Annotated in this window: 56 protein-coding genes (2 of these 56 cut by a window edge); 28 read left to right on the top strand and 28 right to left on the bottom strand. The window is 38.7% G+C overall.

What is annotated here, in order from left to right:
• The 3 genes from FTT76_RS05635 to FTT76_RS05625 form a co-directional block, all read right to left on the bottom strand.
• Positions 1–2,184 carry the 5' portion of a hypothetical protein gene (locus FTT76_RS05635; RefSeq protein ID WP_180136598.1) on the bottom strand. 114 nt of this gene lie to the left of the window's left edge, so 2,184 of the gene's 2,298 nt are visible here — the first part of the coding sequence; it begins with the start codon at positions 2,182–2,184; the stop codon falls past the left edge of the window.
• Between the two features lies 1 nt (position 2,185).
• Positions 2,186–2,725 carry a hypothetical protein gene (locus FTT76_RS05630; protein WP_180190142.1) on the bottom strand — a complete coding sequence of 180 codons (540 nt, stop codon included), beginning with the start codon at positions 2,723–2,725 and terminating at the stop codon, positions 2,186–2,188.
• A gap of 216 nt (positions 2,726–2,941) precedes the next feature.
• Positions 2,942–3,154, bottom strand: coding sequence for a helix-turn-helix domain-containing protein (locus tag FTT76_RS05625; protein WP_180005595.1), 213 nt, complete (start codon positions 3,152–3,154; stop codon positions 2,942–2,944).
• Between the two features lie 133 nt (positions 3,155–3,287).
• On the opposite strand from FTT76_RS05625, the gene FTT76_RS05620 reads away from it, so the two are divergent.
• Positions 3,288–4,082 (top strand): hypothetical protein, encoded by a 795-nt coding sequence (locus FTT76_RS05620; RefSeq protein ID WP_180092605.1) that lies wholly within the window; start codon positions 3,288–3,290, stop codon positions 4,080–4,082.
• Positions 4,083–4,419: 337 nt separating this feature from the next.
• On the opposite strand, the gene FTT76_RS05615 is transcribed toward FTT76_RS05620, so the two are convergent.
• Positions 4,420–5,667, bottom strand: coding sequence for an integrase family protein (locus tag FTT76_RS05615; RefSeq protein ID WP_180092602.1), 1,248 nt, complete (start codon positions 5,665–5,667; stop codon positions 4,420–4,422).
• A 961-nt stretch (positions 5,668–6,628) separates the two neighbouring features.
• On the opposite strand from FTT76_RS05615, the gene FTT76_RS05610 reads away from it, so the two are divergent.
• Both FTT76_RS05610 and FTT76_RS05605 read left to right on the top strand, forming a co-directional pair.
• Positions 6,629–7,198: a 1-acyl-sn-glycerol-3-phosphate acyltransferase gene (locus FTT76_RS05610; RefSeq protein WP_078189041.1), complete on the top strand. Its 570-nt coding sequence runs from the start codon at positions 6,629–6,631 to the stop codon at positions 7,196–7,198.
• 302 nt (positions 7,199–7,500) lie between these two features.
• The gene (locus FTT76_RS05605; RefSeq protein ID WP_111886000.1) at positions 7,501–8,253 is read left to right on the top strand and encodes a YebC/PmpR family DNA-binding transcriptional regulator; all 753 of its coding nucleotides are present in this window, start codon (positions 7,501–7,503) and stop codon (positions 8,251–8,253) included.
• A gap of 89 nt (positions 8,254–8,342) precedes the next feature.
• Here FTT76_RS05605 and FTT76_RS05600 read toward each other — a convergent pair whose 3' ends face one another.
• Together FTT76_RS05600 and FTT76_RS05595 are read right to left on the bottom strand one after the other, a co-directional pair.
• The gene (locus FTT76_RS05600; RefSeq protein WP_111885999.1) at positions 8,343–8,813 is read right to left on the bottom strand and encodes an Lrp/AsnC family transcriptional regulator; all 471 of its coding nucleotides are present in this window, start codon (positions 8,811–8,813) and stop codon (positions 8,343–8,345) included.
• 321 nt (positions 8,814–9,134) lie between these two features.
• Complete coding sequence (locus FTT76_RS05595) at positions 9,135–9,899, bottom strand: glutathione S-transferase family protein (RefSeq protein ID WP_168379640.1); 765 nt, start codon at positions 9,897–9,899, stop codon at positions 9,135–9,137.
• A 269-nt stretch (positions 9,900–10,168) separates the two neighbouring features.
• On the opposite strand from FTT76_RS05595, the gene ychF reads away from it, so the two are divergent.
• Together ychF and FTT76_RS05585 are read left to right on the top strand one after the other, a co-directional pair.
• Positions 10,169–11,260 carry a redox-regulated ATPase YchF gene (gene ychF, locus FTT76_RS05590; RefSeq protein ID WP_078189045.1) on the top strand — a complete coding sequence of 364 codons (1,092 nt, stop codon included), beginning with the start codon at positions 10,169–10,171 and terminating at the stop codon, positions 11,258–11,260.
• A gap of 273 nt (positions 11,261–11,533) precedes the next feature.
• Complete coding sequence (locus FTT76_RS05585) at positions 11,534–11,926, top strand: hypothetical protein (protein ID WP_373686030.1); 393 nt, start codon at positions 11,534–11,536, stop codon at positions 11,924–11,926.
• Positions 11,927–11,989: 63 nt separating this feature from the next.
• Here the strand turns inward: FTT76_RS05585 and FTT76_RS05580 are convergent, their stop codons facing one another.
• Positions 11,990–12,529 (bottom strand): DUF962 domain-containing protein, encoded by a 540-nt coding sequence (locus FTT76_RS05580; protein ID WP_180190141.1) that lies wholly within the window; start codon positions 12,527–12,529, stop codon positions 11,990–11,992.
• Between the two features lie 100 nt (positions 12,530–12,629).
• On the opposite strand from FTT76_RS05580, the gene FTT76_RS05575 reads away from it, so the two are divergent.
• Positions 12,630–13,337, top strand: coding sequence for a Crp/Fnr family transcriptional regulator (locus FTT76_RS05575; RefSeq protein ID WP_180190140.1), 708 nt, complete (start codon positions 12,630–12,632; stop codon positions 13,335–13,337).
• 96 nt (positions 13,338–13,433) lie between these two features.
• Here FTT76_RS05575 and FTT76_RS05570 read toward each other — a convergent pair whose 3' ends face one another.
• Both FTT76_RS05570 and FTT76_RS05565 read right to left on the bottom strand, forming a co-directional pair.
• A complete protein-coding gene (locus FTT76_RS05570; protein WP_180133541.1) occupies positions 13,434–13,592 on the bottom strand; it encodes a hypothetical protein in 159 nt (52 codons plus the stop codon).
• A gap of 435 nt (positions 13,593–14,027) precedes the next feature.
• The gene (locus FTT76_RS05565) at positions 14,028–14,507 is read right to left on the bottom strand and encodes a hypothetical protein (protein WP_078189048.1); all 480 of its coding nucleotides are present in this window, start codon (positions 14,505–14,507) and stop codon (positions 14,028–14,030) included.
• 103 nt (positions 14,508–14,610) lie between these two features.
• Here FTT76_RS05565 and FTT76_RS05560 point away from each other — a divergent pair, with 103 nt between their 5' ends.
• From FTT76_RS05560 to dapC, 6 genes are all read left to right on the top strand, one after another.
• A complete protein-coding gene (locus tag FTT76_RS05560; protein WP_078194362.1) occupies positions 14,611–15,363 on the top strand; it encodes an AzlC family ABC transporter permease in 753 nt (250 codons plus the stop codon).
• Positions 15,360–15,707 carry an L-valine transporter subunit YgaH gene (gene ygaH / locus FTT76_RS05555; RefSeq protein ID WP_078189050.1) on the top strand — a complete coding sequence of 116 codons (348 nt, stop codon included), beginning with the start codon at positions 15,360–15,362 and terminating at the stop codon, positions 15,705–15,707. The genes FTT76_RS05560 and ygaH overlap by 4 nt, the downstream gene beginning before the upstream one ends.
• A 123-nt stretch (positions 15,708–15,830) precedes the next feature.
• Positions 15,831–16,463 (top strand): hypothetical protein, encoded by a 633-nt coding sequence (locus FTT76_RS05550; protein ID WP_180190139.1) that lies wholly within the window; start codon positions 15,831–15,833, stop codon positions 16,461–16,463.
• Between the two features lie 154 nt (positions 16,464–16,617).
• Positions 16,618–17,823 (top strand): formate-dependent phosphoribosylglycinamide formyltransferase, encoded by a 1,206-nt coding sequence (gene purT / locus FTT76_RS05545; protein ID WP_180190138.1) that lies wholly within the window; start codon positions 16,618–16,620, stop codon positions 17,821–17,823.
• A 29-nt stretch (positions 17,824–17,852) separates the two neighbouring features.
• A complete protein-coding gene (gene glnD, locus FTT76_RS05540) occupies positions 17,853–20,519 on the top strand; it encodes a [protein-PII] uridylyltransferase (protein WP_180009460.1) in 2,667 nt (888 codons plus the stop codon).
• A 23-nt stretch (positions 20,520–20,542) separates the two neighbouring features.
• Positions 20,543–21,712, top strand: a complete 1,170-nt coding sequence (dapC, locus tag FTT76_RS05535; protein ID WP_168379650.1) for a succinyldiaminopimelate transaminase — start codon at positions 20,543–20,545, stop codon at positions 21,710–21,712.
• Positions 21,713–21,855: 143 nt separating this feature from the next.
• Here the strand turns inward: dapC and FTT76_RS05530 are convergent, their stop codons facing one another.
• The 4 genes from FTT76_RS05530 to msrB form a co-directional block, all read right to left on the bottom strand.
• Positions 21,856–24,045 (bottom strand): TonB-dependent siderophore receptor, encoded by a 2,190-nt coding sequence (locus FTT76_RS05530; RefSeq protein ID WP_180190137.1) that lies wholly within the window; start codon positions 24,043–24,045, stop codon positions 21,856–21,858.
• A 321-nt stretch (positions 24,046–24,366) separates the two neighbouring features.
• Positions 24,367–24,888 carry an energy transducer TonB gene (locus FTT76_RS05525; RefSeq protein WP_180009462.1) on the bottom strand — a complete coding sequence of 174 codons (522 nt, stop codon included), beginning with the start codon at positions 24,886–24,888 and terminating at the stop codon, positions 24,367–24,369.
• Between the two features lie 106 nt (positions 24,889–24,994).
• Positions 24,995–25,477, bottom strand: coding sequence for a glutathione peroxidase (locus tag FTT76_RS05520; RefSeq protein ID WP_180004104.1), 483 nt, complete (start codon positions 25,475–25,477; stop codon positions 24,995–24,997).
• The gene (gene msrB / locus FTT76_RS05515) at positions 25,474–25,893 is read right to left on the bottom strand and encodes a peptide-methionine (R)-S-oxide reductase MsrB (RefSeq protein ID WP_180009463.1); all 420 of its coding nucleotides are present in this window, start codon (positions 25,891–25,893) and stop codon (positions 25,474–25,476) included. The genes FTT76_RS05520 and msrB overlap by 4 nt, the downstream gene beginning before the upstream one ends.
• Positions 25,894–26,121: 228 nt before the next feature.
• On the opposite strand from msrB, the gene FTT76_RS05510 reads away from it, so the two are divergent.
• Both FTT76_RS05510 and FTT76_RS05505 read left to right on the top strand, forming a co-directional pair.
• Entirely contained in the window at positions 26,122–27,552 is a 1,431-nt protein-coding gene (locus FTT76_RS05510; RefSeq protein WP_078189059.1) for a pyridoxal phosphate-dependent aminotransferase, read from the top strand.
• Positions 27,553–27,784: 232 nt separating this feature from the next.
• Entirely contained in the window at positions 27,785–28,960 is a 1,176-nt protein-coding gene (locus FTT76_RS05505) for a YbfB/YjiJ family MFS transporter (RefSeq protein ID WP_180009464.1), read from the top strand.
• 316 nt (positions 28,961–29,276) lie between these two features.
• Here the strand turns inward: FTT76_RS05505 and FTT76_RS05500 are convergent, their stop codons facing one another.
• Positions 29,277–29,423 carry a hypothetical protein gene (locus FTT76_RS05500; protein ID WP_180027239.1) on the bottom strand — a complete coding sequence of 49 codons (147 nt, stop codon included), beginning with the start codon at positions 29,421–29,423 and terminating at the stop codon, positions 29,277–29,279.
• Positions 29,424–29,841: 418 nt separating this feature from the next.
• A complete protein-coding gene (gene icd, locus FTT76_RS05495; protein ID WP_180009426.1) occupies positions 29,842–31,095 on the bottom strand; it encodes an NADP-dependent isocitrate dehydrogenase in 1,254 nt (417 codons plus the stop codon).
• 189 nt (positions 31,096–31,284) lie between these two features.
• On the opposite strand from icd, the gene FTT76_RS05490 reads away from it, so the two are divergent.
• Together FTT76_RS05490 and FTT76_RS05485 are read left to right on the top strand one after the other, a co-directional pair.
• The gene (locus FTT76_RS05490; protein ID WP_180009425.1) at positions 31,285–32,073 is read left to right on the top strand and encodes an rRNA large subunit pseudouridine synthase E; all 789 of its coding nucleotides are present in this window, start codon (positions 31,285–31,287) and stop codon (positions 32,071–32,073) included.
• A gap of 138 nt (positions 32,074–32,211) precedes the next feature.
• On the top strand, positions 32,212–33,240 hold the full coding sequence (locus FTT76_RS05485; protein ID WP_180009424.1) for an ELM1/GtrOC1 family putative glycosyltransferase: 1,029 nt from the start codon (positions 32,212–32,214) through the stop codon (positions 33,238–33,240).
• A gap of 185 nt (positions 33,241–33,425) precedes the next feature.
• Here the strand turns inward: FTT76_RS05485 and FTT76_RS05480 are convergent, their stop codons facing one another.
• Positions 33,426–35,129 (bottom strand): M61 family metallopeptidase, encoded by a 1,704-nt coding sequence (locus FTT76_RS05480; protein ID WP_180009423.1) that lies wholly within the window; start codon positions 35,127–35,129, stop codon positions 33,426–33,428.
• 180 nt (positions 35,130–35,309) lie between these two features.
• Between FTT76_RS05480 and FTT76_RS05475 the strand changes: the two genes are divergently transcribed.
• The 5 genes from FTT76_RS05475 to FTT76_RS05455 all read left to right on the top strand — a co-directional run bounded on the left by FTT76_RS05475 (position 35,310) and on the right by FTT76_RS05455 (position 39,768).
• Positions 35,310–36,623, top strand: a complete 1,314-nt coding sequence (locus FTT76_RS05475; protein ID WP_306669395.1) for a D-alanyl-D-alanine carboxypeptidase PBP6B — start codon at positions 35,310–35,312, stop codon at positions 36,621–36,623.
• 103 nt (positions 36,624–36,726) lie between these two features.
• Positions 36,727–38,028 carry an NAD(P)/FAD-dependent oxidoreductase gene (locus FTT76_RS05470; RefSeq protein WP_180009421.1) on the top strand — a complete coding sequence of 434 codons (1,302 nt, stop codon included), beginning with the start codon at positions 36,727–36,729 and terminating at the stop codon, positions 38,026–38,028.
• A gap of 136 nt (positions 38,029–38,164) precedes the next feature.
• Positions 38,165–38,647, top strand: coding sequence for a peptidylprolyl isomerase (locus FTT76_RS05465; protein WP_078189067.1), 483 nt, complete (start codon positions 38,165–38,167; stop codon positions 38,645–38,647).
• Positions 38,648–38,784: 137 nt separating this feature from the next.
• The gene (locus tag FTT76_RS05460; protein ID WP_180009420.1) at positions 38,785–39,216 is read left to right on the top strand and encodes a hypothetical protein; all 432 of its coding nucleotides are present in this window, start codon (positions 38,785–38,787) and stop codon (positions 39,214–39,216) included.
• Between the two features lie 78 nt (positions 39,217–39,294).
• The gene (locus tag FTT76_RS05455) at positions 39,295–39,768 is read left to right on the top strand and encodes a hypothetical protein (protein ID WP_180009419.1); all 474 of its coding nucleotides are present in this window, start codon (positions 39,295–39,297) and stop codon (positions 39,766–39,768) included.
• Between the two features lie 56 nt (positions 39,769–39,824).
• On the opposite strand, the gene FTT76_RS05450 is transcribed toward FTT76_RS05455, so the two are convergent.
• The 6 genes from FTT76_RS05450 to FTT76_RS05425 all read right to left on the bottom strand — a co-directional run bounded on the left by FTT76_RS05450 (position 39,825) and on the right by FTT76_RS05425 (position 45,447).
• Positions 39,825–40,604 (bottom strand): M48 family metallopeptidase, encoded by a 780-nt coding sequence (locus FTT76_RS05450; protein WP_168379353.1) that lies wholly within the window; start codon positions 40,602–40,604, stop codon positions 39,825–39,827.
• A gap of 112 nt (positions 40,605–40,716) precedes the next feature.
• The gene (locus tag FTT76_RS05445; RefSeq protein WP_078194385.1) at positions 40,717–41,025 is read right to left on the bottom strand and encodes a hypothetical protein; all 309 of its coding nucleotides are present in this window, start codon (positions 41,023–41,025) and stop codon (positions 40,717–40,719) included.
• A gap of 97 nt (positions 41,026–41,122) precedes the next feature.
• A complete protein-coding gene (locus tag FTT76_RS05440; RefSeq protein WP_078194387.1) occupies positions 41,123–41,926 on the bottom strand; it encodes a M48 family metallopeptidase in 804 nt (267 codons plus the stop codon).
• A 192-nt stretch (positions 41,927–42,118) separates the two neighbouring features.
• Positions 42,119–43,438 carry an adenylosuccinate synthase gene (locus FTT76_RS05435; RefSeq protein ID WP_180009418.1) on the bottom strand — a complete coding sequence of 440 codons (1,320 nt, stop codon included), beginning with the start codon at positions 43,436–43,438 and terminating at the stop codon, positions 42,119–42,121.
• 66 nt (positions 43,439–43,504) lie between these two features.
• Positions 43,505–44,671 carry an ATP phosphoribosyltransferase regulatory subunit gene (locus FTT76_RS05430; protein WP_180009417.1) on the bottom strand — a complete coding sequence of 389 codons (1,167 nt, stop codon included), beginning with the start codon at positions 44,669–44,671 and terminating at the stop codon, positions 43,505–43,507.
• A gap of 320 nt (positions 44,672–44,991) precedes the next feature.
• On the bottom strand, positions 44,992–45,447 hold the full coding sequence (locus tag FTT76_RS05425; RefSeq protein ID WP_180009416.1) for an Lrp/AsnC family transcriptional regulator: 456 nt from the start codon (positions 45,445–45,447) through the stop codon (positions 44,992–44,994).
• 142 nt (positions 45,448–45,589) lie between these two features.
• Here FTT76_RS05425 and FTT76_RS05420 point away from each other — a divergent pair, with 142 nt between their 5' ends.
• Entirely contained in the window at positions 45,590–46,336 is a 747-nt protein-coding gene (locus FTT76_RS05420; RefSeq protein WP_180009415.1) for an AzlC family ABC transporter permease, read from the top strand.
• Entirely contained in the window at positions 46,333–46,632 is a 300-nt protein-coding gene (locus FTT76_RS05415) for an AzlD family protein (RefSeq protein WP_078194391.1), read from the top strand. The genes FTT76_RS05420 and FTT76_RS05415 overlap by 4 nt, the downstream gene beginning before the upstream one ends.
• A 163-nt stretch (positions 46,633–46,795) precedes the next feature.
• On the opposite strand, the gene FTT76_RS05410 is transcribed toward FTT76_RS05415, so the two are convergent.
• Both FTT76_RS05410 and FTT76_RS05405 read right to left on the bottom strand, forming a co-directional pair.
• The gene (locus FTT76_RS05410) at positions 46,796–47,098 is read right to left on the bottom strand and encodes a hypothetical protein (protein ID WP_078189224.1); all 303 of its coding nucleotides are present in this window, start codon (positions 47,096–47,098) and stop codon (positions 46,796–46,798) included.
• A gap of 200 nt (positions 47,099–47,298) precedes the next feature.
• The gene (locus tag FTT76_RS05405; RefSeq protein ID WP_180009414.1) at positions 47,299–48,327 is read right to left on the bottom strand and encodes a type I glyceraldehyde-3-phosphate dehydrogenase; all 1,029 of its coding nucleotides are present in this window, start codon (positions 48,325–48,327) and stop codon (positions 47,299–47,301) included.
• A 262-nt stretch (positions 48,328–48,589) separates the two neighbouring features.
• Here FTT76_RS05405 and FTT76_RS05400 point away from each other — a divergent pair, with 262 nt between their 5' ends.
• From FTT76_RS05400 to csrA, 4 genes are all read left to right on the top strand, one after another.
• On the top strand, positions 48,590–49,318 hold the full coding sequence (locus FTT76_RS05400) for a hypothetical protein (protein WP_180027215.1): 729 nt from the start codon (positions 48,590–48,592) through the stop codon (positions 49,316–49,318).
• 314 nt (positions 49,319–49,632) lie between these two features.
• Positions 49,633–52,326 carry an alanine--tRNA ligase gene (gene alaS, locus FTT76_RS05395; RefSeq protein ID WP_180009412.1) on the top strand — a complete coding sequence of 898 codons (2,694 nt, stop codon included), beginning with the start codon at positions 49,633–49,635 and terminating at the stop codon, positions 52,324–52,326.
• A 346-nt stretch (positions 52,327–52,672) separates the two neighbouring features.
• Positions 52,673–53,953 carry an aspartate kinase gene (locus FTT76_RS05390; RefSeq protein ID WP_078189079.1) on the top strand — a complete coding sequence of 427 codons (1,281 nt, stop codon included), beginning with the start codon at positions 52,673–52,675 and terminating at the stop codon, positions 53,951–53,953.
• A gap of 249 nt (positions 53,954–54,202) precedes the next feature.
• Positions 54,203–54,457, top strand: coding sequence for a carbon storage regulator CsrA (csrA, locus tag FTT76_RS05385; protein WP_078189080.1), 255 nt, complete (start codon positions 54,203–54,205; stop codon positions 54,455–54,457).
• 91 nt (positions 54,458–54,548) lie between these two features.
• Here the strand turns inward: csrA and rnhB are convergent, their stop codons facing one another.
• Positions 54,549–55,118, bottom strand: a complete 570-nt coding sequence (rnhB, locus tag FTT76_RS05380) for a ribonuclease HII (protein ID WP_168379347.1) — start codon at positions 55,116–55,118, stop codon at positions 54,549–54,551.
• 93 nt (positions 55,119–55,211) lie between these two features.
• Positions 55,212–55,598 carry a hypothetical protein gene (locus tag FTT76_RS05375; RefSeq protein WP_168379346.1) on the bottom strand — a complete coding sequence of 129 codons (387 nt, stop codon included), beginning with the start codon at positions 55,596–55,598 and terminating at the stop codon, positions 55,212–55,214.
• A 212-nt stretch (positions 55,599–55,810) separates the two neighbouring features.
• Here FTT76_RS05375 and FTT76_RS05370 point away from each other — a divergent pair, with 212 nt between their 5' ends.
• Positions 55,811–56,368 (top strand): cytochrome b, encoded by a 558-nt coding sequence (locus tag FTT76_RS05370; RefSeq protein ID WP_180190136.1) that lies wholly within the window; start codon positions 55,811–55,813, stop codon positions 56,366–56,368.
• A gap of 52 nt (positions 56,369–56,420) precedes the next feature.
• Here the strand turns inward: FTT76_RS05370 and FTT76_RS05365 are convergent, their stop codons facing one another.
• Complete coding sequence (locus tag FTT76_RS05365) at positions 56,421–56,795, bottom strand: hypothetical protein (RefSeq protein ID WP_180108767.1); 375 nt, start codon at positions 56,793–56,795, stop codon at positions 56,421–56,423.
• 56 nt (positions 56,796–56,851) lie between these two features.
• Positions 56,852–57,671, bottom strand: the 3' portion of a protein-coding gene (locus FTT76_RS05360) for an adenosine deaminase (RefSeq protein WP_180190135.1). Its footprint extends 182 nt past the window's final position; 820 of the gene's 1,002 nt are visible here — the last part of the coding sequence; its start codon lies beyond the right edge, outside the window; the stop codon is at positions 56,852–56,854.

The raw sequence follows: 57,671 nt of genomic DNA, 5'->3' as shown, positions 1-57,671 counted from the left end.
ATTTTGTTGATCGTGCGCATACCAACTCTTAAAAATCGCGTCGGGCAATTCTAAAAAATTCCTTACAAAATGCCGCGTCCAATTGGGATATAACTCATCAATTTCAGGAAAGTTTTCTGATAAATAAGATGCTATATGCTTTTGTGTAAGTGGCTCCAATGTGAAGCTCATGAATTCTGAACCTTTCTTCCAATAAGAAAGGTAATAGTTATGATCTGCTGTATTAGCTAGCTCTAAGGCATTAATGTTTTTGATAAATTCATCATAATGCTGTAACTCATTAACAACGAATTCGATCAGTGGTGAATAACGACCATGTGGACGAGATCTACTGCTCTTATCATGGATATATACAATATTAGTAATAAAATCAAAGTTTTCTCTGATACTAGATGCACCTATAGCAGGACGTGCACCTGAAGACAATAAACAACAAAACCAGATCCAAACACTGAAAGCATTAAATTTTTCAGCAATGTCTTGTTCTTCTTTTAAAACTTGGACAACTTTTAAGTTTAATGTATTTAAGAATTTTTTCGCTTTATCAAATGACCATACACGCTGACTTCCTACGCGGGCTTGCTCTTCTACTTGAATAAATTGCGGACGATCTAAAACATTTACCTCGTTTTTATTTTGAAACCATAGATATATATACTGCTCATATACCTCATTTAAATGTTTATAAGAAAATCCCCCATACGCTAGATCAGGTTGGTGTGAAACCTGTCTACCGATTAAGAAATTTTTCGTAAGATCATCTTTACATATACGGTTCAAATGAAAGGAAAGTTGTAAAGCAATTGAAGTAACTGATATCGGGCCTATACGACGATGATAAAACCATTCTGATAAAGACTTTTCGAAATCTGTATTCGTTAGATTGGAAAGGTTAGCCTCTCTAATTCTATCAATCCACATAGCAGGAATTTGAAATGCCCAAGTTCTATGCTCGTTATATTTATTGTCTTTTTTAGCAATTTGACCTTTCAAATTTTTATTTACATTTGCATCAACGATCCACAAATAATAGGCACGATTGGAGCTACGTTTTAATTGCTTAGTTTTTAGCAATTGGTCGATATCTTGAAATATAACGGCACTCTGCCCGGTAAAGATTGACATCAAGCAACAAGCTGCTTTTGCAGATTCCATGATATCTTTGTTTTCATGAAGTTGGTCAAGTAAAACCTGGTTTACAATTTTTAATAAGGGTATGTCCAAATAGTAAATATTACTCACCGTTGGTTGCTGAGTTCTATCTATATGACGATTCAATTTTGGATGTGAGACAAACGGTGCTAATCTGCGCGTATCTTCATTTAGATTATAATCATACTGCTTAAATACCTTATCTTCATCAACTTCATCATCAATACTATCTTTGTCATCTGAGTAATCAGACTGACTCTCGGTGACTAAAGGCGGGTTATTATAAGTCTGCGGATCAACGGCTAAATCTTCAATACTATCAATCTGATCCGTTTTTTTAATTCTTACATTGTTGTGATAAAAGATATCCTCAACTGCGATTCTGTACTCGTCTAAATACCTTGTTAGAGATTTGATTATATTTTCTGAAACATTAGCATCAAGGCGCTTACAGAATTCTGTGACATGTACATTTTGGGCTTTTGCATAAGTATTGAATTCTTTAATGGTCTTAGCCGTATGATCGAACTCAATAACATGATTAAAATATTGAGAAATTATAGGTAAAGCTTCAGAAAGAAAACCTTTAAAACTTTTTTCCATCATTTTTAAAATTAGATAGAAATTATAGTTTAGCCTTTCAATTTTAGCTTGAGAGTTCTCTATATTGGACATCAACCCAACTAAAAAATTTACAACATTAAAAATTTTCAAAATATTTTGGTTAATCGAAAGTTGTTTTTCTTTATCTATAACATCCGAATCTTCAACATTTTTATATAAAATGCAGATACTTGATGACCCCAAAATATTCTTATATTGAGTCTTAGATTTATTTATTTTCAAATATGAATATATATCTTCACATAATACTTTTAATTCTCTCATGAATTCATCAGTCATATAAGTATTATGAAAATCCTTTACACCACATGAGTCCAATACAACCAAATCCCCCCTATATGAAGATAAAATTTTAGTTAAACAATCACATCTTGATTCAAAAATTTCTAAATTCAATTTATTATTCATTTCAGCATTCCATATTATCAAGTTTATAGTTTTCAAAAATATTTCTAGGTAATTTAAAATAATTTATAAAATCTGTTTTATAAATTATTTTAGGAATATGATATTTATCCCTCTTCAAGATTTCCTTATTAATTAAATAAAATAAATTTTCATCTTCTAATTTAGTTAAATAATCAAAAAGTTCCTTATAGAAGTTAATTCTATATTCACATTTTATTTTGTGACTTTGAAGATAAGTAAATAGCTCTAACCAAAAAATATAGTTAGCTTGATTCTTAAACCAATCTTCATGACTTTTGCCTTCAATGGATAAAAGATACGTATATTGAGTAAGGCTCAAATAGTCTTTTATAACGCGATTAATCATTGAATTTTTCAGTCGATCTTTTACCTTCTTTTGCTCACTAACTCCAACAACAGTAAGTTTTACTGTCTGCTCGACTAGATTGGAATATTTTCTTAGCGAACGTTCAATTAAATTAGTTTTTTTCAAACGCGATAGCTTAAAACTCTTCTTTGTTTTAGCTTGATTTTTGGACATTATTAACTCCAAATTTAACCCTCTAAAAATTTCATAAAGCCTTTTTTTGAGCATGACAAAGCTTAGAGCCTAAATTGAGATGAAATTTAAGCTAATGATATTTTTAAAAAATTACGGATAAAAATTTTATGGATGAGCTAGCATCTCTTGTTATTGCATGTCTTTTTACATTAAATGTAATTAACCTAATAAACAGGAAAAACTAGCTCAATTTTTCTAGACTTCTTCTTTGACACAAGCAAATTTATAGACTTCTGCTTTACTCCATCGAAGACTACGACCATGCCTAATAGGACTTATTGGTCCGTTTTCGTACAATGCCCATTTACGCAAAGTTTGTTCTGCATATCCCAGCAATCTCGCTGCTTCTTTCGTAGTTAGCAAAAGTCGATCTTCAGTGATCTTCTTTTGCCTATGCTTAAGTACCATATCTTTCTATTCCAATTGATTTAAGGATATAAAAGCACATTAAAAATAGTAAAGAAATTGTAATTTTAAACACCATTTCATTACTATTTTTCGTATAATCATACCTATTAATATTAGTAAAGCTGAATGATGTATGGGCCGACCACTAAGAACTAGGATAGATTTTGCAAAAACAATAAGCTGGTATGACTTCTTTTATAATAAATTATTAAATTCCGGTGAAATTAGAAATGAATTTGGTTTAGAGAAGTTACTTTATAAGGAACCAAAAAATGGCTATGTAACAAATTTATTTAAAAAATATAAATTTGGATTATCAACACCTAAAGATGATTGGATTAAAACAGTAGATTCAAAATGTATCGGCTCATCTCATATTATCAATCATCCTATATGGAAAAATTTAAAATATCGAACCACAGAAGAATATTTAATACTACTAGAACTAAACAATCTTCCTGATTATATAATTGAAAATTTAATACAAAATAGACATATAAAAGGTTTTAATAAATCTGATTTAGAAAAAATAGCTAAATATGGCTCTTTAGATAGCCTGTGTGCATTATATTTATTACATCAGTGGGGATATACTATTGGAAGTACAAGTCTAGTAAATGATTGCTGCTCACTAATTATAAACAATTTAGAATTAGTGTTAGAAAAAACCACTTATCTTCAGCGATCACATATATTTTTATTTGATGAAATATGTGATCAGATATTTATTATGGAATTAAAGGGATATAATCGACCACTTAAAATTAAATTAAATTGGCGACAATACAGAAATAGTAATTGGGATATTGAAATTCGAGAAAAATCTAAAAAAATTGAAGATGAGCTTATTTCCCACCCAAAAACAAGCCATTTAATACCTTGCATAGATGAGAGCCTTGCAGATCTATATAAAAAGATTTTAGGATAAAGAGACTTTATTAAAAATCGTATTCTACGAGTATTACTATTTACCTACAACTTCTAAATGAATAGTAATACCTTCTAAAAATAAAAGAATCTAATTGCAAAAGATAAACAAAGATGCCATTAAACTTATTACTATAGAACTATTCAATATATTAGACTTCTTCCGAAAGTATGTTTTACTTAATTTTTAAATCAGCTAAAAACCTTATAAAATATAGCTCGCGACTGTTTAAATTTTACTAACGCAAGTGGTCTATTATATAAAGATAAAATCTATATTTTCTCTCTTTTTTTTTGGTAAAAATATTTTAAATTGAAATAAATCGCTTATTTTTCAACTAAATTGACGATATTCCAACACAATTCAAAATCCAATTCTCATATTCTTGTAGTGTTTCGCGTAGCATATCCATTGGGCGTACAATGTAATGCCTTTCAACTAACGCACTTGGCTTATGACCAGAAATCTGTGCTAAAGATCCTTCATTAATTTGAGCCCAAATTGCTAACGTTTTATACGACCTTCTTAAGCCATGGGGGGTAAGTACAATATTTAATTTTTTACATATTTTCTCTAAGCTATCGTAGGGATTAACAATATAGCCACATTCAGAGTCCTTACTGCTAAATACAAATTCAGAATCAGAATTTTTCTTTAGCTCTAATAAAAGAATTTCAACAAATGTTGTGAGAGGGATTAGGCGACCTGTATCTTCAATTTTATCTTTTACCTTTGCAGTTTTCCAACGAAAATCGACATCTTTCCATTTTAATGAAAGTAACTCATTTTTTCTGCAACCGGTGATTAAACTACATATCAAAAAAATTGCGATTTTTCTATTAGTTAACTTATTGACTTCTTCAAACCAAGGTTTTAGGTGCTGTTTCATTAAACAATCATTTTTGGCTTTTGGAGAAGGGACTTTATCTTTAACCTTTTTAGAGTTATATGATTTCGGAGGCACTAGATTCTCATAATCCTCATGTTCCTCACACCAATTGAGGAAAGCTCGTGTGAGTCGATATGCTTTACCTGATGTTGTTGGACGGTAGTCATTTTGATCAAGCCAGTCACAAAATACATCTGCAGTTAATTCAGAAAGTTTATAATCAAACAGTTGATAAATGGGTTGACTGGCATACACACTTTTTCTTTCAGGATCATAACCACCTCTCGATAATTCGATATGATCCTGATAGCTTCTTGGCCGCCAATTAGGTTGCCTTGCTGCTAAATATTCATACCATACGTCTTTAAATTTAATAGTCTTACGTTTTTCTTGTTTTAACAACTCTTTATTATCAGCTAAAGCCTTCTTACGCTCAATAAAAGGATCAATGCCTTTATTGCACATAATCGCTAATTCTTGTGCATATTTACGAGCATCTTCTAATTTCCACGTATTAACATCGCCAATTTTGATACGGCGATTTTGAAGTCCAATACGGCCTTGGAAAATGTAGCTCTTATTATTTTTAGGTGTAACTTTAACGCCGAATCCAGGTGTTCTTTCATCCCAAAAAAAAGTTGGTTTGGTCTTATCTGTACAATCAATTTTGTCTATAGCTGGTTTTGTAAACTTCATTCTAGTAAGCATCTGGTAAGCAAATAGTACTAAAAATCAATATATATCAATCAACAAAAAGAGTGAACAGTAAACTTTAAAAATTTATTAAATAGATGATATTATTAATTATATTCACTTAAGTCGTTGATTTTTTATTTTTATATTAACGGACTCATAATCCGTTGGTCCACAGTTCAAGTCTGTGTGGGCCCACCATATAAAACAACCCCTTACGTGCATTAATCGTGAGGGGTTTTTTAATGTTAAAAACTAAATAAAGTCAGTCTAAGGCTTTAAAAGATATGGCAGATAACCTATAGATACGTACAAAACTTCAAGCCAGCTTGAGTAAGCCACGATTGCTTAATACGAGAAGTAGGTTATAAAAAAATACATTCAAGAAAAATTTAAAAGCTTAAGTTCTAAATACCCGTAAATTAAGTCACGATTTGTTATACTTAAAAGATATTATTTTATTCATTATAAGCAAATGTTTTTTGATTCATGACTTTTAGAAATACTATATATTTCGCATTTTAAAAGCGCAAAAATTAAGACTCAACCTGTTCAGGCTTTCTTAAGTCCAAATAAAACTCAACAATTGACCAAATAACAATCAAAGCAAACATTGCAACAGCGAATAACACAGCAGTTAAATAAATCATGCTTGAGTTCTCCGTTAGAAATCGAGTTAAGACCAACAGGCTAAAATTTTTAACCTACGACAAAAGTCTAATAAGAATTTCTGACGGTGCCTAGCCATATTTAGCAAATTTTTAAGAGTATTTTTATCTATGATGATAGCTTTACCATATAAAATTTAGCCGATTTATTGCTAAAAAATATCAGTCTTCAATCCCCCTTCTTATTCCGATTTGAAATATATGCACAATTCAGATCAAAGCTCACTTAAATGCTCTTGACTCATAGGACAAACAAGCAGAAATTACACCTTTTTTAAATCACCGTATCACCGACTATGTTGAAAAAGTTTATTGGCGAATCCGCATTTAAATTGGCGGGCTGGAAATACCACGTAGAACCTGATGTTTTAGAAAATAAACAAGTGATCGTCGGCTTTGAACACACCTCAATGATGGATGCTGTTCTTTCATTGGCCCTTTGCCAAATTTACGACATTAAAATTCACACGCTGATAAAAAAAGAACTCTTTAAAGGTCCATTTAAACCTGTTCTTGAAGCGATTGGCGGTATTCCTGTAGACCGTAAAGCCAATAAAGACATCGTGACTCAAATGGTTGAGCATTTTGAAGCCAATGAAAAATTTAATTTAGTCATTGCTCCAGAAGCGACACGAGCAGAACGTGGTGAAGCACGAAAACCGATTCGCACAGGCTTTTGGTATATCGCTAAAGCTGCAGGTGTGCCAATTGTATTAATGTATGCCAACTCAAAAACCAAACAAGGCGGTATTTTCGGTAAGATTTACCCAACTGACCTCGATCACGATTTAGCTTTAATTAAGCAGCTCTATAAAGATAAAGTAGGTTTAGACATCGTGATCCCAGAACCTAAAAATAAAGACTAAGTGCCATTCACGTTTTTTTAAGATATACGTACTTAAAGATATAAATGTATCGTGCTCCATGCATTGTACATTTATATCTTCCTTTTATAACAAGATCACCTCGCTCCTTTCAGCCCAATTCTCATCATAAGAAAAATTACAGTACGAGCGTTTAGACATTTCGCATTATTTTCTCAAATTTGGATATTTTTTTTTCAACTACTCAATTCCTGAAATCCAGTACTTTCACACAAAAAAGCCATTATGGTAGAATTTGCTCAATTTGATAGGCATAAGGCCAATCTACAAGGAGCATATTTCGCATGGCGGGTCATTCCAAGTGGGCTAATACTAAGCATCGTAAAGCAAAACAAGATGCGAGCCGCGCTAAAGTATTCACAAAATTTATCCGTGAAATCGTGACAGCTGCACGTTTAGGCGGCGGTGATGTAGCGTCTAACCCACGTTTACGTGCTGTTGTTGAAAAAGCATTAGTTGCAAACATGACACGTGACACCATTAACCGTGCGATCCAACGTGGTGTGGGCGGTGAAGAAAATACCGATCTAAAAGAAGTAACCTACGAAGGATATGGCGTTGGTGGTGTTGCGGTCATCATTGAAACAATGACGGATAACTTGAACCGTACTGTTCCTGACGTTCGTCATTGCTTCTCGAAAACTGATGGTAATTTAGGTACTGCAGGTTCAGTAGCTTATATGTTTACCAAACGTGGTGAGATTACTTTTGAAGATGTTTCTTTAGAAGATCAAATCATGGACGTCGCTTTAGAAGCGGGTGCTGAAGACATCGAAGTGGACGAAGAAGAAATTCTAGTTATCACCACACCTGAAACTTTCGGTGAGGTTCAGGATGCACTTGCAGCAGCAGGTTTAAAATCTGATAACGCCGAAGTGGTCATGAACCCTTCAACTAAAGCGTTAATTTCAGATATCGAACAAGCGAAAAAAATCATCAAAATGATTGATATGTTTGAAGATCTTGACGACGTTCAAAACGTGTATACCAACGTTGAATTCACCGATGAAGTGATGGCTGAGTTAGAAGCTCTATAGTTCAATCGAGTGAAGTATAAAACGCACCCTTCGGTGCGTTTTTTATTGCCTAGCTTTCAACTGTTTGAGTTTATATATGAGGGCTGCATTTAAACCTTATTTAATAAGCCATTACAGTTAAAAACATTATATTGTTTAATTACAAAGCTCGAATGTAATGCAACTACGTGTTCAATTTTACCAATGCGCTTGAGTAAAATTTCACTATAGTTTTCCATATCCCGTGCAACGACTTCCACAATAAAATCGGCAGACTGCCCTGTCACCAAAAATGCATTAATGACTTCTGGAATACTTTCTAATGCTTCTAAAAATTTAGCAAAAGTATCTGTATCATGTTTGCTTAAGGACACCTGTAGCAGCACATGCAAACTAAAGCCCAATTTTTGATAATTAATTTCACGTTTCAGACCACTGATAATATTGTGATCAATCAATTGTTTGATCCGACGATGAACTGAACTGACCGATAAATTCACCCGCTCTGACAGTTCATTTAAATTGACATCTTCATGGGTCAAAATTTCTAAAATTTGTTTATCAAAACGGTCTAGTTCCATCAGTCTACTCCAGCCATTTTTGAAAACAGTGCTGATGATCCTGATTCATCAAACACCTGTTGTCATTTTCAATGTTATTTTAAGTTTTAAAATCAGCATTTATGTGCAAGTTTTCTCATGTATAGCATGATTTATTAAAAATAATAAAGCTCATATGCATTATGAACATAATAATTTGCATATATATCGTGTTTAAATGAATGTTTTTTCATCACGGTTTGATTTTTTATATTACCAAGTAAGTATTAAGTGGCTTAAAAAAAGCGCGCCATTAGGCGCGCTTTTTTTAAGCAGTATGACGCAAAGTTTTATATAAAGGGCTTATACACCACGCCAATCTACCCGTGCATTCCGTTCTGTTTGGTATATGCGTTGTACATATTGACCTAAAGGCAAATCGCTCAAATAGGCTTTATAAGCTTTGAACTCTTCTGACAAGGTTTCGCCATGCTCTTTTTCCCACGGCGTTCCGACAACCTCTAATAACGGCGCTAACATTGAACACACCGCAATATCGGCTAAACCTAATCGGTCGCCCACAAAATAACGCCCACCTTGTTCAATCAGACGTTGATTTAAATCAACCACAATTTCATCCAGTCGCTCACGTGAAGCCGCAACCTTATCTGTATCTAATTGATAACCCTTAGAAACCAGTGCCTTTATAATCGGTTTTGAATATTTTTCAAACTGACGTAAATAGCCTTTTTCACCAATTAAAATATCAAGTGATTCTTCACTTTCATTTAATACATGTGCCAACCCCCAACGGCGCACATGTTGGCCTAACTCAATGGAGAGTTCATTAATTTCTAAAGCGTCTTCACGCAGTTTGACATCTGGACGGATCAGACTATGTTCGGGGTAGGTCGCATCCAAGTAAAAGGCGATTTGAGTTGAATCTGCAACCCAATGATCTTGATCACGTAAAATCGGTAATTTGTTTTGCCCTGTTTTAAGCTGTGCAAATGCACGATGCACACCCGGCATTAAATTATGAGCCACATAATCCAACTCTTTGTGATCGAGTAACCAGCGCGCCTTTTCACAAAAATGTGAGAGTGGAAACTGGTAGAGAGTTCGCATAAATGCTCCAAGTTTTTGTTGTAACTGTGGTTTATAAAACCCAGTAATTTTATAGGGATACTTTAGTCACTGTGTTATTGAAACACAATGTCATTTTTGCACCTATTCTGCATCCGTAGTGCAACTTAAGCTTTATTCAGACGTGAATTCATCTCGATCTCAGCGCGATTCAATAAGATATACATTCTCCTGCCCATATCACCTGACTTTATTATGGCTTTCATGTAAAATCATCCACAATTTTTTTATAATACTTTGTGAGTTATTTCATGGGTTTTAACTGTGGTATTGTCGGCCTGCCGAACGTTGGTAAATCAACGCTTTTCAACGCATTAACCAAAGCTGCGATTGCTGCTGAAAACTTCCCATTCTGTACAATTGAGCCAAATACTGGGATCGTACCTGTACCTGACCCACGTATGGATAAACTTGCTGAAATTGTAAACCCACAACGTGTTGTCCCAACCACGATGGAATTTGTGGATATCGCAGGTCTTGTTGCTGGTGCATCTAAAGGTGAAGGGCTTGGTAACCAATTCTTAGCTAACATTCGTGAAACGGATGCTATTGCACATGTTGTACGTTGTTTTGAAGACGAGAATGTCATTCACGTAAATGGCAAAATTGATCCACTTGACGATATCGCAACAATCAACACTGAACTTGCACTTGCTGACTTAGAAGCTGTTTCTAAAGCAATTACACGTCTAGCAAAATCTGCAAAAGGTGGCGATAAAGAAGCGATTGCGACCAAAGCTGTTTTAGACAAAATCTTACCTTTACTGGATGAAGGTAAACCTGCGCGTGCAGCTGACCTTGATGAAGATGAACGTAAATTGGTGCGTGGTTATGGCTTCTTAACCCTTAAACCAACCATGTATATTGCCAACGTTGCAGAAGATGGTTTCGAAAATAACCCTCACTTAGAAGCAGTGCAAAAATTAGCTGCTGAAGAAAATGCAATTGTGGTTCCCCTTTGCAACCAAATCGAAGCAGAAATTTCATTACTTGAAGATGAAGATCGTGCTGAATTCCTTGAAGCTTTAGGCATGGAAGAACCTGGTCTAAACGTAGTTATTCGTGCAGGTTATGGCTTACTTGGTCTTCAAACATACTTCACAGCTGGTGTACAAGAAGTTCGTGCTTGGACAGTAAAAATTGGTGCAACTGCACCTCAAGCTGCAGGTGTGATTCACACTGACTTCGAAAAAGGCTTTATTCGTGCTGAATGTGTTGCCTACAACGACTTCGTTCAATACAATGGTGAAGCTGGCGCTAAAGAAGCAGGTAAATGGCGTTTAGAAGGTAAAACATACATCGTTCAAGATGGCGATGTTTTACACTTCCGTTTTAACGTATAAAACAGCACCCATAAGAAGCCAGCAATTTGCTGGCTTCTTTAATTTTAGGCAAATGATGAAGCCAAAAAATAAGCATATTTAAAAACTTAAAACCTGCTTAAAAACAAAATTATATCGACACGAATACATGATTTGGTTGCTGAGTCACCACAGTGCAACGACTTAAATCTCTACCGTTCTGCTATAAATTTACTCATAGGCACTAATGCCTATTTTCATAGAACAATAGCAATGAAAAAAATCAGCACAATTCTAACAGCAGGTATCTTTACAATGCTTAGTGCAACTGCGTTTGCATGTCCACAAGGCACCACACTTACAGGTGGTACAGGTGCAAACCATAAAGGTGGTACTTGTGTTTCCATTGCTAAAGATGCAAAACATCAGGAACGTACTGCTACACATGCAGCACAAGCTGCGCAGCATGATGCAAAAGTCGCTCGACACGATGCAAAACAAGCCAGCCAATTGGCTCAGAGCAAAGTGAAACATAATCAAAAATTAGCAAAACATGATGCAGCTCAAGCACAGCATCTTGCAACACAAGCAAAATCAGAAGCTAAAACTTCAGCCCATGCTGCCAAAGCTGCAAATACTGACGCAAAAGCAAAAATCGCTGCACAAAAGGTCGCAGCGGAACAACATAAAGTTGCTGTGAAATCCTAAACAGTTGAGAATCAACACATCGCAAAAAAAGCCGGAATTATCCGGCTTTTTTATTCAACTCATTTATGGTTGAGCAATATGTAATGCTTTTGCATCCATCTCTGCACGCTGTCTTCTTGCTTCTGTCAACATGCGTTGTTCAAGCTCTTTACGAAAGCCGAGTAGAAACACAAATTCTGCTAGGACAAATAAAGGCCCTATTGCCAAGCCAATGACATCATCCATAAACGCAGGCTTTTTCTTTTCATAATAATGACCGATAAACTGGATGATCCAACCCACTACAAAGATCCCCACACTCCAGATCAACCATGACATAAGGCTCATTTTTGCGATCATTAAGGCTAAGGGATATGTGATTGCAAACACCAAAAGCATAATCAAACCGAAAATTTTATCTAAACTCAGATAATAAATGACACTGGCAATAATCAACAACAATGCAAGGGTCAGTTCAAAACCTGAAATCATCAGCCCTGCTCGTGCGGTTAGACACATAATCGAAAATACAATAAGCGGAATACCCACAAAATGCGTCAGCACATTTTTTCGATCTAAATGATATGCTGCATATTGGCTTAACAGTCTTTCAAGTTTGCTCATTAACTTACTCCTTGTTCATTCACTCATTTCACTATATAAAAAATGCATCAATAAAGTTGTCATCTAATAGACAAGTTGGACCATAAAATAAGGATATGCTGTGCTGGACGCTCAATATGTGCATCAACTCAATAAAAATGTGTGGTATTCAGGCTTAAATATTTCCTTCCAAGACTTTATCTACCACCATGCCCTGACCTTAACTTTCGAAAAAGACGCACGTGTTTTTTTATCAGGACAGCGTTTTAATGGTATGTATGCGGTCTTAGAAGGCGCAGTTCGCTTAGGCTATATTGATATTCATGGCAAAGAAGCGATTGCCGCCATTGCTGAGCCGATTATGTGGTTTGGCGAAATATCCTTGGTTGACCAATTACCACGTTCTCACGATGCCATCTGCACCAAAAAGTCCACCTTATTACACTTACCGGCTCAAGCAATTCAGCAATTATTACAACGACACCCTGAGTTTTGGTTTCATATTGCCCAGCTCACCAGTCAAAAACTTCGCTATGCCTTTATGGAACTCATAGCCTTACAAACGCAAAGTTTAAGTCAACGTCTCGCACAGCGTCTGCTGTTTATTTTAAATGGATATGGAAATCATTTGGAAATTGAGCAACACACCATACATATCTCGCAGGAACAACTCGCGCAACTGATGAATTGCTCAAGACAATCAGTCAATCAGGAGCTTCAGCAGTTGGAAAAAATGCAGGTGCTTCGTGTAGCGTTTAAACAAATTGAAATTTTAGATCTAGCGCAGTTACATCAGATTGCTCATGCACTTCCTGTGCATGATGTCTGACATTTGTGATTTAAATAAGTGCATTTAATTGCACCAGAATGATTCTTTATAATTATTTTGCTTTTATTTGTGGCACTTCGCTTTATCGAATTTTGATCAAGACAATAATTGGCAAACATTTACACTGTCAAAACCATTTGTACATGCTGCAACTTCTTGAGTTGATGCTTCTGATTTGTCTTCAGTCGCTGCTTGTACATTGACTGCTGTAGTCAAAACAGCCAAAACCGATAACATCATTAATGTTTTTTTCATCTTAATCACCTATTCAACGTCTTTAATTTAATTTACATACTTCATCTTTTACGCAGTTATTTTTACATATTTTATCAAATACTGATAATTTTAATTTTTTATCACATTATCTATACTTCGTATTATTAATATTTTAAAAATATTAATTAAAGGAAAGGACAGACGACTGGCGTTCTAAAATGGAGTATTTTTTATCACTGAATCTTTATAAAAAATAATTATGTACTTAATAATCAATGCTTTTTATCTATTTGACTTCAAAAAACAACCATACAATTTGGAATTTAGCTCAATACCAAGACAGCAGTCTGATTTAATTTTTATATGAAATAGCGATACTTTGAGGAGGATTTTCCAATCCTCTCTTATAGATTTATTCTTGTTTTTTGATATTTTCCAAAAAAAAAGCAGTGAATCTTCACTGCTTTGATCGGGTTAAACGCCTACTTTTTTCGGATCGGTATTTCCGAGTTCAGGGTTTTCAATCGCACCTTTGCATTGATTTTTATCACGCTCATAATCAGCTTGCTTCTGTGCAACAGTCGAACTCTGATCAATACTTTCACGTGCCCAAATTTCCAGACTTGTCAAAGCCTTACGACACAGTGCATATTTGCCTTCCGTAACAGAATCGGTCATTTTGACATTGATACGCCATTCGGTACTCAATTTACGCGCTGGAACACGGACTTTCTCTTCCATCTGATCGACTTGCTTTGCATAAACAATCGGATCAACTTCATTGATAAATGCCCAAGCTTTGGCAGCATACTCCGTTGCATCATTGGTTAATTTTGGTGCTGCTTTAATTTCGACTTGAGCTTGTTCAGCTCCATCATTACCACAGGCCTGCAACAACACCGTGCTGCTCAATAATGAAACAATCAGTATCCCACGCATCTTTAACCTCTGCATATCCGGCTCATTTCAGCAAACATATTCGGCAATATGCTAGTGAATTCGAGTACAATACTCAATCATCATTTGACCTGTTGTTCAACTCTTTCAAAGGTGTGTCGTGTCTGAGCACAAACTTCCTACAGTTCAGCCTGCGGGTTTTTGGCAAGGTGCTAAAGATAGTCAAGCCATTATCTTTACCTATCTTCCTGTTTCTTTTGCATTTGGGGTTTCTGCGACTCAATTTGGTTTTACTGCGTGGGAAGCCTTATTTTTATCATGCTCCATGTATGCAGGTGCCAGTCAGTTTCTCGTCGTTGCTTTACTTGGAAGTGGAACATCTATTTGGATGACTGCACTCACTGTGATTGCTCTCGATATACGCCATTTGCTCTACGGTCCTGCTTTACAAAACCTGATTCAAGATCGACTTAACTTAAAGAAAACTGCGGTGTGGGCTTGGGGTTTAACCGACGAAGTTTTCGCATCAGGCATGATCAAACTGTCGCAACGTCGTCAAGAATGGTCAGAATCTTGGATGTTAGGACTCAGCTTATTTAGTTGGCTGTCTTGGGCAACAGGCTCATTTTTAGGCGGTTTATTTGCCGATCAAGTCAGCAACCTTCCACAATTTTTACAAGCCGCACTCGACTTCCTACTGCCTGCATTGTTTTTAAGCTTTTTACTCGCAGCATTTGAGAAAAAACATACATTTGTGGTCACGGTTACAATTATTGTTTCTGCGATTGCCTGCTACTTTATCGACTTGTCTGCTGCGATTTTTATCGGTATTTCTTCTGGTATTTTTGCCGGTTTATTCAAACATTATGTCTTAAAGAAACCTGATCCTGAACATATGGGTGAAGCATCATGAATCTAGAAATTATCTTGGTTGGGATCTTGGTCGGAATTGCGAATTTTGCATCACGGTTTGGGCCATTTTTTGTAATTCAGAAATTTCAGCAAGGTTCACAGCAGCGTGGTTCTTTATGGCTTAAAATCGCTTTGGGCTCGATTGGCATTGCCGCAATTAGTTCAATGTTGGTGGTTGCAACCTTACCGCCGTTGCTTGAAACCCCAAATAAAAGCTTTGCCATGTTGGTTGGATTTGCTGTGCTTGCAGGCTTGTATTTCAAGTTTAAGAAAATTGTACCAGCCACGCTCACTGCAGCACTGACTTACGGCTTAGTCTATACCTATATACCTTTTCATCTCTAAAGCTGAGTCAGCGACAATCCAAATAAAACATCAAGCACAAGCTTCATTAGCCTGTGCTTTTTAATTAGCAGTATTTATGAGATAGTCAACGCATAACATAAAAAATCTAGCGAAAACCAATAGATGGCAAAGTACCATTTTATTCAAGGCAAAATTTATATTCATTCCAGACAACCATCTGAATTAAGCTGGGGACTGCAAAAGCCCATCGAAAGTATATATTTTCAATGCTTCATTCAAAGCCAGCTGTTCAGTGGTAATTTCTGCGCTGTACATTGCCAACCTGCAGATCTGATCCGCGCCATTTATATAGAGAAAAATCAGCAACAAAAGATTGTGGGCTTATATAACTGCACACAGCAGATTCTGCACTTACATCCACGTCGCCTGATGTTTTCACACATATCGATGCCCCGCCTGTTCAACAATTTTCTGCAGCTATCCGGTTTTTTATTGATTTTTCTATTGTGCATTTTCAGCCTCAGTTCATGGCTCAATTCATCATTTCACCTTCTGTCGGTGGCTACAGACGCGCTTCATTTCACTGCCGTTTTAGTTGGAATGATATTTATTTTATGCATATGCGTCGCACCACTGCTCGGATTGCTGTACTGGCCCAATTTCCGCCAAACATCTATACAGCTTTGTGCGCTTCAATGTGCAAATTTGGATATTGAGCCATTCCCTGCATCTGTAAAAAATGCAGGTATATTTAAAGTGAATTTAAATAAAAAACAACTAAATACCACTTTTTAAAGATTTTCACAGGTAAATAATTACACGAACGCATACCCATAAAGATATAAAAAAAATTGTTGGACAATATCATTTATTTATGTGAACACTCGCTTATCTCTCGAACAAGTTCTGCTATGCTTAAATTCCCATAAAATCAAGCATGGATGATTACATGAGCGTCACTATTGGTACTCCACTTCAGTCTTCAGCGTATAAAGTCTTACTGTTAGGTTCTGGTGAACTCGGTAAAGAAGTTGTGATTTCATTGCAACGTTTGGGTGTAGAAGTTCATGCTGCCGATCGTTATGACCATGCTCCTGCCATGCAAGTTGCACATTTTTCTCATACTTTAAATATGGCAGATCCTGATGCACTTAAAGCCTTAATTTCTCAAGTTAAGCCTCATTTGATTGTCCCTGAAATTGAAGCCATTGCGACTCAAGTTTTGGTCGAGATTGAAGAACAAAAGATTGCCACTGTCATTCCTTCTGCAAAAGCTGTAAACCTGACAATGAATCGTGAAGGGATTCGCCGTCTAGCTGCCGAAGAGCTTGGACTCCCGACTTCAGCCTACCGATTTGCCAACACACTTGAAGCGTTCCGTGCTGCATGCGATGACATTGGCTATCCAAACTTTGTTAAGCCTGTCATGTCGTCTTCGGGTAAAGGACAGTCACGTGTAAAAAGCTTTGATGAAGTCGATGCTGCTTGGGAATATGCACAAACAGGTGGACGTGTAAATCAAGGTACAGTGATCGTGGAATCACAAATTGACTTTGACTTTGAAATCACTCTGCTGACTGTTCGTGCAAAAAATGCAGAAACAGGTGAAATTGAAACATCATTCTGCGACCCGATTGGCCACCGCCAAGACGCTGGCGACTATGTAGAAAGTTGGCAGCCACAACTCATGACTGCTCTTGCTTTAGAAGAAGCCAAGCGTATTGCCAATAAAGTAACCATTGCATTAGGTGGATGTGGCATTTTTGGGGTGGAACTGTTTGTCAAAGGCGATAAAGTATGGTTTAGTGAGGTATCACCTCGTCCACACGATACAGGCCTTGTCACTCTTGCATCGCAATTCCAAAGCGAATTCGAACTGCATGCACGTGCCATTCTTGGTCTGCCTGTGAATACTGCTCGACACAGTACTGCTGCGAGCGCAGTCATCTATGCAGGCGTGGATGATACCAATTTATCATTTACTGGCTTAAATCTTGCTTTGGCTAATCCAGACACCGATTTACGCCTCTTTGGTAAACCAGAAGGCTTTAAACGTCGCCGTATGGGCGTAGCAACAGCACGTGCTGAAACCACAGATCATGCGCGTGAACTTGCTCAACATGCTGCACAACAAGTCAGTGTTCAACAAAACTAAGTTTGTAACACCTTAACGGACCACTGTTCATGATCAATACGCTTCCTCTGCTGAATTACATTAAAAGTAACCACGACATTCAGGCGATTAACCAATGGCGCTCAGATGTTGAAAATCAGCTACAGGAATGCTTTGAAAATGGACAGTCGATTCGTGATGTGATTTTGGCTCGATCGAATCTAATCGATGAAGCCTTAAAGTTCTTATGGACACATGCTGAACTCGACCAAACCGATCTCGGTTTGTTTGCTGTAGGTGGCTATGGTCGCCGTGAAATGCTGCCATACTCCGACGTCGATATCATGATTTTGTCTGAAGATGAAATCAGCCCAGAACAAGAAAAACTCATCTCCAGCTTTATTTCAACACTTTGGGATGTTGGTAATTTCAAACCGGGCATCAGTGTACGTACTATTAACGATTGTGTTGCTCAAGCCACCAATGATTTAACCGTGGCAACAGCGCTGATCGAAGCACGTTTGATTGTGGGCAATGAACACCTAGCCAAATGGCCACGCCGTATCGTGTCACAGACATGGACGGATAAAACCTTCTATGATGCCAAAATGCAAGAGCAAGCCAAACGCTATGCTCAACATAACAATACCGAAAGCAACTTAGAACCCGATATTAAAAATGCGCCCGGTGGTATCCGCGACATCAACCAAATCGGTTGGATTGCAAAGCGTCATTTCCGTGTCAATCGCATCTATGACCTTGTACATCTAGGTTTTATTTCAGAGTTTGAACTTGGCGTTCTTGAAGAAACAGAAAGCTTTCTTTGGGAAATCCGTCATCATTTACATCGCTTAACCAAGCGCGACGAAAACCGATTATTGTTTGATTATCAACGTGACATTGCCGCTAAATTTGGCTATCAACGTGAAGAAGGTAAATCACCGAATTATCCAATCGAACAGTTCATGAAACGTTACTACCGTAGCGCTCAGCAAGTGACGACGTTAAATGAAATGCTCTTGGCTTATTTTAATGAATCGGTCATCACACCGCGCTTGCCTGACTATGAACGTAAAATTGAAGAGATCAATGCTAACTTCAAATTAGTCGATGGCAAATTAGCGGTACAGCATCATAAAATTTTCTCTGAAAATCCAAGTGCTATTCTAGAAATTTTCTACCTCTTGGCGAATCGTCCAGAAATTGAAGGGATTCGTGCCCGAACTTTACGTCTATTGTCACTTGCAGCAAAACGTATTGATCAGAACTTCCGTGACAATCCTGCACATCAAGCCTTATTTATGGCGATCATTCGCTCACCCTACCGTTTATACGACACCATGGTGGCGATGAAACGTTATGGCGTGCTCGGCAACTATATTCCTGCCTTTGGGCAAATCATGGGACTCATGCAATATGACTTGTTCCATATTTACACTGTCGATGCCCATACCCTATTACTACTACGTAATTTAAACCGTTTTAAAGAGCCTGAATTTGCTAAGGACTTCCCTGTCGTTAGCTCCGTATTCCAACGACTGGCGCGCCGTGACATTGTTTATTTAGCGGCAATTTTCCATGATATCGCCAAGGGTCGCGGCGGTGACCACAGTGAACTTGGTGCAGCAGATGCAATTAAATTCTGCCGTACCCATGGGTTTACTGAACGTGAATGCAACCTTGTCGCATGGTTGATTCAAAACCATCTATTGATGTCCGTTACTTCTCAGAAAAAAGACATTTCCGATCCAGATGTGGTGAAAGAATTTGCTGAGAAAATGGGCGATATGGAGCATCTCGACTATCTCTACACCTTGACAGTTGCTGATATCAACGCAACCAATCCGACACTTTGGAATACATGGCGTGCATCCCTCATGCGCCAACTGTATACACAAGCGCGTGATGTGATTCGTTCTGGTTTGGGTCGTCCTGTAGATTATCCAATGCTGATCGAAGACACTAAATTTGCGGCCAGTGAACTATTAGTCAACGATTTTTCGCTCTACGATGTAGAAACTGTTTGGCAAGAACTCGGTGATGAATATTTCCTGAAAGAATCTGCCGATGAAATCGCATGGCATACGCGCGCCATTTTAAAACATGGCAATAATGCAGAACCATTGGTGATGATGCGAGCACATCGCAAATTTGCACAAGATGCGGTACAGATCTTTATTTACACTCAAGATCAACCTAACTTGTTTGCGACCACAGTGGCTATTTTGGACAGAATGAATCTAGATGTTCAGGATGCTCGAATTATCACTGCATCCACTGCATTTAGTTTGGACACTTATGTTGTACTTGACCGTTTTGGCACTTTATTAACAGATCCTGAACGTGAGCAAACTGTTATTGAAGCACTCAAACAAGCCTTGAGCCAATCTGACAAGTATCCAGGCCTGATGCAACGTCGTATCCCACGTCAACTGCGTCATTTTGATATTGAAAATACCGTGAGTATTTCTTTCAATGAAGCACTTCAACAAAATATGGTTGAAATTGCGACACTTGACCATCCGGGCTTACTTGCTAAAGTTGGTGGTTTATTTATGATGCAAGGTCTAGATATTCACTCTGCGAAAATTGCAACGCTCGGTGAACGTGCTGAAGATATTTTCTATGTCACTAAAAAAGATGGCTCACCTATGAGTGATTCAGAAGCGGAAACGTTTGCTGCACAGTTAAAGTCAGCACTCGATGAAGCATCGAATCAGGTTTGTAGTCATCATTAACTTAAATTATCGGTATCCATTCCATGAACTCCAGTTTGTCATTATTGCACCCTTATCCATTTGAAAAGCTGAATAAGCTATTTCAAGATGTGAAACCAGCAGATTTACCTTTGATTCCACTATCGATTGGTGAACCAAAGCATCCTGCACCGGAGTTTGTGAAACAGGCCATTATTGATAATTTTCAACACTTATCTACTTACCCAAACAGCAAGGGTTTACCTGAGCTTCGCACGAGCATTGCAAATTGGTTAACTCGTCGCTTTAAACTCAATAGCATCAGTGCAGACACCAACGTCCTGCCTGTGTCAGGTACACGTGAAGCGATCTTCTCGTTTGTACAAGCTTTGATTAAACGTGAAGATGCCCCATATGTGGTGATGCCAAATCCGTTCTACCAAATCTATGAAGGCGCAACTTTACTTGCGGGTGCAGAACCTTACTTCATTAACTGTACAGAAGAAAATAACTACCTTGGCGACTTTGACGCTGTGCCAGCTGAAGTTTGGGAAAAAACTGCTTTACTGTTTGTCTGCACACCGGGTAATCCTACAGGTGCGGTACTTTCTAAAGAACAGTTTAAAAAACTGATTGCACTGTCTGACCAATATAATTTTGTGATTGCATCTGATGAATGCTACTCAGAGCTTTGGTTTGATGAAGCACCTGTTGGTCTGCTTGAAGTCTGTGCTGAAATAGGCCGTGATGATTATAAGAACTGCGTGGTATTCCACTCACTGTCTAAGCGTTCTAACTTACCGGGTATGCGTTCTGGCTTTGTTGCAGGTGATGCTGCGCTTTTAAAACCTTATTTACAATACCGTACTTATCATGGCGCTGCGATGCCTGTTCAACACCAGTTAGCTTCAATTGCAGCTTGGGATGACGAAGCACACGTCGAAGAAAACCGCGTCCAGTACCGTGCAAAATTTGAATTATTCCAACGCGAACTGGGTCACCTACTACCATTACAAAAACCTGATGCAGGGTTCTACTACTGGTTAAAAGTGGATAATGATGAAAGCTTTGCCAAAATGCTCATGGAAAAAGCACACGTTAAAGTGCTTCCAGGCCGTTATTTATCGCGTGATACGGCACAAGGTAATCCGGGTGAAAACCATGTCCGGTTAGCCCTTGTTGCTGATATTGCCCAATGTGAAGAAGTCATTCGTCGCTTAAAAGCAGTACTTTAATTGATTTAAAGCGTTTTGCTTAAAACAAAAAATGCCCCAGATTTGGGGGCATTTTTATTTGAGTCATTTCTTAACAATCATTCAAAGCTAATCATCTAGCAATAATTATTTATAAACAATTATTGAGAAATCATTGAAAACCATTAGAAATCAAATGTAGCACTCAATTTAAATGTTCGAGGTTCGCTCAGTGACAAATACGTATAGTCGTTCACCGATGCAGAGGCCCAATAGTCTTTATCTAAAACATTAGTCACACTAAAATTCAAACTGGTGGGTACATTCTTGATTTGCGTTTTATAGTTTGCACCCAAATCTATACGTGTCCAATCTTTAAGTTTCAATGTGTTGGCATTGTTTGCATAAGTTGAACCCGTATATACAACGCGCCCATTTACACTAACATCTTGTTCAATCGGTAGTTTCCAATCCGCTTCGACATTGGCTTGGAACTCCGGCACACCGATCACACGATGTCCATCAAATAAACCTTGGTATGTGTCTTTTTGTTCGGTATCAATCCAAGTTACGCCGCCCAATATTTTGATTGAATCTGTTAATTGACCATAGGCATTAAATTCAAGCCCTTGGTGAATATTCGTCGCTTGACTGATTTGTGCTGTCCCTGAGCTATTCACTGAGGCTTTTTGGCGATCTGTATAGAAATAATTCAATGTTCCGCCAATCAAGCCATTTTCATATTTCACGCCCAGTTCTTTTTGTTTCGAGACAAATGGATCGGCAATAAAGTTATTACCTTCACTATCCAAAATCGCTTCGCCTTGAACCAAAGCTTCGATGTAATTGGCATACATAGACCATTCAGGCGTTAATTTATAACTCACGCCCAATGCCGGAGTAAGCTGATTTTTATTAATATTGTATTTATAGGTTCCGTAAGAATATACGTCTTGATCAACTTCCTGATAACGCGCACCAAGCATGAGGGTCAAACGATCATCTAACATCGAAATATTGTCGCCCAAGGCAAAACTTTTCAAGGTACTGACACCCGCTTTCGGATAAGTCCCTTCTACCCCCAACCATTTATCAATGTTTGAATCTTCGGTGTAAATCGGATCATAAAAATTATCATTCAAACTGGTGGCATAACCATAGCTATAGCGTTTATCTGCACGATATAAAGAACCAGAAGCGACCACTTGATGTTTTAAAGCACCTGTTTCAAATTGAGTTTTCACACCCAGTTCTGCTGAATGATTGCGATCTTTACGTGGAATCATCGATGCAGAAAGTTTTGCTGTTCCTGCTGCGGTATCACTTAATTGCTGGCTTGAGTAAACACCGGCTTCTTCTGATGTTCGAAAACCATATGCTGCATAGGCTGTCGTTGCATCGGTTATGTCATATTCTGCACGTACACTTCCGAATAAATCTTCTTCGTTTGAATAAGTCCACGCTTGACCATGATAATTAGCATATTGGGCTGCACTCGGAAGCTGTGTAACCGCATTGCTTAAACGTAAACTCGGTCGATTTTCTGCAAGGCGGTTATTGTTATACCCCAAATCACCAGATAGGCGGAGACGCTCCCCTTTGTAGTCCGCAGCAATCAAAGCCAATCCAAGTGTTTTCTTTTCTTGGTCAATCTCGGTTCCACCATCATGGTAAGCGGTATTGACCCGCACTCCAAATTGATCATCTGTCCCAAAGCGACGTGATACATCCGATGCCACATAGGCACCATTGAAGTTTGTCCCCACCGTCACACGTGTTAAGGGATCATTACTGGCTCGTTTCGGAAGCAAGTTAATTGAACCACCAATTCCTGTTCCTCCCGGGATTGCACCATTTAAAAATGCCGAAGCACCTTTGAAGACTTCTACCCGCTCAAACAGTTCTGTTGGAATATATTGGCGCGGCAATATGCCATACAAGCCGTTATATGCCGTATCATCTGATGCCAGTGCAAAACCACGAATAAAATAGGCTTCTTGAAAGTTCCCATAACCTTTGGCGGTACGCACACCAGCATCTGCTTGTAGCACATCCCCAACGCTTTTCGCTTGGCGGTCTTGAATATATTGCTGGGTATAACTGGTGATATTAAATGGTGTTTCTAAATTTTTCTGATTACCGAAAATGCCCACTTTACCACCTGTCGCGACTTGCCCCCCTGCATAAGGCTTCATCAAGCCATTTGCAGAAGCATCCGCACTCACGACCACATTAATGGCTTCTAGCGTTTGAACTTCAGTACTATCGATATTGGCAGCGGGATGTTCCGTTTCAGCGACTTCATTCGCATAAACATATGTGAACCCTTGTGTAGCACACGCCATCATCACACAGAGCTGCTTCATTTTTAACATTGGGAGAGTAATCCTAGAAAATACGCACACATAATAAATGATAATGATTAGCATTTATTCTTTCATTTCATCTTTTACGATGCTTTTTATTTATTACTTTTTATTTTTTAATTGTAATTTTTTATTAAGCTCAACTTAATGAATTACACCCACCTGATTGCCGAAGAGCGATTTCATTCATCAAATACACAAGGATTAAGTAATTTAATTTCCACTCATGAAACCAATTTTCAAGCTTCATCTATCAGATGAAAACCCAAACAATGACAAATCATTCTCGGAGCTTAAGACAATGATTAACATATGCCTTCTACTACAGGCTTATTGAGGTGGATGAATAGCAAATTCATGTTCAACGGTATAACTGAGATTTTTATCGACCATCGGAATGGGTTCAAGTCGCGCAACCAATAGGGATTTTTGTACTTTTTGATCAAAGCTTTTAGAGCCTGAACTTGCGATGAGTTTTGAGCTACCAATATAGCCTGTTGCAGCAATCACGGTGAGCTGTAGTTTGACAGGATGCTTATATGTTTTCATTTCAGACGCAGACAGCACATATTGTGGTGCATTTACCCAAGAGACTTCATACATTTTCGGTTTGACATGTGGATCAATTACATCGGCAACACGCGTAGGTTGGTATTCTTCAACAGGTGTTTTTAATAATTGCAATAATGCATTGACCCGAGCATCTGTCGTGCGGTCTAGATTGCTGGCATCAACAGACGTTTTTACAACTTCAGATGCGCTCAGATTGCTATCTGCCCATGCTGTACCCACACATACGGGTAAAAAAACCGTTAAAACACAAATTCGACGTTTAACTATCTGCCTAAACAATGTTATGACCTTCAAATAAAGAGACGTCAGTATAAAACATCCAAAAAAATAAAGACGCTTTCGCGCCTTTATATCAACCTCAGTTCGGCCAATGATTCACTTCATTTTACTGAGCCAAAGCTTTTTCAATATCTTCATTCAATGTTTCAGGCTTGGTCGTGGGTGCATAGCGGTTAATAACTTGCCCATTTTTGCCAATTAAAAACTTGGTGAAGTTCCATTTAATACCATTACCCAATACGCCTTTCGAGTTATTGGTTAAATAACGGAAAATCACATGCGCTTCAGGGCCTTTTACATTCACTTTGGCAAACATCGGAAAAGATACGCCATAGTTTTTTTGACAAAATGCGCCAATTTGATCATTTGAACCCGGATCTTGTCCGCCAAATTGGTTGCATGGAAAACCTAAAACCTCAAAACCTTGATCTTTATATTGTTCGTAAATTTTCTCCAAACCAGCAAATTGAGGAGTAAATCCACATTTACTAGCGGTATTTACAATTAATAAAACCTGGCCTTCATAATCTGCAAAGGATTTATTACTTCCGTCCAGTAATTCTGCTTCAAACTGGTGAATGGTGGTCATGGATAAGTTTCCTCATCATTTTTTTCTTTTGTTTCTAATTCTAAGGATGCTGAATTAATACAATAACGCAATCCAGTCGGCTGTGGTCCATCAGGGAAAACATGCCCTAAATGTGCGTCACAATGATGACAAACAATTTCTGTTCTGACCATACCGTGTGTCGTATCTACATTTTCTTCTACTGCAGCAGGTTCAATCGGCTTATAAAAGCTCGGCCAACCACAACCGCTATCGTATTTTGTTTCAGAAGAAAAAAGCGGTTCCCCGCAACAACGACATACATACGTGCCAGCTTGTTTCGTATTCCAATATTTTCCAGTGAAAGCTTGCTCCGTGCCTTTCTGACGCGTTATGCGAAACTCTTCTGGCGACAATTCTCTTTGCCATTCTCTTTCTGTTTTATTGAGTTTTCCCATGATGACGTCCCTTTATATCGTGGTATTTAAAATAGGATAATCCTATATTTACGTCATTCAATCTTAAATTTCTAGTCTTTATTCAACAATTTACAAAATCTATATAATGACCCAAAAAGCAAAAAGTAAGCAAATATAAAATCGTGGTGAGCAAAATACAAAATTAAATGCTTTTTTGTGAGCACCTTTAGTGATAATCTTAGCGCTACTCTTGCTCAGGATTAAAAAATGTCGCAGAAAAAGAGCGTAATTTTTAAAAATCTGCTGCCCGTGATCAAACAATATCAACAGGCAGGGTTTACGCATGAAAAAATAGTTGCTTTACTCAGAGACGAACATCATCTCGATTTAGTAACGACCGAGACATTTAAAAGCTATTTATACCGTTATGCAAAAGTGACCTCCACTCTTTCCGAGAATATAAAAATGCCGAATACGTTTAACACCCCCCGCGAAATTAAGAAATCGTCTAAGCTCGAGCATGTTTGCTACGACATTCGCGGACCAGTGTTGCGAGCGGCCAATGAGATGGAAGAGGCTGGCCATAAAATTATTAAATTAAATATTGGTAACCCTGCTCCTTTTGGTTTTGAAGCACCTCAAGAAATTATTAACGACGTGGCACTCAACCTGCCTAATGCAATTGGTTATACCGACTCAAAAGGCATCTTCCCTGCGCGTAAAGCGATTTGTCAGTATTATCAACAAAAAGGCATCTTAAACATGCACGTCAATGACGTGTATGTCGGAAATGGCGTATCTGAACTGATCGTGATGGCAATGCAAGGCTTGCTCGACGATGGCGACGAAATGCTAGTGCCTATGCCAGATTATCCGCTTTGGACAGCAGCAGTTAACCTTTCTGGCGGTACAGCTATTCACTATAAATGTGATGAAGAAAATTTCTGGTATCCAGATATTGCCGACATGGAAAGTAAAATCACCCCTAATACCCGCGGTATCGTGGTGATTAACCCGAACAACCCAACAGGTGCGGTTTACCCACGTCATGTGCTTGAGCAAATTGTAGCTCTTGCGAAGAAATACGACTTAATTTTATTTGCTGATGAAATTTACGACAAGATCGTTTATGACGGTATTGAGCACGTCTCTGTTGCGTCATTGGCAGGCGATCAGCTATGTATTTCATTCAATGGCTTATCTAAAGCGTATCGAATTGCAGGTTACCGTTCAGGCTGGATGGCAATTACAGGCGATAAATCACGTGCGCTAGACTACATTGAGGGTTTAGATATGTTGGCTTCAATGCGTCTATGTGCCAACCACCAAGCGCAATATGCGATTCAAACAGCTTTAGGCGGTTATCAATCGATTAATGATTTAATCCGTCCAGGCGGACGTTTATATGAACAACGCAACATTGCTTGGGAAATGTTGAATGATATTCCGGGTGTGTCTTGTGTGAAACCAGAGGGTGCTATGTACTGCTTCCCTAAACTGGACCCTGAAATTTACCCAATTCAAGACGATGAGAAATTCATGTTGGATTTCCTCCGTGCTGAAAAAGTACTGTTGGTTCAAGGTACGGGTTTTAACTGGCCAACACCTGATCATTTCCGTGTGGTGTTCTTGCCTGCTGAAAATGAACTACGTGAAGCACTCACTCGTTTAGGTCGTTTTTTGGCGAAAATGCGTTAATTCATAAGTGCTTTAAAAATAAAAAAACCGTACGCCATGTACGGTTTTTTTATTACTGTATCTTTAAATTTGATTTCTTACTGTACTCACACCACAGCTATCTTTTTGAATAGTTAAGTTTTTATAAATTTATTTTGAGCTTAGACCTTAGTCAAAACTTTAAGATCTGTTGATTTTTCTACAGCATATTCATGTTATTTTTTAACCAATCATAAAAACACATGAGTACGGGATGTTCTCAAACAAAATTAAACTGAGCCTATTTCTCTGTCTAAGCATGTGCCTAGGCATCGGGATATTACGTTTTTCCTATACCGCACTCCTCCCTTCAACCCGCGAAGCATTTGGTTGGAGCTCAAGTTTTGCCAGCATCTTAGGTAGTGCCAATTTGCTCGGCTACTTAATCGGCGCATTTTGGGCCATGAAATTACCCCAAAATAAAAGCATGGTGAGCTACATCCAACTCGCGGCTATTGCAGGGACACTCAGTTTACTCAGTTGTGCATTTTCAGGTTTTTCAGAAATTTGGTACAGCACTTGGCGCGTAATTTCAGGGATCAGTGGCGGCTTACTGATGATCCTCTCCCCAAGTGTCGTTGCCCAATGTTCAGTGCTTCAAGATCGCTTTAAAATCAACTTTATTGGTTTTAGCGGCATTGGCTTGGGGGTCTTAATGGCAACGCTATTTTTGCCTTACATCCAACAAATGTCGACAAAGTGGGCTTGGTTGATTTTATTTTCTTTTTCAAGCCTGATTTGTATTTTACTCAGCGTACTTTTGAAGAGTTTTAAAACACAGCTCACATCATTCACCACGATTTCAGCTGCAGAACATAAAGTTGATGGAATTTTCTATTGTCTCTTAATCGTGTATAGCACCAGTGCTTTTGCTTACGTGCCCCATTCATTATTTTGGATTGACTATTTAACTCACACCCTACACCTAAGCCCGATCGGGATCAATTTCAATTGGATTTTATATGGTCTAGGAAGTGCTTTAGGAGCATTTGCTGCTTACTGCCTAGCACAAAAACTGGGAAATATTAGTGCTCTTAAAATATTATATAGCAGCTATGTCTTGGCGATTTTTATAGCAATTATTAATATCCATCCACTTTTTACTTTTTTATCTTCTTTTGCTACAGGCCTGCTCAATCCAGCAGTGGTTTTTCTCACCTCTTATACCATTCTGCAAATCTATGGTAGCGCCTATAAAAAGCTCTGGAGTATTGCAACCCTGTGCTTTGCATCTATTCAATTGATCGGTGGTTTAAGCTTTAGTTTTTTACAGCGAATTGGTATTGATTATTCACAGCAATTTATTTTAGCCGCATGCGTACTCTGCATTGGAACACTACAACTCTTTTGGTTTACTCGAACACCAAAATTCAGCAAAAATACCGTCTAGGTAGATCACAAGACATTCAACTGCATCATCATTCACACATACAAAAGTCATGCATACAAAGAAAAGACCTATATAAATAGGTCTTTTCATTTTGATAAAGAGTGAATGGGCTAAGCTTTTTTCAGCTTTTTCTTTAATTTTTTCAGAGCAGAATTATGCTTTGAAATTTTGTTCAACCTCGCTTTAATTTCCTTTTTAAGTGATTTGGTTTTCTTAGACAAATTCATCTCCTTCTCGTCTACGTATAAAACTTAAATTTCGATCAATTAAAAACCATTCGGCCAAATGAACTTTGATTCACAAAGTCTTTAGCCTACTAATGATGTTGTTGACGCTGATTTCGTTGATGTGGCTGTTGTTTCTGTTTCTTTTGGTCTTGTTGCTGTTGCTGTTGTTGTTGTTGCTGATCATTTTGCTGCTGTTGATCAGATTGTTGGTTTTGTTGATGCTGTTTACGAGACATTTCATTTCTCCTTATCATCATAAGTATCACAATGTACTGTTACTAGATGTACATCTACTAAAGGACAACAACCAATGTACCGCTAATTTTCATGGAACCAACCCGATAAATGTTTCGAATTACGTCATTGTAAAATTTCTGGAGAATAATTAATTTGAAATCAATCCCCCTCTATTTTCTGCATTACCTAAGTTCACTCGAATAGTGCGGTTTTAAACTTTTAGTAACATGACAAGCATGCCAGACCATCTGATTGATTGCGTGAAGTCACCTTTTGATTGCTGTTTTTTGAATGGTATTGAGAAGCTATGATTCTGTGTTTTTAATGTTTAGTCCTAAAAAAGGACTGAATGATTCAATCCTTTTTACCTAGCCTTTTATGCATCTAGCTTTTTTACACCTAGATTAGCAAATAAAGTTAGTCCATATGCTCAATGATGGCTTGTCCAAACTCCGAACAACGCAAGAGTTTTGCACCTTGCATGAGTCGTTCAAAATCATAGGTCACTGTTTTGGCTTCAATCGCCCCCGCAATACCTTTAATAATTAGATCTGCCGCTTCAGTCCAGCCCATATTTCGCAGCATCATTTCTGCAGACAGAATAATAGACCCAGGGTTTACTTTGTCTTGACCCGCATATTTAGGTGCAGTGCCATGTGTCGCTTCATAAACTTGTACCGCGCCACCAATATTGGCACCCGGTGCAATACCAATACCGCCAACTTCAGCCGCCAAGGCATCCGAAATATAGTCACCGTTTAAATTCAGGGTAGCAATAACTGAATAATCGGTCGGACGCATGAGAATTTGTTGTAAAAAAGCGTCTGCGATCGCATCTTTAATCACGATCTCTTTACCCGTTTTCGGATTTTTTATTTTGACCCAAGGACCGCCATCCAAGAATTCACCACCAAAGCGCTCAACTGCGACTTCATAGCCCCACTCTTTAAACGCTCCTTCGGTATATTTCATGATATTACCTTTGTGCACCAAAGTGACATTCGGCTTATCGTTATCAATGGCGAATTGAATGGCCTTACGCACCAAACGCTGAGAACCTTCTTTAGATACAGGCTTAATCCCGATACCGCAATTTTCCTCAAAACGAATCTTAGTAACACCCATTTCCTCTTTAAGAAATTTGATCATTTTCTTGGCTTCAGGTGAATCTGCTTTCCATTCGATCCCAGCGTATATATCTTCTGAGTTCTCTCGGAAGATCACCATGTCTGTACGTTCAGGATGCTGAACAGGTGAAGGAACGCCCTTAAACCAACGTACTGGACGCACACAGACGTAGAGGTCTAATTCTTGACGTAATGCAACATTCAGCGAACGAATACCGCCACCGACAGGCGTCGTTAACGGCCCTTTAATTGAAACTACAAATTCGCGTAAAGCCTCAAAGGTTTCTTCAGGCATATAGGTGCCATAAATTTTATTGGCTTTTTCACCACAATAGACTTCCATCCATTCTATTGCACGTTTTCCACCATAAGCTTTTTGTACTGCGGCATTCACTACGGTTTTCATCACGGGCGTGATATCAACACCAATACCATCACCTTCAATAAATGGAATAATTGGATTATTGGGAACATTGAATGATAAGTCTGAATTTACTGTAATTTTTGTCCCATCCACTGGAACGACGATCTTCTGATAACCCATTTTTATGATCCTCCCTGAGAAGCGAGTGAAAAAATAATTGCTGTTTGATAAGACTTTTAATTGCGCTTCACGCATAATACTCTAAAGCAAATCTACCTTTTTTGAGATTTAGATGGGAAATAGCTGCATTTCCCTATTGAATAAATCTTAACCAATTTGAATTATTGTAATTAATAGAAGTTATTTCCTATGAAAATCGTCATCTTAAACAAGCCATATGACGTGCTCTCCCAATTCCGTAAAGACGAAGCGCATATGACCATATCTGACTTCGTGGACGATCCTAGTCTACGTATTGCAGGTCGTTTAGATATGGACTCTGAAGGTTTGGTATTTTTAACTGATCATGGTGGTTTAAATCAGTACATTACCAACCCTGAAAATAAAAAGTTCAAAACCTACTTAGTACAAGTCGATGGTGAGATCACAGAAGAAGCACTTGAGCAATTACGTAAAGGCGTTGAGCTGAAAGATGGTATGACCTTGCCAGCCAAAGCCATCAAAGTACAACAACCAGAATGGTTATGGGAACGTGATCCTCCTGTACGCTTCCGTGCAAACATTCCAACCTCTTGGGTTGAAATCCAAATTTGTGAAGGCCGCAACCGCCAAGTTCGTCGTATGACTTCAGCAGTGGGTTTCCCGACTTTACGTTTAATTCGTACACGTATTGGTGCAATCGATTTAGTTCAATTGGCTTTAGAACCTGGTGAAACCAAAGAAATTGAGCCTTTACTTTACCCTGATTTTCAAAATGTACCTGCAGAAGAACCTTACCGTTCGCGCTCTTATGTGAAAAAACCAGGCGGTACCGGTGGTAAGCCAATGGTTCGTAAGAATAAAGATGGTTCAGTGAAAAAGTCTGGTACAAAACGTATCTGGCAAATGGATGAGAGCGAAAAACCAAAACGCCGTACCAATGGTACAACTCGTCCGAATACCAAAGCCCCACGTGGCCGCGGCCGTAACGGACGTTGATAAAAAGCTTCAAAAAAGGCCTACATTTGATGTAGGCCTTTGCAATTTTATAAATTTAATAATGTTTAAGATTTAATTAATGTTTCGTTTCTAATATTAACGATAACGAGATAAACATTGATTAATTAAACATCAAAAATGAGCAGCACATCTACACACAATAGAAGCAAAGTATTAATTATTCATGACAACCGAATTGGACATTTAAATCCAGCAATTGCTGTCAGTGAAATGATTGAGAAGCGCTTTTATTTACAATCTGAGCAGTTTGTAATCCCCACTTTACCTAAGCGTACAGTGAGTATTTTTAAGAAATTATCTCATTTCCCAAATTTGTTTCGCACACTCGGGCGCTTATACTTTAAATTCTTACCGAGAAACTTAGAGCATACCGACGTTATTGTCTGTTCAGGTATGCCTAATTTAATTTATGCCGCTTATTTATCTCAACGTTTCAATATCCCGCTTATTTATGCAGGCGGGACACGTAAATTTAATTGGCAATTTATCGATTGGACTATTACAACGATTCCCGAAGATCATTCAGGTCGACAAATCATTATTCCTACAGGTGCTGTACCTTCTAAAATTACTCGCTTAGCGCATATTCCGTCGAATCATGAAGCATGTCTGTTAATTGGCGGACCGACAAAAGAGTACCCTTTTACCCATCAAGACTTTGAAGAGATGATTCAGCAATTTATTCAATTTGCAGATCAACATCAAATTCAGGCTTCGGTCATATGTTCTCGTAGAACGCCTGCGTTATCAGAACATGTAATTCAAATGTTAAAAGATAAAAATATAGAGCTTGTGAATACATGTTCTAAAACTTCTATTTGCGATGTGTTAAAGCGTAGTGAATATATTTTTGTGACTGAAGATAGTGCAACGATGTTATCTGAATCGATCCAAACCGGTCGCATTGTTATTTCTGTTTGTCGTGAATATTCTGAAAAAGATGAAATTATTCAAAATTATTTAGATCTCGAATTAATACAACGTAAAACTATTGGGCAGATTACTGAAGCTGCATATATCAAGCCAAAATTAAATGCTCAACATATTGAACAAATCGTGACTCAACAACTTGCAGAAGATTTGAGGGCAAAATCTCAAGAACTGAGTTTTTATAAATGTCATGCAAAAAAAGCTGTTATCTATTAATTAAAAATTTTATTCGATAGAAATTAAAGCTCAAACTTTTAAAGTAATTTAATACGTTCAGTACATGAATGTTTTAATGACTATGGGCAAGAATAAATGCCGACAAGATACTAATCAATTAGAATTTCAACAATAAAACCCATACGAGTGTATGGGTTTTATCTAACAAGTTAATTAGATTTGCATTAAGCCTTCAACCACTTCTCCGCTTTAGCCTGATCTTCCACTTTAAGTTCAACTTCAGTTAATTCTGAACCTGCCGCTTTCACTTCAAAGCTCATCAGTTCATCGCGGCGGAATGCCAGTACGGTATAAGTTCCATCTTGCTTGGCATATTTTTCTGCCAATTTAACTGTCGCTTTTAGACCATCAATTGCAATAATCACATCATTTGCAGACAAGCCAGTTTTTGCCGCCGCACCGTCACGGCGAGCAGACTGAACCAACACACCTTCAGGCTTATCAGCCAGTTTTAAACCAAATGGCAATGATTTGTCATTTTTGAGTGTATAGCTTAAGCCAAACTCAGGGAACAACTGATCTAACGGCAATTCATCTGTAGTATTAATCAAGTGATTGATTTGTTCTAACCAATCATCACCTGTTAATTCATTACATAAATTGAAAATAGTCCGTTCATTGACTTGAATGCCATTTTGCGCATTTTCATATAGCTTACGCATTAAGGCATCAAGGCTAGAACCGCGCAGGCGTAAGCCTAGATCTAAACACAATGCAACGAGGCAACCTTTGTTGTAGTAACTTGTACCTGCGTTATTTGAGTTTTCATCCTGACGGTAGAATTTCACCCATGCATCAAAGCTTGATTCAGCCACAGTTTGAATCTCACGACCCGGATTTTGCAAATAGCGATCTATTTGTGCTTTTAAAAGCTTGATATAAGAATCCTGATTGATCACACCGCTACGCAGCAAGATCAAATCATCATAATACGATGTAAAACCTTCAAAAATCCAAAGCAAAGAGGTATAGCCTTCTTTGTTGAGGTCATAATTCACAAAGTTTTCTGGACGGATAAATTTTACCAACCATGAGTGGAAATATTCATGGCTGCATAACCCTAAGAAACGTTGATAATCTGCCGATGGTTCTACAGGTTCATTGGCTTTTGGCAAATCATCACGTGGGCTAATTAAACTCGTACTGTTTGGATGCTCTAAACCACCATAGCTATTGGCCGTTGCCATGGTCATAAAGGTATAGTCTTTAAATGGCGCCGAACCAAACATTGAAATTTCAGTCGAACAAATTTTTTCGATGTCTTGCTGCATACGCTGCGCGTTCATAGCATGTTTGCCCGACACCACAAACTCATGCGGAATGCCGTTGGCTTCAAAACTAAAACGGGTTTGTTCCGCCAGTTCAAACGGTGCATCAATTAACTGAGCATAGTTATCTGCATATAAGGTATAACGACCTTTCACTAAACTTTTTGACTTTAATCCAGTCGCAAGTTGGAAATGCTTTAACTCGGGTGGCAAGAAAACTTCAACCTCAATGGCTGTATCTTCTTGGTCAACTAAACCTAAACATGCGCAAGCTGGATTGACATATAAACGGCTTTGATCGACATAAGCACCACGGACCGATAAATCGAAGGCATATACATCATATTCAACCGTGATCAACTCATGATCTGTATTGAATAAACGCCATTTATTTTTTTCAAATTTCTCAATTTGTAACAAACGCCCATCTTCATCATATGCTCGAACGGCTTCGATATGCTTCGAAAATTCACGGATTAAGTAACTTCCGGGAATCCAAGTAGGCAACGAAAGCACCTGTGTAGGATTTGCCAAGAAACGTGCAGTGACATGGACTAGATGCTGACGATAATCGTCAAATTCGATTTGATAATGCAACATAATGGGCGATATAAAATAAATAAAAGATAACTTATCAATTAGATTAACATTTTTTACAACTGAATGCGGAACTGTCGCAATTGTCTACAATAATGACTAGTCAGCAGAAAAAAAAAGGCATAGCATGCCTAAAAATTTTTTCGTTTTACCACCAACGGAATGGTTGGTTAAGGAACCTCATTGAAACACATGATTTACCTCATCGCGCTGCTTAGTTTTCTATGCTCCACGATAGCAAATGCTGCCCTTTTAAATATTGTCCCTGAAACCGTTGAAGCTGAAGCTTGGACCATTTTAGACCCTCAGTCGGGTCAGGTGATTGCAGAACATAATAGCCATGTTCAGCGTGCCCCTGCTTCACTTACCAAAATGATGGTGGCTTATATTGCTTTAAAGGAAATTAAAGCAGGTCATTTAAAGAAAAATGAAATCTTAACCGCAACCCCAGTCGTACAAGTGGTTCAATGGGATGAATCACAAATGTATCTCAAAGCTGGTGAACAAATTTCAGTTGATCAGCTTTTAGCAGGTCTTGTGGTCATGTCAGCCAATGATGCCGCAGTGACTTTAGCTGAACGCATTTCTGGTGATATTCCAAAATTTATTGAACGCATGAACAAAGAAGCTAAAGCTTTGGGCATGAATGACACCAATTTTCAAAATCCAGCCGGTATTACCATGCCAGAACATTATTCATCGGCGGCTGACCTTGCACGTTTAGGGCAAGCACTGGTGACTGACACACCTGACTATTTGTATTATTCAAAACAACAAAGTTTTAGTTATAACCAACGCTTCCACCGTGCAACCAATATCTTATTAAAACAAGATCCCACCGTTGATGGCTTAAAAACAGGTTTTACTAAAGCTGCAGGTTATAACTTAGCTTTAACAGCCAACCGTTTGATCGCGAATCCTGACGCGCCAGAACGTCGTTTGATTGTTGTAGTATTAGGGGCAAAAAGTGGATTAAAACGTGCAGAAGTAGCACACAACCTCATGAACTTGGCTTATACCTATACACGTAATGAAGTTGCAATCAAAGATAAGCAATTAATTGCAGAATTACCTGTGGTTAAATCAACCTTGAAAATGTTTAAGGTGGAAACTCAACAACCTAAACTGATTACAACTTCACTTTATGATCAAGCTTATGCCATCGATTTAAAAGCTTTTGATCCTACACAGCAACGTATTCTTTTAAATACTGGCAATGGCCAAATTCAAGCCATTGAACCACTTCATGAAACACAGACTAAACTGAGTGTTGAAGTAAATGAAAAAGAACTCACTGCGCCTTTGGCTGAAGTAATGAAATTAGCCACCGTTACTGTTTATCAAAATAATCAGCTGATCAATACCTTTGATATCGAAGATGACGTGCAAATTGAAGAAGCCAATATTTTTGAGCGTTTCATGATGTGGATCAAAGGCCTTTTTAGCATCTTTAATACGGATGCAGCAGAAGTTAAAACCTACCCTTTAGGTCAATGATGTGATTATGTAACTTGTAAGACAATTCGTTATTTGTGCAATAAAGAAGATGACATACTCGTGCCATCTTCTTTTTTTCAACAATAATAAAATAGGTAATTCAATGAATAACGCTGATGACTCCAAGTTACACCATATTGTCATTGTCGGTGGTGGTGCTGGTGGTTTAGAACTGGTTACGCAACTCGGTGATTTACTCGGGAAAAAAAAGAAAGCGCGCATTACCCTCGTAGATATGAAACTCACGCATGTCTGGAAACCCCTTTTACATGAAATTGCCGCAGGCACGATGTCAGTCAGCGAAGAAGAAATCAACTACTATGCGCATGCTGCGAAGCATCATTATGAGTTTGTCTTGGCTAAGTTTGAAAATGTTCATCCTACTGAAAAAACCATTCAGCTCAGCAAAGTCCAACAAGGAAAATATGAATCTACTCAAGAACAACTGCAACTGAGTTATGACACCCTTGTTCTTGCTTTAGGCTCAGTTTCTAACGATTTCAACACGCCGGGCGTGTATGAACATTGCCACTATTTGGACAGCCTACAACAAGCTGAAATCTTCCAACAAGATCTCTTACAGTTATATTTGGATGCGCAAAATAGCAATACAGCACGTGAGTTGAAAATTGCCATTATTGGCGCAGGTGCAACTGGCGTTGAACTCTCCGCAGAATTGGTCGAAGCCAAACATAATTTTTATAAATATGGTTTAAATAAAATTCATCCGCAAAGCGTACAGATCAATTTAATTGAAGGTGCTGATCGGATTCTGCCTGCACTCCCTGAAAAAATGGCCGAGCATGCACAGCAGCAATTACAACGCATGAAAATTGAGGTCTTAACCTCTAAACGTGTGGAAAAAGTCGATGCTGAACATGTTTATTTTAATGATGGCAGTAAAATTAAAGCTGAACTGAAAGTATGGGCTGCAGGTATTAAAACACCAGAAGTGATTTCGAAGCTTGAAGGTTTTGAAAAAGACCGTATGGGGCGTTTAAGTGTGTATGCAACACTACAAACCAAAGCCTACCCTGACATTTTCGCTTTTGGTGATTGTGCTCATTGCCAACCGCGTGCAGATGAACCCGTCCTCGGCCCACGCGCTCAAGTTGCCAGCCAACAAGCGTCATTTCTCGTGGATTGCTTAAAGGCACGCATCCGTGGTCAGCAACTCCCAATGTTCGTATTTTCAGACAAAGGCTCCCTAGTCTCATTAAGTAAACATAAAGCAGTAGGTGAACTTTTAGGTCAGGTCAATGTTCAAGGCTTTGTTGCCAAATCAATGTATGTTTCATTGTATCGAATGCATCAAGCCACAATTTACGGCTATGCACATGCAGGACTATTAACGGCTAAAGATTTTGTTACACGAAAAATCGCGCCTAAAATTAAATTGCATTGAAATTTACAGATCTGCCCCAATTAATGAAAAAAGCATCATAAACATTTAAAAATTGCATTTTTTTGATAAATTTAGTCTACAAAAGTGCAATTTCACTTTATGATGTAACCCTTAAAAAATTGAATGGATCAATAACATGACTGCTATTGCAAATAACTCTGTGGTTTCTTTCCACTACACATTGACTAATGCAGAGGGTGAAACTCTCGACCAATCTCAAGGTGAGCCACTAGCATATTTGCACGGCGCTGGTAACATCATTCCAGGTCTTGAAAAAGCACTTTTAGGCAAAACTGTTGGTGAAAAATTCACTGTAACTGTTCCTGCTGCTGAAGGTTATGGCGAATACAATCCTGATCTCGTTCAAGAAGTTCCTGCTCAAATGTTCCAAGGCGTGGACAACATCCAACCTGGTATGCAATTCCAAGCTCAAACTGATGACGGCGTTCAAATCGTGACAGTTAAAGCGGTTGAAGGCGACAACGTTCTTGTTGATGCAAACTTCCCACTTGCTGGTCAAGATTTAACTTTCGAAGTTGAAATCGTTGAAATCCGTGAAGCTTCTGCTGAAGAACTTGAACACGGTCACGTACACGGTGCAGGCGGTCACCACCACTAAGATCTTCCAATCTCTAGTGCAAGAAGGCAAAGTTTTTACTTTGCCTTTTTTTATTTGCTATATTTCATGTAAAGCAAATAATTTATTGAATAAGAATGAAAACTCATACCCTTCTATTAAGTCTATGTCTCATAAATATGTCTTTTCCAGCATACGGATCTAGCGATACTTGTAGCAGTTTCGAATTAAAAAGCGCAAAGCAACTCAATCGCGTCTATCAAAAAGATGAATTCTATATTTTTTATTCGGATAAACAGAAAAGTAGAGACCGCATCCAAAATCTGAACGATACAAACAATAATGCAATTCCTGACTATATCGAAGATATTGCCATCCAAGCAGTCGCATCAAGAGATATCTTTAAACTAGCAGGATTTAGACATCCTCTAAAAAGCCCAAGATATAAGAATGTAAAGGCTATTGCCATATATGTACACGAACTAAAAGGAAATGGGCTCGCCTATGAAAACTCATCTCGAGCGCCAAGTGCCACGAATCTTAAAAATAATCTTTGCTTTATCAGCATTTCTATTTCAAATCAATTAAAAGACTTTCCTGGAAATTATTAGACTACGATCACTCACGAATTATTTCATTTATACCAATATAGCTATGCACAATTTAAAAACGCATGGTACTTGGAAAGTATGGCTAATTGGGCTGAACGTGCACTTAGACGTGATATTACACCGCAAACAACTCAATTACGTGCATTACCCCAAAATGCATTACAAGTTAATGAGCAATTCTTTAATAAAAACTATAATCACATGTGGCGGCGTTTGTTTTTCAAACAACAAAAAGATGCATTCTTAGTCCCCGATGAGCTTCTAAAGAGAACTTATATTGATGGTTCACTGGTATTTAAAGATAATGTTTGGTATGGAACTAAATTTGCAAAACATTTTTTAACCGACCTAGAAAATTCATCCATTAAAATAAGTAACGAAAAAAAATGGAACCCTTATCAATGGAAAGAATCGGATCAAAAGCTAAAGCAACGGAATTGTACAATCTTTAAAACTTATCAAAACAACCTTAAAGAATTTGATAAAAAAGATAATGAAATTAAATCTCTAAATGAAATATCATCAAAATCTATCAATGATTTTTGTTCGTGATAGAAAAAAAGCAGGCCACGGCCTGCTTTTTAAAACGGATAATTAATTCTTATGAATTAACGACGTTGGTTATAAACCTGCTGCGCTGCTGGTAGATTTTTACGCATCGCTTCAATACGTTGTGAGTTTGATGGATGCGTAGACAGGAATGATGAACCTCCCGCACCTTCAAGCTTGTTCATTTTTTCCCAAAGTGTAATCGCCGCTTGTGGGTTATAACCTGCACGTGCCATTAACATTAAACCACCTTGGTCAGCACGGCTTTCTAGAGAACGTGAATACGGTAACCCTATACCGATTTGACTACCTAACTGCGCAGCAGCAGTGCCCAATTGACCGACATTATTGCCTGCGGCACTTAAACCAATATTCAGCGCAAGATCCGTTAAAGCTTGAGCACCCAATTTACTTTTTGCATGTTCTTCAAGAGCATGGACCATTTCATGTCCCATAACCGCTGCAATTTCTGCATCAGTTAAATTTAGTTTATTGACGATACCTGTATAAAATACAACTTTACCGCCTGGAGCTACAAAGGCATTGACTTGATCAGATTTCATGACCGCCAATTGCCATTGGAACGCTTGACCCGTTTGGTTCATTTGGTCTGCATAAGGACGTAGTTTTTGGAATACAGTATTAATGCGCTTATATGTACTCGAAGAGGTATCGAGCTGATTTTTAGAACGCGCATCTGTCACCATTTTGTTATAACTTTGTGTTGCTTGCGCGTTCAATGTAGCAGTATCCGCTCCTGCCATATCTGCCACTGTCGCACAGCCCGAAATCGTCATTACACCGGCCATACACAGGCTCGTTAAAATTATTTTTTTCATTAAGGCTACTCCAGACCATTAAAATATAAGTGAATTTATGGATATTATATTCTTATGGTTTGGAGCTTAAAACGAAGTTGTAGCGACTTATAATAGTATTTATGTAATTTTTTTAAGCCGAAAATTGAAGAACCAACCAATAGATTAAACAAACCACATTCAAGCCCAAATACACATGCATTAATGGCTTAATTTTTTCTTCTAACTGCACATTTTTTCGCTTAAAAAATAAGACAGCATTTTGTATCAAAACTATGGGCACAAGAATACAGGCAATAATCACCGACAACCCAATCAGGGCTTGATAAATTAATTGTGGATCTTGAGTTTGGGCACGAATGATCATCATAGCAATAGTGGGTGCTCCCCCCATCGCAAATAATAAAGAATAAAAAATGGTGGTCGAAATATTCTTTTGCATCCTGCACTTCTCTTCCTAATTCAAATTGCATTTTAGCAACTCAACACAAAGTGTGTAGCGTACTAAAATGCAACTTTAGTCTTGAAAACCGCAGATATTAACGACGTACACTCGAAGGTGTCGCATTTTTATAATATTGCTGCGCTTCCGGCATCATTTTTTGCATAGCAGCAATACGGTCATTATTGCTTGGGTGTGTAGACATAAATTTGCTCAGTGCGTCGTTGCCACTGTTATCATTCGCATTCATTTTTTTCCACAATGAAATCGCCGCTTCTGGATTGTATCCAGCCTTTGCCATCATCACTAGGCCACCTTTATCCGCGCGACTTTCCAAATTACGTGAATACGGCAAGCCCACACCAAATTGACTCCCCAAGTCAAGCAAGGTTGCACCATAGCCGCCTGCAGCATTGCCTACATATTGTGAACCGATACTCACCGCAAGATTGGTTAGTGCTGAAGCGCCAATTTTATTTTTTGCATGTTCTTCTAAGGCATGAACCATTTCGTGACCCATGATTGCAGCGACTTCATCATCCGTAAGTTTGAGTGTTTCGACGATTCCTGTATAGAAAACAACTTTGCCACCGGGTGCGACATAGGCATTGATTTCTTTAGACTTGATCACGGCAACTTTCCAATCAAAAGCCTGACCCGTTTGATTCATCTGATCTGCAAATGGTTTCATTTTCCAGAAAACACGGTTTACTTTTTGATAAGTCGCAGACTTGGTATCGAGCACTTGTTTGGTCTGTGCGTCTTTCAGCATTGCGTTATAAGACTGTGTTGCCTGTAAGTTCAAAGATGCAGAATCAGCACCTGCAAGATCAGCAATCGTGGTACAACCTGATAAAGAAGCTGCTACGGCAAAGCATGCCAAAGATTTTTTATAATTCATCATGATCTCTAGTTATTTATAAAGAGTGTCAAATATATACAAAAAATTGACTGACTCAATATTTTTATGCTTATTTTTTCAAAATCTTTATTTTTCCATCATTTAAATTTAATCAACTTTTTTGAAGTTGTATTCTTCGTTATATAAAAAAGCCCCGCTTTCGCGAGGCTTTTACATCTTAATTCAACAACATTATGCGTCGAATGGATGACGTAATACGATTGTTTCATCTCGGTCTGGACCAGTTGAAATGATGTCGATTGGACATTCAATCAATTGCTCTAAACGTTTCACGTAGTTAATTGCATTTTGTGGCAATTGATCTAGTGATTTCGCACCGAAAGTAGACTCAGACCAACCTGGCATAGTTTCGTAGATCGGTTTTAAAGTTTCAAATGCAAGCGCATCAGAAGAACCTACACAACCAGAATCAGCTGCTTCGTAACCTACACAGATTTTCACTTCTTCTAAACCATCTAGAACGTCTAGTTTAGTTAAGCAAATACCAGAAAGTGAGTTTACTTCTACTGAACGACGTAGAATTTCAGCATCGAACCAACCACAACGACGTTGACGGCCAGTAGACGCACCAAATTCAGAACCCACTGTACCTAAGTGTTTACCGATTGCATCACCAACATCGTTAGCAGCATCATAAACAAGTTCAGTTGGGAACGGACCAGCACCTACACGAGTTGTGTACGCTTTAGTAATACCCAATACATAGTCAAGGTGTAATGGACCAAGACCTGAACCTGAGCTTACGCCACCAGCAGTCGTATTTGAAGAAGTAACGTACGGATATGTACCGTGGTCAACGTCAAGAAGTGAACCTTGCGCACCTTCAAACATGATTTTCTTACCTGCTTTACGGTAAGCATGAAGTTCGCCAGTAACGTCCATCACCATAGGTTCGATGACTTTACGCCATTCGTCACATAGAGCGATTATATCTTCAACTTTAACGGCTTCAACACCGAAGAATTGAGTCAATTGGAAGTTATGGTATTCAAGAAGCTCTTCTAGTTGAGCTTTAAGATGAGCACCACCACGAACCAAGTCAGCAACACGGATTGCACGACGAGCCACTTTGTCTTCGTATGCAGGACCGATACCACGACCTGTAGTACCAATTTTCGCATTGCCACGTTTTTTCTCACGTGCTTGGTCAAGGGCGATATGGTGTGGAAGGATCAATGGGCAGTTTGGAGAAATACGTAGACGTTCACGTACAGGCACGCCTTCTTTTTCTAAAACTTCCATTTCGTGGATTAAAGCTTCAGGTGATAAAACAACACCATTACCAATTAAGCACAATACGTTGTCACGTAAAATACCAGATGGAATGAGGTGTAAAACAGTTTTCTTACCACCAACCACAAGTGTATGACCTGCGTTGTGTCCGCCTTGATAGCGAACTACCGCAGCCGCTTGATCTGTGAGCAGGTCGACGATCTTACCTTTACCTTCGTCGCCCCATTGGGTACCAAGTACCACAACATTCTTGCCCATAATAGCCTCATTGCATCATGCTGTTAAAATTGGAAAAAACGTGTGTGCCCGCAGGCACATCCGAGATTAAATTTGTTTGATTGTCCACTCGCCATTTGCATTCACCAACTGGTGCGTTGCATACGGTGCTGAGCTTAAATCATCATTACCTAACAATTGAACAACACTGAATCCTTCGGTACGTGCTGCCTCAATTGCCTTTAATAAATCTGCTTCGATGCCTTTTGGTGCAACCAAAACTTGGTTTTTCTGAACTTGACCTGCAGTTAATGCATATAGATCACAAGAGAAACCTGTCGCTGGACGCGCGCGACCGAAGTGTTCACCAATACCGTCATAACGACCACCTTGAGCCAATGGCGCAGCACGGTTTGGTGCATATACGGCATACATTAAACCAGTGTGATAATGATATGAACGAAGTTCTACAACATCGATACCAATATGTAGTTCTGGCCAACGCACCTGAATTGCGGCTTGTGTCGATTTCACTGCATCAAATGCAAGTTTAAATGCTTCGTTATTTAAAACTTCAGCACTTAAATTTGCTTGTAACGCATCTAAATCACTTGCAAAACGACCTAAAGTATAGAAGTCAGCACCATTTGGAATGCTTTGTGTGAATTCAGCAAGTTCAGGTAAAGCTTTACGTTGATACAAGTCAGATAACTGACGTTCAACCGCTTTGCTCAAGCCAGCTTGTTTTACCATGCTGCGGAATAAACCGACATGCCCTAAATCAAGATGGATACCATCTGCATGACCTGCTTTAGCAAGCAAGTTGATCATGACATCAATCAGTTCAACGTCAGCATCAATGCTGTCTGAACCAAATAATTCTGCACCTAACTGTAAAGGTGCACGTGTGGTATTAAAACCCTGTGGCTTAGTATGTAGTACTGTACCAGCGTAGCAATAACGAGCTACACCTTCGACAGGATGTACATGCGCATCAATACGAGCCACTTGTGGTGTCATATCGGCACGCACACCAAGCAAACGACCTGAAAGTTGATCGATCACTTTAAAAGTGGCTAAGTCTAAATCTTGATTCGATTCTGAAAGAGAAGATAGAGATTCGATGTATTCAATGAATGGCGTGTACACCAACTGATAACCTCGAGATGCGAGGAAATCTAATGCTTCACGACGCAAAGATTCAATCACTTGCGCCTGTTCTGGCAGTACATCAGCTACACCATCAGGTAATAACCATGTCTCTGAAATGGGCATGTTGTAAACCTAAATTCTTGTCAGCGCGGAACAAATCCGCATAAAAAAATCGGGAGCACACCCGATTTCTCCTAGTTTAGCACGATAGTTTTACGCTTGCACACGACTTTTTCATAAAAGATGCTTCAGCATTCATTACTTCATCCACAGCTTTAACTTTTACAACTAAATCCATGTTTATGCTTCTATTTTAAAATCCTATGAACGTTATTTTTTAACCATTTGATAAAAAATAATAAGCATCCTACTTTCTATAGATGAAGTTTTAAACAAAGTTATAAATATGATCAGGCTCAACAACTTAATTTAAGACTCGAACATCAATCCAAAGGAAGCGCTGTGGTTAGTTTAACAGCCTGTAACGGTATCTCTGTTTTTACATTTTGCACACTGGCGATCTGCGTTAAATGATGAATCTGAAACTTTCGATAGGCTTCTAAATCTGCCACGACGATACGTAAGAAAAAGTCACAATCTCCTGCCATGAGTTGACATTCAATCACCTCAGGCATCGTTTGAATCGCTGCGACAAAATCATTCACGGTTTTTGCATCTTGACCTTTTAGCCAAATCCGCGCAAATACCGTTAAACTTAAATTCAATTTTGACTGATTCAGTAAAGCCACATATTTCTCAATATAGCCTTCATCTTCTAGTTGCTTAACCCGTCTCAAACACGGCGAAGGTGATAAACCAACTAGTTGGGCCAATTCATTATTTTGTAGTTTTCCATTTTGCTGTAATGCTTGCAAAATGCGTTTATCTATCTGATCCATCAATAAAGGCACTAAATTTCACAATAATCTTTATTTTAGCAATTTCATTGCACAATAAAAGCAATCTTTCACAAAACAGCTGCCAAATGCTGCTCAGATATCCATAAAATATTGCTTTCGATCTCGCTTCATGGAAAACGTCATGTTGATGTTTAGACAAAGTACACTCAATCATACCCATTCAGAGCATTCTATTGAGTTTAAACGAGGTCTAAAAACATCTATTCCAATGCTGCTGGGCATTATTCCTTTTGCATTAGTTCTGGGTGCTCAGGCAACACATAAAGGCTTTTCTAGTTTAGAAGTTCCGCTTTTGACTGGTCTTAACTTTGCAGGTGGTTCTGAATTTGCCATTTTGCAAGTTTGGACCAATCCCCCTAATATTCTCATGCTGATGTTTATTACGTTTTTAGTGAATAGTCGGCACCTATTAATGGGGGCGAGCCTTGTCCCGTATTTACGACATTTACCGAATCGTACGGTTTATACCGCTTTATTTTTTATGTGCGATGAAAGTTGGGCTGTGGGTTTGGCTGATGCGCAAAAAAAATCTAATGTTTTGGGAATTCAGCGCGCCTTTAGTTTAATGTTCTATGCAGGCTTATGCTGTGCTCTATATTTGATGTGGGTTGGCTTTACCACGCTAGGGGCAATAATTGGACCGATACTTGGCGATATTAGTCGACTTGGTTTTGACATGGCCTTCCCTGCTGTATTTCTTGTTTTACTGCGTGGTATGTGGAAAGGCTTTAAAGCGGCGCGCCCATGGCTGGTCAGTTTGATTGCCGCATCTCTGGCGTATTTTTATCTCCCAGCGGGCTGGTATGTTCCGATTGGCGCAGTTACGGGTATTGCTTCTGCATTTTTCCTAATTGGAGATGATGCATGATCCACACTAGCACCCTGATCGCGATTCTATTTATAGCCTTAACCACTTACCTGACCCGCATCTTGGGTTATGTGTTACTGAAAAACCGTAGCCTCACCAACAAACAACGTCAAATTATGGAAGTTGTCCCCGGCTGTGTTTTGATATCAGTGATTGCGCCCTATTTTGTCAAAGATAATCCTGCCGATCTGATTGCGATAGCTATTACCCTATTTGCAGCATCACGTTTTTCGTTATTGCCTACCGTTGTGATTAGCATGCTTTCAGCAGCAGTATTAAGACAAATTTTGATTTAACTAAGTAATACGCGATCATGTTTTGAATAACGAAAGAACTACGATTTAAACCCAATGATGATGAATATTAGGAATCATCTTATTGGATAAAAAAATACCCATACCTTGAGATTACATGCTTCATGCAGATATCGAGCTATGGGCAGTCTTCTTTATCTTTCGATTAGCTTTGATCGGTTTTGACCACTTTTGCCAAAAGGTTCACCAACTCTGCATTTTGCAATTCAACTTGCTGTAATTTGTGAGTGGTTTGATCTAATACTTCTTGCTGGATATGCATTTTCTTTGCAAGATCTTGCATAATTTCCAAGGTCTTTTTCAGGTTGGCTTCTAGATGCACCACTTTTTCTTCAAGTGGCAAGGTTTCATGCGCGGTAGATTGCGATACGTCACGATTAAACTGTAGCCAAATTAAAAATATAACCGCCAGCGCCAATAATAAAATAAATCCCCAAAGTAACATCAACATCATGCTCAATACTCTTTATATATTTCTTTGACTTTCATCTTAAACAATAAATCGGCTGTGCTTGAATATTTTTTAAAGTTTTTCAATATTTTCGAGATACATCAACGACATTACGCATGATTTTTCATCTAATTTTAGAAAATAAAAAAACACCTACAAGCTAGTAGATGTTTTCTATATTGGATAAGTTTGAATTTTTATAAAGAGTGAAAACTTTCACATAAATCGAGCAAGCGGTTCGCATAGCCCCATTCATTGTCATACCATGCGAAAACTTTTGCTTGTTTTCCTACCACCATGGTTTGATTCAAATCGACAATCAATGAATAAGGTGAATGATTAAAATCACTTGATACCAAGGGCTCATCGGTTACTGACATAATTTCATGATAATCAAAACGTGCAGCTTTGCTTAACACTGCATTTAACTCATGCTTGGTGATAACTGATTGAGACACAAAACTTAAATCGATTGCAGCAACATTGATAGTCGGCACACGAATCGAATAGCCATCGATTCGATCTTCCATTTTCGGCATGACCCGTTTCAACGCACCCAGAGCTGAAGAGGTCGTTGGAATAATATTTTGACCTGAAGCTCGCGCACGACGTAAGTCACGATGTGCATGATCCAATACAGACTGATCCGCAGTCACAGCATGAATTTCTGTCATGAGTGCTGTGTCTATACCAAAGGCATCATCAATAATTTTGACTAAAGGCACCAAAGCCTGCGTGGTACACGACACACTCGAAATAATTTGATCCGTCGCTTTGACTTCATGATGATTAACACCATACACAATCGCAGCATCAACACTGTCAAACGGCGCAGCACCAATAATCACACGTTTGGCACCTGCACCAATATGCTGTGTGGCTGCCTCTCGCGATCTAAATAAACCTGTACATTCGAGTACCACATCGACATTCAGGTGTTGCCAAGGCAAAAGACTCGGCTGTGCTTCATTTAAAACTTGCACTTTGAGATGTGCTTGGGCACAAGAGATCTCTAGAAAAATAGCGCCATCTTGTTCAAGAATGTCGACTTGGCCTGCAAAACGACCATGCGTGGTGTCGTATTTAAACAAATGCACCATGGTTTCCACATCAGCGACATCATTTATGGCAACAATTTCATAATGAAATTCTTTTGGATTTTCAAACCAAGCGCGTAATACATTGCGTCCGATTCGACCAAATCCATTAATTGCCACTCGCTGCATGACTTACCCTTCATTTTGAAACAGTTATAAAGCGCTTATATATTAAAGGATTTCAACAATAATTCGTAATCATTAATTCTCTTAATACTTATTAAAATGGGTGTTGAGTGAAAATATTCAAAATAGCTTTTCGACTTTATAATGAAGAAAAATATTCTATAGACTATAAATCACAATGATGAAGCAAACACTACAACCATTTTATTTGTTCTGGCAAAAGCTTAAACCTACAAAGCTCTTTTACGCTTCCATCTCAATATTTTTGATATTTTTATTAGGTTCAACCGAGACTACAGCGCAAATATATCAACACTGTTCATCAGCGGAGATACAAAAATTACAACGCCTATTCTCAGACGATAATTCCTCCAATGCCAATGAACCTGTATTTCAGGACTGCATTCAACTTCAGCATAGTCGTCGATTATTAGCCCTTTCTAGTAATGCGACTGACGTGATTCAGGACAATGCGGGCAATTATGATCTAAAGCTTTATCTTATAGATAAAGGCACATTTCAAGTACTAAAAGTATTTAAGTCACCTAAAGGCATTGTGCCTACGACACGTTTAGATAATGTTCAATTTGATCTCACTCCCTATGCAAAAGATCAGGACTTGGTGGGTATTGCTTTAAAACAATCGCACATAGGCGGTATTCATTCATCAAGACGATTGCTTTACCTTTATGCCATTCAAACTGATTCAAAAATTTTAGCTGTCTTAAATGGACTAATGACCAACTACAACAGCAGTACACAAAGTGCTTGTGATGACTGGAATACTGAAGAATTGAAGCGCACCTTACACATCAGCAATCAAACCCATAAGGGCTTCCCTATTTTCTTAATCAAAGAGTCGAGCATTAGCAGCCATTACAATCACAAAAACTGCAAAGCGTCCGCTGAACATGACCAAGGTCGTTATCAGCTCAAATTTAATGGCAAGGAATACCCCATTCAACACATAAAAAAGACAGATCCTGACTTATAAGCTGATTAATTCACGCCTTTAAAATTTGAAAATGCGTTTAGGATTTAAGTAAAATTTCATCTTAAATTTATAAATAAACCAAAGTACCATTGAGTAAAAACTGCCAAAATTTTCACAACCATAATGAAAATGAATCAATTCAAATGAATTATATAAAAAGTCATATAGTTCATTGAAAATCATTGGTCGCTACACCTTTTTCCGTTATAATTTAGCGTTTTTAAATTTTATGTCAGCATCTCAAGCCAGCTTTAAAATTTTGTAAGACTTGCTTGATAGGCTATTACCAAATCGAAATTAGGAGAGACTTGGTTGTGAGTACTCGTTTTATGACATCAGCTGAAATTCGCGAAGCTTTTTTAAGCTACTTTGAATCGCAAGGGCATACACGTGTCGCGTCGAGTTCTCTGGTACCTGCCAACGACCCAACACTATTGTTCACAAATGCTGGTATGAACCAGTTTAAAGACTGCTTCCTTGGTCTTGAAAAACGTGACTACGTTCGTGCAACTTCTTCACAAAAATGTGTCCGTGCTGGCGGTAAACACAACGACTTAGACAACGTTGGTTATACAGCACGTCACCACACATTCTTTGAAATGTTGGGTAACTTCTCATTTGGTGACTACTTCAAACGTGATGCCATCACATTTGCTTGGGATTTCTTAACCAACGAAAAATGGTTAGGTCTGCCAAAAGATAAACTTTATGCCACTGTTTACCATACAGATGACGAAGCATTTGATATCTGGAACAAAGAAATTGGTCTAGACGCTTCACGCATTATCCGTATTGGTGACAACAAAGGCGAAAAATACGCTTCAGATAACTTCTGGGCAATGGGCGATACAGGTCCTTGCGGTCCATGTTCTGAAATCTTCTTTGACCATGGTGACCACATTTGGGGCGGCTTACCGGGCACTCCTGAAGAAGATGGCGATCGTTTCATCGAAATTTGGAACAACGTATTCATGCAGTTCAACCGTACTGCTGATGGTGTTCTGCATGCCCTTCCTGCACCTTCTGTAGATACAGGTATGGGCCTTGAGCGTATTTCTGCAGTTTTACAGCATGTAAACTCAAACTACGAAATTGACCTATTCCAAAACCTACTTAAAGCTGCTGCTGAAATCATTGGTTTAGATACCACTGAACTTGAAGCAAAAGCACAAGCAGAAAACAAACCAGTTGAATACCCTGCTTCACTTAAAGTTGTGGCTGACCATGCACGTTCTTGCTGCTTCTTGATTGCAGACGGTGTTAACCCGTCTAACGAAGGCCGTGGCTATGTACTTCGCCGTATTATCCGTCGTGCAGTACGTCATGGTAACAAATTGGGTGCAACAGGTTCATTCTTCCATAAAATGTTGCAGCCGCTGATCGACGTGATGGGCGCTGCTTATCCTGAGCTTGCTGCACAGCAAGCACGTATCGAAGCACAGCTTTTGAAAGAAGAAGAACAATTCGCAAAAACTTTAGAGCAAGGTTTGAAATTGCTTGAAGGCGAATTGGCTCAACTTAAAGGTTCAGTGATTCCAGGCGAAACTGTATTTAAACTTTACGATACTTACGGCTTCCCGACTGACTTAACAGCAGACATTGCACGTGAACGTGATTTAACGATTGATGAAGCTGGTTTCGAAGTCGAAATGGCGGCTCAACGTCAACGTGCGCGTGATGCTGGTAAATTTGCTGTCGACTACAACTCAATTGTCAAAGTTGAAGGCGAGACTCAATTTGACGGCTATGACGCAACTCAAGGCCAAGGTCAAATTGTTGCAATCTACAAAGACGGCGAACAAGTTGATGAAGTTTTTGAAGGTGACGAAGCACTAATCGTTCTAAACCAAACTCCGTTCTATGCAGAAAGTGGCGGTCAAGTTGGCGATACAGGTATCTTCAAAAACGAAACTGGTATTTTTGAAGTTCAAGACACCAAAAAATCAGGCGGCGCATTTGTACACCAAGGCATCGTGACCATGGGTAACTTAAAAGCGGCTCAAGCGGTTGAAGCGATTGTTAAAGCAGATATCCGTGCAGCAACATCGCGCAACCACTCTGCGACTCACCTGTTGCATGCAGCGCTGCGCCAAGTTTTGGGTACGCACGTACAGCAAAAAGGCTCATTGGTTGCCAGCGAACTTTTACGTTTTGACTTTGCCAATGATCAACCTGTTTCATTTGAACAGCTTCAAGAAATTGAACGCATTGTCAATGCTGAAGTGATTGCCAATACTGCTGTTTCAACTGAACTTTTAGACATCGATGCGGCTAAAGAAAAAGGCGCGATGATGTTGTTCGGTGAGAAATACGGTGACGAAGTACGTGTATTGTCTATGGGTACAACCAAAGATGAGAAAAACTTCTCTATCGAACTTTGTGGCGGTATTCACGTAAAACGCACAGGTGACATCGGCCTATTTAAAATCACTTCTGAAGGCGGTGTTGCTGCAGGCGTACGCCGTATAGAAGCTGTTACAGGCACAAAAGCAGTTGAAGTAGCACAAAAAGCGGATCGTGATATTCATGCAATCAACGATTTGCTAAAAGCTCAAAAAGACCAAACTTTAGAAAAAGTAGAAGCGCTTTCTCACACTGCATCTAGCTTGCAAAAACAAATTGAACAATTGAACCAAAAATTGGCAAGCTTCCAAGCCGCTGAGTTATTGAGTCAAGTTCAAGAGATTGCTGGCCGTAAAACATTAATCACCACGGTTCAAGGTGTAGATGCGAAATCACTTCGCAACTTGCACGACGGTGTGAAATCTAAGTTAGACAATGCTGTGATCGTGATCGCAGCGGTTGATGCCGACAAAGTGAGCCTCATTGCTTCGGTTGCTAAAGAATACACTGCTGCTGTAAAAGCAGGTGACATCATCAAACACCTTGGTCAAGAACTTGGCGGTAAAGGTGGTGGTAAACCTGATATGGCTCAAGGTGGTGCGCCTTATAGCGACAAACTTGAAGCGGTAATGACTGACCTCGTTGCATGGTTAGCTGCAAAATAAGACCAAAAGTCCTATAGCTCAAAGTGACTCACCTCCTTTGAGCAAATCAACAGGTTTAAGCAGTGTGTTTTTTAATGCTGGATCCTGCTTAAACACTGTTGATGCGTGAAAGCGCAAACTCAATCATCATGTTGAAACCAATATTCAACCTCTGGCTAAATGATGAAAATGGAGTCTAAAAGGCTGGGTTCATGTGAATCCCCTGCAGACACAAAGTATCTATTTGAACTCCTCCTACCTTGGAGTTCATAAGCTACGTGGTATATTAAAATCGCGCCGAAGTGCGGTCTTAAAATATGTGTAAGTGCTTTAAGTCTTTAGACTTATTTACTTGGTAAGGATAGTTATGGCATTAATCGTTCAAAAATATGGCGGTACCTCAATGGGTACTCCAGAGCGCATTTTAAATGTTGCTCGTCGTGTAAAGCGTTGGCATGATCACGGTCACAAAGTTGTGGTTGTTGTATCTGCAATGAGTGGCGAAACCAATCGTCTACTTGCTTTAGCGAAAGCCATTACCGAAACACCTGATCCACGCGAATTAGACCAAATGGTGTCTACGGGTGAACAGGTAACGATTTCTATGTTAGCAATGGCACTTAACTCTATTGGTGTTGAAGCTAAATCACTTACAGGTCGTCAAGTTGGTATTAAAACCGACAGCGCATTTACCAAGGCGCGTATTGAAGCGATTGATACAGATGTATTGACTTCAAACCTTGACGCTGGACGTGTCATTGTAGTGGCAGGTTTCCAAGGCTTTGATGCCGAAGGTAACACTACGACTCTAGGTCGTGGTGGTTCTGACACTTCAGGTGTTGCATTGGCAGCTGCACTTAAAGCTGATGAATGTCAGATTTACACAGACGTTGATGGTGTTTACACCACTGACCCTCGTGTCGCTCCAAAAGCGAAAAAAGTTGATCGTATTTCTTTTGAAGAAATGCTTGAAATGGCATCACTTGGTTCTAAAGTCCTTCAAATTCGCTCTGTAGAATTTGCCGGTAAATACCAAGTGCCTTTACGCGTATTATCAAGTTTTGATAATGACGATGATGGCGCATTCGACGAAAACTTTAAACAAAACGTCGGGACACTAATCACCACTGAAGCGGAAGACAACATGGAACAACCAATCATCTCAGGTATCGCGTTCAACCGTGATGAAGCTAAATTAACTATTCTTGGTGTACCGGATAAACCAGGTATCGCTTCAAACATCCTTTCACCAATTGGTGATGCCAATGTTGAAGTGGATATGATTATCCAAAACGTGGAAGAAGACGGTACAACTGATTTCACTTTTACAGTTAACCGTGGTGAATTACCAAAAGCGAAAGCTATTCTTGAAGCGACTGCACAAGAAATTGGTGCACGTGAAGTTGCAACTCGCGCAGACATCGTTAAAGTATCGATTGTTGGTGTTGGTATGCGTTCACACGCTGGTGTAGCAAGCAAAATGTTTACTGCTCTTGCAAAAGAAGGCATTAACATTTTGATGATCTCGACTTCTGAAATCAAAATTTCAGTGATTATCGATGAGAAATACTTAGAGCTTGCTGTACGTGCTCTACACACTGCATTCGGTCTAGATCGTGAAACAGGTGAATCAAGCGCGCGTGCTTAATTAACCTTGCTGTGTGTCAAAATTTGTCATTGTTAGACAGATTTTGAAAAACATCGTAAAAATTCAGAGCCACTATAGTTTTTTTTATAGTGGCTCTGTTATATTAAACCTGAGGATTTTAAAATTTACTCAGTTTGCGACTGTCACAATGATTGTTTCAGATGCACTGCTAAATTTTTTTGCTTTTACAAGTTATGAATTTTACATAACAGATCATTTGCAGGTTTTGCATTTTGCAAGGAGAGAAACATGCTGATTCTGACTCGTCGTGTCGGAGAAACATTAATGATTGGAGACCAAGTTAGCGTGACTGTACTTGGTGTTAAAGGTAATCAGGTTCGTATTGGCGTGAATGCTCCAAAAGAAGTATCTGTTCATCGTGAAGAAATTTACCAACGAATTCAACATGAACGCGCAATGCACGAACATCTCCAAAACATTGATCAAGAATATCAGCCATCTTTTGAAGAAACTGATTATTCACAAAACAACTATAATCGCTAAGATTTAAGTTGTTAAATGATAAAGCGGCTCATTAGGCCGCTTTAAATTTATCTAGAACATGCGTTTACTATATAAGTTCAACTGAGCTTAATTACTGCCCTTCTAGAACTTTACGTACGGGGCCAAAACTGCGGCGATGTTCATCAATCACCCCATACTGTGCAATCGCTTCGAAGTGCGCTTTGGTTGGATAGCCCTTGTGTTTCGCAAAACCATACTGTGGATATTTTGCATCCAGTTCAACCATTTCGTGGTCTCGAGTCACTTTTGCCAAAATACTCGCAGCCGAAATCTCTGGATGAATCGCATCACCGCCCACGATTGCATCACAGCTCATTGCTAAACCGGTTGGGACTTTATTACCATCGACCAACACGTGTTCTGGCTGTACATTGAGTTTTTCCACTGCACGACGCATTGCAAGTAATGATGCTTGCAAAATATTGATCTCATCAATTTCTTGTGCAGAACTTTCAGCAATCGCCCAAGCCAAGGCTTTTTCTTGAATCTCAATAAATAACTTTTCACGTTTTTTTTCAGTGAGTTTTTTAGAATCGTTTAAACCTTCAATCGGGTTATTTGGATCTAAAATGACAGCTGCCGCAACAACCGAACCCACCAATGGACCGCGACCCGCTTCATCTGCACCAGCAATTTTCATATATCTCTCACTCAAAATAAAATACGACCCTTAATTTGGATTTACTGATACTCAGCAAAACCATTGTCAGGGTCGTATAAAATGTTCTAAATCTTAGTTTTTAAATGTTTCAATCACGCAAGCATTTAAAGTATTTGTCACGATTTTAGCCGCAAGATTTGCTTGTGAAGTTTTATCCATTGCTGCTACAACCAAATCCGTTGCAGTCACGCTAGTTGTCGCTTTCTCGCCTACACATGAACACACTTCAGTTTGTAGTTCAGATTTTTGAGTTTCTGTTAATAATTTTGAACCTGTTTTCCAGTAGCTGTTGTTATTTAGCTCAGTCACGCATTTCGCTTGAACACCCACTTTAACCGCCATCATTGCCAAGCTGTTTGCTGAAGTTGTACCTGTAGAACTTGTACCTGTTGTACCAGTCGCAGCACATGCAGAAAGAACAAGCGCTAATGGCGCTAGAACAGCAACTAATTTTTTCACGAATATTTCCTTTGTTCTGTTAATTAACGCGCATATTGTGCCCCAAATCACACACCATCCGATATGACTATTTAAAATAAATTCGGTAATTGTGTAGTTAATCATCAAAGCCTGTGTTGCATATTCACAACACAGTGTCCCGATTTTAAACGACGCATATTTTTGTGGTCTGTATTAGAATCTGCATAAGATTGAACGCTTAAATAATCAACATGAGCAATAACACACAATACTACACTCGAACAGCTCAGGTCTTACATTGGCTGATGGCGATCATATTCATCGTGGCATGGTTAATTGGCTTTTATAGTGGCAATTTTATGAGTTATGACGTCGATGGTAGCTTTAAAGGGCAAGTCATTACCCTCCATAAAAATATTGCGACTACGATTATTTTTCTGGCGGTGATACGAATCTTTTGGCGCTATACCCACCCCACACCTGAATTACCTGACAGTATGTCATCCGGCATGAAAACCTTGGCACATTTGGGTCATTTAGCACTGTATTTTGTACTACTGGCTTTACCGATTACAGGTTGCTTATTTAGCTGGAGTGCAGGTCACCCTGCCCCTGTCTTGTATTTGTTTGAAATACCACGCTTGGTCCAAGATAATCCTGAATTACTTGCCATCGTGAAACCATTACATATTTGGATTTCTTGGGCAGCAGGCTTGCTCTTAGTGGTTCATATTTTGGCAGCACTGAAACATCATTTTATTGATAAAGACCATGTGCTCAAAAGCATGACACGACAACCAAAACCCTAACAAAGACAAAATAAAAGCCACATTATGTGGCTTTTATTGTGAGCATCATCTTTTAATTCAGCACTTGCTGAGCACAGCCACGCATACTATTCAAAACCGCTTTAGAAATCAGTTTATTCTTTTCAGTTTCATTCACTGCAGCAGTCATCAGATCTTTCGCACCAATATCATCCATAGCATGCTCACTCACGCACTGACAAATCGCAGCTTGATTGTCTTTTTTCTGTTGAGCACTCATAAACAACGCAGCACCTTTCCAAATTTTAGAACTATTTAACTCTTGCGAGCATTGATATTCAATCACGGGCTTTAGCATACGCTGACTTAAACTTGATTTATCTGCAATAGCAGCCGATGAAATCAATACTACGGCTAAAAATGTAATCGATGAGGCAAATATAGAGCGATTTGAATGACAGAAAAGCATGATTTAAACATAAAAAAGGCAGTGAATATTCACTGCCTGAGATTATACACTGATTATTAATTCAACGCTTCAATCTTTTTAATCCAAGTTTGTTTTTCCGCATCTGAAATAAATGATGCTTCAAAAGAGTTAATTGCCAGTTGCTTTAACTCTGCATTGCTTAAATCAAGCGCTTTGGTGATCGCAACAAAGTTATCATTCATATAGCCACCAAAATAAGATGGATCATCTGAATTGACGGTCACATGCACACCTTGTTGCAATAGTCGGCGAATATTATGATCAGCCATATCATTCACAACACAAAGTTTTAAATTACTCAGCGGGCAAACGGTTAATGGCATTTTCTCTGCAATTAAACGCTGCATTAAGGCTGGATCTTCTTCTGAACGTACACCATGGTCAACACGATTTACTTTCAGTAGATCCAAGGCTTCCCATACGTATTCTGCTGGACCTTCTTCCCCTGCATGCGCAACGATAAGAAAACCTGCTTCACGTGCTTTGGCAAAAACACGTTCGAATTTTGATGGTGGATGACCCACTTCACTCGAATCTAAACCAACACCAATAATTTGATCTTTATATGGTAAAGCTTGTTCTAATGTTGCAAATGCTGCGTCTTCAGATAAATGACGTAAGAAACACATAATCAGATGTGAGCTAATGCCCAGTTTTACTTTGGCATCATCACAAGCGCGTTGTAAGCCATTCAAAACCGTTTCAAAAGCAACGCCACGATCTGTATGAGTTTGTGGGTCGAAGAACATTTCAGTATGAACCACATGATCTTCTGCACATTTTTCAAAGTATGCCCATGCTAAATCATAAAAATCTTGCTCATGAATCAGTACATTTGTACCTGCATAATAAATG

Origin of the sequence: Acinetobacter sp. YH01009 (assembly GCF_013420765.1) — a bacterium.
GTDB lineage: Bacteria > Pseudomonadota > Gammaproteobacteria > Pseudomonadales > Moraxellaceae > Acinetobacter > Acinetobacter amyesii.
This window is presented reverse-complemented; position numbering and strand designations above follow the sequence as displayed.

Coding starts and splice junctions, on each gene's coding strand:
- FTT76_RS05470 (WP_180009421.1), top strand. CDS start 36,727: ATGAATAACGCTGATGACTCCAAGTTACACCATATTGTCATTGTCGGT.
- FTT76_RS05425 (WP_180009416.1), bottom strand. CDS start 45,447: ATGGATCAGATAGATAAACGCATTTTGCAAGCATTACAGCAAAATGGA.
- FTT76_RS05405 (WP_180009414.1), bottom strand. CDS start 48,327: ATGCAGCGAGTGGCAATTAATGGATTTGGTCGAATCGGACGCAATGTA.
- FTT76_RS05585 (WP_373686030.1), top strand. CDS start 11,534: ATGCTTAGTGCAACTGCGTTTGCATGTCCACAAGGCACCACACTTACA.
- FTT76_RS05455 (WP_180009419.1), top strand. CDS start 39,295: ATGGCTAATTGGGCTGAACGTGCACTTAGACGTGATATTACACCGCAA.
- FTT76_RS05365 (WP_180108767.1), bottom strand. CDS start 56,795: ATGCTTTTCTGTCATTCAAATCGCTCTATATTTGCCTCATCGATTACA.
- icd (WP_180009426.1), bottom strand. CDS start 31,095: ATGGGTTATCAGAAGATCGTCGTTCCAGTGGATGGGACAAAAATTACA.
- FTT76_RS05440 (WP_078194387.1), bottom strand. CDS start 41,926: ATGAATTATAAAAAATCTTTGGCATGCTTTGCCGTAGCAGCTTCTTTA.
- FTT76_RS05610 (WP_078189041.1), top strand. CDS start 6,629: ATGTTGAAAAAGTTTATTGGCGAATCCGCATTTAAATTGGCGGGCTGG.
- FTT76_RS05550 (WP_180190139.1), top strand. CDS start 15,831: ATGGCAAAGTACCATTTTATTCAAGGCAAAATTTATATTCATTCCAGA.
- FTT76_RS05450 (WP_168379353.1), bottom strand. CDS start 40,604: ATGAAAAAAATAATTTTAACGAGCCTGTGTATGGCCGGTGTAATGACG.
- FTT76_RS05370 (WP_180190136.1), top strand. CDS start 55,811: ATGAGCAATAACACACAATACTACACTCGAACAGCTCAGGTCTTACAT.
- FTT76_RS05510 (WP_078189059.1), top strand. CDS start 26,122: ATGTCGCAGAAAAAGAGCGTAATTTTTAAAAATCTGCTGCCCGTGATC.
- FTT76_RS05390 (WP_078189079.1), top strand. CDS start 52,673: ATGGCATTAATCGTTCAAAAATATGGCGGTACCTCAATGGGTACTCCA.
- FTT76_RS05500 (WP_180027239.1), bottom strand. CDS start 29,423: ATGTCTCGTAAACAGCATCAACAAAACCAACAATCTGATCAACAGCAG.
- FTT76_RS05570 (WP_180133541.1), bottom strand. CDS start 13,592: ATGAAAAAAACATTAATGATGTTATCGGTTTTGGCTGTTTTGACTACA.
- FTT76_RS05625 (WP_180005595.1), bottom strand. CDS start 3,154: ATGGTACTTAAGCATAGGCAAAAGAAGATCACTGAAGATCGACTTTTG.
- purT (WP_180190138.1), top strand. CDS start 16,618: ATGAGCGTCACTATTGGTACTCCACTTCAGTCTTCAGCGTATAAAGTC.
- FTT76_RS05420 (WP_180009415.1), top strand. CDS start 45,590: ATGTTGATGTTTAGACAAAGTACACTCAATCATACCCATTCAGAGCAT.
- FTT76_RS05595 (WP_168379640.1), bottom strand. CDS start 9,899: ATGCGAACTCTCTACCAGTTTCCACTCTCACATTTTTGTGAAAAGGCG.
- FTT76_RS05530 (WP_180190137.1), bottom strand. CDS start 24,045: ATGTTAAAAATGAAGCAGCTCTGTGTGATGATGGCGTGTGCTACACAA.
- FTT76_RS05435 (WP_180009418.1), bottom strand. CDS start 43,438: ATGGGCAAGAATGTTGTGGTACTTGGTACCCAATGGGGCGACGAAGGT.
- FTT76_RS05600 (WP_111885999.1), bottom strand. CDS start 8,813: ATGGAACTAGACCGTTTTGATAAACAAATTTTAGAAATTTTGACCCAT.
- FTT76_RS05460 (WP_180009420.1), top strand. CDS start 38,785: ATGTCTTTTCCAGCATACGGATCTAGCGATACTTGTAGCAGTTTCGAA.
- ygaH (WP_078189050.1), top strand. CDS start 15,360: ATGAATCTAGAAATTATCTTGGTTGGGATCTTGGTCGGAATTGCGAAT.
- FTT76_RS05630 (WP_180190142.1), bottom strand. CDS start 2,725: ATGTCCAAAAATCAAGCTAAAACAAAGAAGAGTTTTAAGCTATCGCGT.
- FTT76_RS05565 (WP_078189048.1), bottom strand. CDS start 14,507: ATGCAGAGGTTAAAGATGCGTGGGATACTGATTGTTTCATTATTGAGC.
- dapC (WP_168379650.1), top strand. CDS start 20,543: ATGAACTCCAGTTTGTCATTATTGCACCCTTATCCATTTGAAAAGCTG.
- FTT76_RS05415 (WP_078194391.1), top strand. CDS start 46,333: ATGATCCACACTAGCACCCTGATCGCGATTCTATTTATAGCCTTAACC.
- FTT76_RS05505 (WP_180009464.1), top strand. CDS start 27,785: ATGTTCTCAAACAAAATTAAACTGAGCCTATTTCTCTGTCTAAGCATG.
- glnD (WP_180009460.1), top strand. CDS start 17,853: ATGATCAATACGCTTCCTCTGCTGAATTACATTAAAAGTAACCACGAC.
- msrB (WP_180009463.1), bottom strand. CDS start 25,893: ATGGGAAAACTCAATAAAACAGAAAGAGAATGGCAAAGAGAATTGTCG.
- FTT76_RS05465 (WP_078189067.1), top strand. CDS start 38,165: ATGACTGCTATTGCAAATAACTCTGTGGTTTCTTTCCACTACACATTG.
- ychF (WP_078189045.1), top strand. CDS start 10,169: ATGGGTTTTAACTGTGGTATTGTCGGCCTGCCGAACGTTGGTAAATCA.
- FTT76_RS05615 (WP_180092602.1), bottom strand. CDS start 5,667: ATGAAGTTTACAAAACCAGCTATAGACAAAATTGATTGTACAGATAAG.
- FTT76_RS05445 (WP_078194385.1), bottom strand. CDS start 41,025: ATGCAAAAGAATATTTCGACCACCATTTTTTATTCTTTATTATTTGCG.
- FTT76_RS05620 (WP_180092605.1), top strand. CDS start 3,288: ATGGGCCGACCACTAAGAACTAGGATAGATTTTGCAAAAACAATAAGC.
- FTT76_RS05605 (WP_111886000.1), top strand. CDS start 7,501: ATGGCGGGTCATTCCAAGTGGGCTAATACTAAGCATCGTAAAGCAAAA.
- FTT76_RS05430 (WP_180009417.1), bottom strand. CDS start 44,671: ATGCCCATTTCAGAGACATGGTTATTACCTGATGGTGTAGCTGATGTA.
- csrA (WP_078189080.1), top strand. CDS start 54,203: ATGCTGATTCTGACTCGTCGTGTCGGAGAAACATTAATGATTGGAGAC.
- FTT76_RS05490 (WP_180009425.1), top strand. CDS start 31,285: ATGAAAATCGTCATCTTAAACAAGCCATATGACGTGCTCTCCCAATTC.
- FTT76_RS05485 (WP_180009424.1), top strand. CDS start 32,212: ATGAGCAGCACATCTACACACAATAGAAGCAAAGTATTAATTATTCAT.
- FTT76_RS05480 (WP_180009423.1), bottom strand. CDS start 35,129: ATGTTGCATTATCAAATCGAATTTGACGATTATCGTCAGCATCTAGTC.
- FTT76_RS05580 (WP_180190141.1), bottom strand. CDS start 12,529: ATGAGCAAACTTGAAAGACTGTTAAGCCAATATGCAGCATATCATTTA.
- rnhB (WP_168379347.1), bottom strand. CDS start 55,118: ATGAAAATTGCTGGTGCAGATGAAGCGGGTCGCGGTCCATTGGTGGGT.
- FTT76_RS05520 (WP_180004104.1), bottom strand. CDS start 25,477: ATGACCACCATTCACCAGTTTGAAGCAGAATTACTGGACGGAAGTAAT.